This window comes from Nonomuraea sp. NPDC005501 (assembly GCF_040605905.1).
Lineage (GTDB): Bacteria > Actinomycetota > Actinomycetes > Streptosporangiales > Streptosporangiaceae > Nonomuraea.
The window spans coordinates 1-54,506 of sequence record NZ_JBEXDT010000005.1 but is presented as its reverse complement, the minus strand read 5'-3'; the positions used below and the strand labels follow the sequence as shown (position 1 = coordinate 54,506).

Below are 54,506 nucleotides of genomic sequence, written 5' to 3'. Positions count from 1 at the left end.
GGCGGTCACGGCGCCGGCTCGACCCGAGAGCAGGAACATGCCCTGCTCGCTGATGTGCTGGCCTTCCTGCTGCACGCTTTCGAGGCGTCACGATGAGTACGACTGAGCAGCGGGCCCTTCGTCATGGCGCATCGCTGTCGTCCGGCGGGCCGCTCGATCCCGGCCTGCGGGTGACACCCCCGAAGTGACCGCATGGTGCCGCCGTGCCGTCGCTGAGTACCTCATGGCCGCCCCCGACCCGGTCGCGGCTGGCATCTTGGATCGATGTTCTTGGTGGCCTGCTTGAACAGGTACTCGGCACGCTCATAGGACAGGCGGGCGCGTCCGGTGAGCGGGCACAGGTCGACGGCCGCCGGAGTGCGGGCCGGGCCTGGGCGCCGGTCGGTGAGGAAGACCGGCCCGCGGGTGCGGCCGGAGAGCAGGCGGGGCAGCAGCCGAGCGGTGCCGGACTTCCGTTCCGTCGCACATCCCGACGTCGCGGGTGAGGGAGGCTGCGCGAGCGAAGTGATCGGTTGGCGGTCAAGTGGTAACGGTTCGATCGCTCGGGGACGCCGTCGGCCAGGCCATCGTTCCCGATGGCGTTCACGCAGTTCAGTGTTCCAGAAGCTGGCCTGCAGGTCCCGTAACCCGGGGGCGGGACGACCTGGCGGAGTCCGATGCCCGCATGATGGGAAATCGTTCCCGGCGACCTGCCGTTGCCGTGGTGATCGGGTGGCGGCTCGCCGGGAACGTCCCGCTCCCCTTTCGCGCCTCTCCCCTTGATCGGAGGCGGGGGCTGCGATCCCAACGTCCAGGAACTGGGGGTCGGGACTTATCTGTGAGAGTCGGGCACGCTGGGTGGAGCTGCTGCCGACAGGGAGCGGATCACCTGGGCGAGTTGTTCGGCGTAGTGCTCGACCAGTTCGGGGGAAACTGTGTCGGTGCCGAACAGGCCGCGGGCCAGGTGTGGGTAGACCGCGAGGGCGTTGCCGGCGCTTAGGCCGATGAGGATCAGCGCGGCCGGGTCGAAGCGATCGTCGATCTCACCGGCGTGCTGCCGCTCGCGGAGCACTTGCACCTCGTGCTGGAGCTGGGCGTTGCGTTCCCGCGCCTCCTCATCGTCCTCGCCGGTGTCGTAGAGGCCGTCCCAGGCGAGCAGGCGCCCGCCGAGGCGGGAGTCGACGCTCGCCCGCACGCCGTGCTTGATCTGCTCGGCGAAGTCCAGATCGTCGGGGATGGTCTCGGCCTCGTGGGCCCGCCAGCGCCGGCCGATCTCCCGGTACAGGCCCCGCTTGCTGTTGAAGTAGTAGGAGATGAGCTGCTGGTTCACACCAGCGCGTTCGGCGATGTCGGTGACCCGGGCACGGTCGAAGCCCTTGGCGGAGAACACCTCCACGGCAGCATCGAGGATGCGCGCCTTGGTGCGCTCAGCGTCGCGCTGCCGCTCGTGTGGGGCGGGCGATCGCCTGGTCCGCTGCCGCCCGGCCGGTTCCTGGTCCTGGGGCGTGTGCTGTGTGGACATGAACATGATTCTGTCATAGGTGCGTGCGAGTTAATCAATCAGAGATTTGACTATTTTACGCGAGAGATTGATACTGCTCCGCGGGCCGTTGATCCGACGGTGTGCCCTCAATGCCGGGGCTTCGGCGCTGCCGTCCGAGAGCGGGCGGCGTCTGCAAAGGGAGTGGCCATGTCCCGTACGAGTGACCGAGGGACCGGATCCGCGGCCGTAGCGTCGGCGGCGTATCCGAAGCGGTGGGCCGCCGCGAGCGTCATGATGATCGCGGCGCTGCTGGATCTGATCGACGCCTCGATAGTGAACACCGCCCTGCCGTCCATCGGCCGTAGCCTGCACGCCTCACCGGCGGAGCTGGAGTGGACGGTATCCGCCTACATGCTCGGGTTCGCCGCGACGCTGATCATCGCGGGGCATCTAGGTGACCGGTTCGGCCGCAAGAGGCTGTTCCTGACCGGCGTGGCCTGCTTCGCCCTGGCGTCCGCGGGCAGCGCCATCGCCTCCGACCCAGGCCAGCTGATCACCGCCCGTGCGGTGCAGGGAGTGGCCGCCGCGGCCCTGCTGCCGCAGGTGCTCGGTTCGCTGCGCACCATGTTCGACGGCGCGGAGCGCGGCAGGGTCTTCGCCATGTTCGGGGTCACGGCGGGCGTCGCGAACGCCGCCGGCGTGCTGCTCGGCGGGGTACTGACCGACTGGGACCTGTTCGGCTGGGGCTGGCGCACCATCTTCGCCGTGAATATTCCCATCGCCGCCGGGGCCCTGCTGCTGGGCGCGAAGTGGATCCCCACCTCACGGGAGCGCGCCGGCGGACGCATCGATGTGGCCGGCAACCTGATCCTCGCGCTGTGCCTGGTGGCGATCGTGCTGGCGCTGGTGGAGGGCCGCTCGAACGGCTGGCCATCATGGGGCTGGATCTGCCTGGCCGGCGGTGTCCTGGCCCTTGCCGCCCTGGTGGGCTACGAGTCCTGGCGCCGGATCGAGCACCCGCTGCTGCCCGCCGCGCTCTTCAAGCGGCCGGCTTTCGGCTCGGGTCTGCTGATCCAGCTGCTGTTCGGTGCAGGCATGTCCGGCTTCTTCCTGGTCTTCACCATCTGGCTGCAGACCGGCCAGGGCTACACACCCAGCCAGGCCGGCGGGCTGATGATCGCCATGAGCGCCGGCTCCTTCATCTCCGCTCCCGTCGTCGTCACCTTGGTCGCCAAGATCGGCCGCAACGTCCTGGTCATCGGGAACCTGCTGATGGCCGGCGGGCTGTTCTGGGTCTGGTGCACCCTGACGGACGCGGCCCCCCGGCACACCGGGGCCTGGCCGCTGGTGCCCGGCCTGCTCGTCGCCGGCATCGGCCTCGGCTTCGTGGTCGTGCCGCTGGTCGACATCGTCCTCACCGCGGTACCCGAGCACCTCGCGGGCGGCGCCTCCGGCATCTTCTCCACCGCCCAGCAGTTCGGCGGCGCCCTGGGCGTCGCCATCATCGGCAACCTCTTCTTCGCCCACGCGAGCCGGGGCCTGACCGGTGCCATCACCCACGCGGCCCCCTGGGCGATCGGCACCTTCCTCGTCTGTGCCGTGCTCTGCCTGGGCCTGCCCGGCAAGAACCACACCCGCCCCCTCGCCGACAGCTCCGGCGCCCTCGACGCCGCCTGACCCCCGCCCGATACCGATCCTGCGCATCGGGCCGTTCCACCCTCACTGTCAAGGAGATCCGTCATGGCCCACCTCGCCTTCATGAGCCTCGCCGAGTCCGGTCACCTCAACCCCCTCCTGCCGATCGCCCGGGAACTGGTAGAGCGTGGCCACCGCGTCACCTTTCCCGCCGATGAGTCGATGGCCGAACGCATCGGCCCGACCGGAGCCGAGAGCATCTCCTATGAGCCCCACCCCGCCGAGACCATCGTGATCGACGGCATGGACGCCGCCGCACGCGCCACCCTCGCAATGCTCCAGCAACTGGAGCACGTTCTGCCGCAGATCGAGGCCGGATACGCCGACGACCGGCCGGATCTGATCGTCAACGACTGGCTCGCCTGGGCCGGCCCGATGCTCGCCGCCAAGTGGCGTCTCCCCAGAATCCAGTCCTGGTCCGCCCACGCCGCCAGCGAGGGCTACGACTTCGGGAAGTTCATCGTCGGCATGTTCGCCGCCAGCCCCGTCAAGGCAGAGTTCGACACCCTGTTCGCCGCCATCCTCAGCCGGCACGGCATCCCCCCTCTCCACCTGCATGATTTCTACAAGCCCGCCGAGTTCAACCTCGTCTACCAGCCCAAGTCCTTCCACGTGCACAACGAGACCTTCGATGACCGCTATGCGTTCGTCGGCCCCACCCGGCTGCCCGCCGCGCAGGACTGGACGCCCCCGGGACGTCCGCTGGTCCTGGTCTCGCTCGGCACGATCATCAGCCGCCCGGACTTCTTCCACACCTGCATCCAAGCGTTCGCCGACGAGCCCTACCACGTCGTGATGTCCGTGGGCCGCGGCATCAGCCCCGCCGATCTCGGGCCACTGCCCGCAAACATCGAGGCCCACCAGCACGTCCCCCAGCCCGCCGTGCTCGCACACGCCGATGCCTTCGTCACCCACACCGGCATGAACTCCACGATGGAGGCCTTGGCAGCGGCCGTGCCGATGGTGGCCATCCCACACACCCCCGAAGAGCAGACCACAGCCGACCGCATCGCCGCCCTCGGTCTCGGCTCAACCCTCGCTCCCGCCGACGCCACCGCCGAACGCCTGCGCGAAGCCGTCCGCGGCCTGCTCGACGAGCCCGCCACCCGGCAGCGGCTCCGCGCCATGCAGGATGACGTGCGCGCGGCGGGCGGCGCGCTCCGCGCCGCCGATGCGATCGAGGCCCGCCTGCCCAGGTGAGGTCGCGGCCGGGACACACGCCCAACCCCTGCCGCAGTAAATACCGGATAGCTACGGCCTGCCTCTGAAGGCCATCCCGGAGCCAAACCGACCGCATGCCGCTGGCGTCGACGGCGCAGTAGCCCGCAGCCGCGACGCCGAGCAGCGGCGGCGGCCCTCACGGGAGCCTGACCTCGGCGAAGACCGGCCGGTGATCGGTGTGCCGCAACTCCAGCACGCGGAAGTCTCGCACCGCTATCCGCGAGTCCGCCAGCACGTGGTCGATCGTCACGCCGGGCAGCCGCCACGTACGACCCAGCGCCTGCGGCCAGGTCGCCGTGAATCCGCGTCCCATGACGTCGGCCGCGTCCCGATACCCGGACGCCAGCAGCTCACGCATCGGCAGGTGGTCGAGCGTGGCGTTGAAGTCCCCCGCCAGCAGCCGCAACTGGCCGCGGCCGCGCGGCAGCGCCTGGAGGCCACCCTGCCAGCACGGTTGCCGGCCGACGCGTTTGGGCGCGCACGGGTGCACGGAGACGATCTCCACACGGTCCCCGCCGGGATGCGCGAGCCACACCCTGGCCTGCCCGAACGCTCCCACCTTGATCGTCTCTCCGGCCGTCAGCGGATGCCTCGCGTACACGGCGGACCCGCCGACCCCTGGCAACGGCCGCGTGACGGCGTGCGGCAACCTCTCGCGCACGCCCGCCTCCTCCAGCCGCCGCATCGCGTCCGGGGTGAGTTCCTGCAGCGTCAGCACGTCCGGCCGCACCTGGCCGACCAGGGCCATCAACTGGTCCGTGTCCGCCTGGCCCACCATCAGGTTGGCCGCCAGCACCCGCAACACCGGCCCGTCCGCCGCTGGGTTGCCGTCGGCGAAGGCCCGGGGCACGACGACGATTCCCAAGGCCACCACGGCCGCGATCCCCACCACCCCCGCCGCCCGCCGCCTCAGCATCCACGCCAGCGCCACGCCGACCACCGCCCCGGTCGCCGCGTACGGCGTGTACGCCACCACCGGCACCCACGGCCAGTCCGGCTCGAACCCGCTCAGCCGCACCAGCGCCCACCCGGCGAACGGGACAACGGCGATCCAGCTCATCCATGTACGCACGTCTCTGTATCGCCGCGAAGCCCGATGGGCGTTCACAAGAGGGTGCGAAGCGCTCCTGCGCCGTCCGGGGTTGACCATTCACGCGTACCAGCTGACTTCACCGCCATGCTGCACCTGGAACGAGCCTTTTCAACCGGCGTTCCTGTGGGCATTGCTCGGACCGGGACTGTCATTGTGGCGGCTCGGAGCCCTTGCGGCAGCCGAAACGGCCTCGAACTCGATCGCGCGTATCTCGTTGTGCGCCACGAGGCGCTCAGGCATTGAATCGACGGTCACAGATACCGTGGATTCACTACGGCACTTGATCGTTTCGGTGACGGCTCGCTAGGGTTGGGCGCCTTTGTTCGGATCCTGTCCGCTCGTGCCCGAGGATCGTTCGTGCGCCGCTATCGTTTCGGCAGAATTGCCGCGCTGTTCGCCGCCGTCTATGTGGCCGCGGTCATCGTGTCCGGCGTCCTCGCGCTGGCCACCGGCGACCCCGCGCTACTACGCGAGATCGTCACCGGCGAGTGGGACCCGGACTTCATGCCCTACACCTGGTGGGTGGAGCTCCTCATGGTCGGGGGAGGAGTCCTGCAGGGCTGGGCCTACTGGCAGGTGCTGCGCGGGCGGCCGGTCGGCACGGCGGCGGTCAACGACAGGCCGGTCCGGCTGTTACGGGCGGCCCTGTACCTCAGCGTCGCCTGCACGCTGCTGTACCGGCTTCCGATCCCGTACCAGTGGTGGTCGGGCCTGCCCTCCGACGTGCTCAACTTCGCCGTCGTCGGGCTGTTCTTCGTGGTCCTCGCCGGGGCCCTGCCTCGATGGCTGCGGCTGCTCGGGCTCGTGGCCGGGCTGGCGAGCGCCGCCACAGGCCTGACCTCCACCGTCGCCTACGGCCTCGGCCAGTACTCCATCGTGCAGTCCATCTCTCCGTACCAGCTCGGCAACGCCGTCTACCTGCTGTGGCTGGTGCCGGTCCTGGCCGGCCAGGCCAGGGACGCACGCTGGACGCCAGGCACCGTGCGGATGGGCGGGACCTCGGCGGCGCTGTCGCTGCTGTCGCCGGGAGGCAATGCGATCGTCGCGTTCGGCGGTATGGGCGTTGACTACGAGCTGGTGCTGCTCATGGTCCTGAGCATCCTGAGCGTCTTCGGGACGGTGTGGCAGGCTCGCTCCGCCCACGACCTGGGCGGCCCGACCCCGGTGCCGTCTCCGGCGCCTCCGGTCCGGGTCGCACCTGCGCGGGCGTGGCCCCTCGCCGCCGTGGCCGTGGTGCCCCCACTGATCCCCGCGGCCGTCAACCTCGCGGACGGCATGCCTGCGTGGATCGGCCCCAGGGGCGCGGTCGACGATCTCTTCCACGGGTACGTCGGCTACCCGGCGACGGTGCTCTGGGTCGCCGTGGACCTGCTCGTCGGAGTCGGCGCCCCGGCCGTACTGGTTCTGATCGCGATCGTACGCAGGACCAGGCGGCTGCTGCGTGTCACGATGCTGATCTTGACTCTCGCCGCGGCGGCAGGCATCGTCACCGCGCTCACCACAATGTCCGAGGCGGACTGGCAACTCATCCCCGAGATGGCCGAACAGCGGCTGGCTCTGTACCCGGATGGGGTGTTCGTCCGGAACGAGAAGGGTGACCTCCTCTTCGGGCTCTCCCCGCTGTGGTACAGCGCCGCGCTCGCCGCCTCCGCCCTCATCCTGCTCGTCCTGTACGGTGCCCCACCGGCCGCCCGCCTGCGCCACCACGTGCTCGTGACGGTGCTGGCCACCTCCGTGGCCCTGTGCTTCCTGCCGGCCGCCGACGAGTCACGCGGCCCGGTCACCACGGCCGAGGACTGCTCGCCTCCCGAGCCCTGGGAGAGGGAGATGGACGGCAAGCCCGTGGAACTCCCGCCGCCGACTGGCTCGCGCGCCTTCATCTGCGCTGTACGCCAGCAGAATGTGCTCACGTTCGCCGCCACCACGCCCGACCAGGTGCTGCTCGCCCACGGCCGTCGCCTGTGCGCCGTCTACACCCGCAACGACCCACGCGAGCTGACCCGCCTGCGGGAGGTGGAAGGGGTGAGCGTCGGCAACCTGAGCGGGGTGCTCGCCGGGATCTGCCCGGCCGCGAAGGCAAAGGTCACAGCGGAAGCGGCCGCCGAGGATCGCGAATTCGACGAGTTCATGGCCGAGGAGCAAAGCAAATGCGACGCCACCCCACGTCACCATCCCCTCATCAAGCCCGCCAAGGCGATCCGCCTCAAGGAGCCGGAGTGGCCCGAGGCGGGGCTGGAGCTGTACGACGAGTTCGCCGGCGAGGGCAAGAGCACGACCGCCGGCCCGGTCACCGCCGGACCCGGCCGCGTGACGGTGGACACGCATTCCGACTTCCACGTCTGTGTCACGCTGGAGACCTACACGCGCCGCCCACCGATCGAGACCAAGGGCTGGGACGACGTCGTCGAGGTCGGCTACGCCAACCAGAGCGGCGAGATGAGCTTCATGGACGGCCTGAGCGGCACCGAACTGCCCGACCTGTCGCTCAACGGCCGCAAGGGGCACTACCGCATCCGCGTGCACTTCGCCTGGTTCCCCTGGAAGGGCGAGGAGTACGGCACCCAGCGGCTGCTGATCATGGCGTATCCGGCACCGGGCGACAAAGTCGTCACCTACCGCGGACAGCCCAAGCGACGTTGATGAAGTCCCGATCACTCGTGCTGAGGTGGTGTCCCGCCGGGTGGTGGATCGACGATCTCGTCATGCGTTCCCAGTTGCCGTGCAAGGTCCAGTCGTCTGCCGTCTTGACGGGCGAGGATAGCGACCCTTTGCGTGGCCTCGACTCGCCTTCAGCGGGGTTGGCACCGGCGTTGCGCTTCAGCCGGCCACCACGTCGTTGACACAGCGCAGGACGGGGAAACCGGCCAGTGCCTTCTCGTCCAGACCGTCGATGTTCAGCGTGAAGACCGCGCTCTCCTCCGGCAGCAGGGTCACGAGCTGATCGTCCACCTCCGCGGAGGGATCGAGCCGGTCGGGAAAGAGCGCCAGGTCCCGTAGCAGGGTGTGGGCGGTGACCCGCACCCGCCGGCCTTCCACCTGCACGGTGTACTGCGGCGGCCGCAGGTCGAGATCCTTGTCCGCGACGTGGAACCACAGGGCTCTCCGGTCGCCCGCCGTCACGGCGACCAGCTCACGCGTCGGGTCCTCTGTTTCCGCCACCGTCCTCGGCAACTGCACGGTCACGATGCCACGGGGCGGGACATCGAAGGCGATCATCTGCGCCTCCTTCACCTGCCCGTCCAGGCCCCGCCGTACTGCCTGCGCCTCCTCGGCCCAGGGCTCGGCGGTGTCGTTGACGACGACCAGGGCCAGGCCGTCCTCGCGCGGCTGCACGGTCAGCAGCCGGTCGGCGTAGGCCTTGCGCAGCGCGTGGAACAGAGGCTTCTTCCTGCCGTCGCCGTCGATCGCCGCCCAGGAGGTGACCGGCCAGCAGTCGTTGAGCTGCCAGACGATGCTGCCCGCGCAGTACGGCCACAGCGATCTGAAGTGCTCAATGCCCAGCTGGATCGCCCGGCTCTGGTTGACCTGGGTGAGGTAGTGCCAGTCGTCGAAGGTCTCAGGATGAGGAAAGTACGGCTGCAGACCGGCGAGCAGCTTGCGGTTGCCGTCGACGGCCTTTTGATGATGGACGATGTCGGGCGAATCTGGAGTGAGCGGATCGTCGTGGATGGCCCTGCGGATCGTGGCGTACGCGGCGGGCGCCTGGAAGCCGAACTCCGAGACGAACCTGGGCCGGTACTCCCGGTAGGCGGCGTAGTCTCGCTGATTCCAGACGTCCCAGATATGGATGGGCCCCCGATCCTGCCGGTTGGGATGCAGATCGATCGAGCCGGAGTACGGGCTGCTCGGCAGATAAGGGCGCGCCGGATCGAGCTCGGCCAGGACGCCCGGCAGCGTGCGGGTGTAGTAGGTCGCACCCCAGGTCCGGCCGGCCAGGCGCTCCTGCCAGCCCCAGTCGAAGTAGCCCCAGACGTTCTCGTTACCGCCGCACCACAGCACCAGGCTCGGATGCGGCATGAGCCGCACGACGTTGTCCCGCGCCTCGGCCTCGACCTCGTCCGCGATCGGCCGCTCCTCGGGGTATGCGCCGCAGGCGAACGGGAAGTCCTGCCAGACCATCAGGCCATGCTCGTCGCACAGGTCATAGAAGTCGTCGCTCTCGTAGACGCCGCCGCCCCAGACGCGCAGCAGGTTGATCCCGGCTCCGCACGCCTGCGCCAGCCGGTCGGCGTAGCGGCGGCGATCCACCCGGAAGGGGAAGCAGTCGTCGGGGATCCAGTTCGCGCCCTTGACGAAGATCGGCTGCCCGTTGACCACCAGGGTGAACGCGCCGCCCGCGGTGTCGAGCCGGACATCCCGAAAGCCGATGTGCCGCCGCCACTCGTCATCGGCCGTGCTGACCACGAGCTCGTAGCGCGGCTGCTCACCGTACCCCCGGGGCCACCACAGCGCGGGTTCCTCGACGTCCAGCTCGATCAAGCCGGCCGTCTCGCCCGCCGGAATGGCCGCTACGGCGGACACGCCCGCGACCGACGCCGTGACCAGGAGCTCCTCGTCGGTGGCGCGCTCCACCTCGACGTGCACGGCCACGCGGGCACCGCCGTCGGTGAGCGAGATCTGCGGGCGGACCTGAGCCAGCCGCGCGCCGCTCCACGCGTGCAGCCCGATCGGCCGCCAGATGCCCGCCGTGACCAGCGCGGGACCCCAGTCCCAGCCGAAGTTGCACGCCATCTTCCTGATGAACGTATACGGATCGGTGTAGGCGCTCGGGCGCTCGCCGAGTTCCCGCACCAGCCCCTCGGCGTAGTCGTGAGCGGGCGTGAACGTGATCGACAGCTCGTTGTCACCATCGCGTAGCGCTGGGCCGATATCAAATCTGTAGCGGCGATGCATGTTGGCGGTCGTGCCGATCACTCGGCCGTTGAGCTCGACCCGCGCCACGGTGTCGAGCCCTTCGCACACAAGGTCGATGCGGTCGTGGCTGCCATCGGGCCGGTCGAAGACGGTCTCGTAGCGCCAGGCGGACCGACCGATCCAGCTCAGCTCGGTCTCATTGCGGTCCAGGTAGGGGTCGGGAATCAGGTCGGCGGTCAGGAGGTCGGTGTGCACGCACCCCGGCACCGAGGCAGAGGTGTGGATGTCACCGTCCACCTGCCGGACGGTCCAGTTGCGGTGCAGTGAGATAAGACTCATGGGCTTCCCGTTCAGCAGGGCGAGGTGTTCGGCGGATCGGGCGGCAGAGGCCGCGTGGATACGGGGATGAGACCGGGAGCATCGCCGGTGGCGAGGGGGAGCGCATTTCCTCGTGCCGACCGGGACGGTGCTCCCGGAGGTCAGGCGGAACAGTCTTCGAGCCGCCCACTCCATGGGTGCCGGCGGCTCGAAGACCGAGCGCAGCTTCACCGTCCTGCTGGTCTCGTAGGACTCGCGGATGGCGCAGAGAATCTCCACCACGTGTGCGGCCTGCCGGTCAGTCGCGCGGTGCGGGCGGTCCTGCTTGATGGCGGCGGCCAGGTCATGACCGGCCCGCCCCCATTCCACCCCCGGTACGGCTCCCGCAACGGCGCAACGGGCGCCAGCGGACCGGCGAGATCGCCCACGTGCAGGGCCGAGCCGAAGTCGTGCCGGCTTTCCAGGAGCAGCGAGCAGCACCCCCATGTCCTCGGCCGTTCCCACGAGCTCCGCCGCTTCTTCGTGGGTAAGCGCGAGGGGTTTCTCGCTGTGGACGTGCTTGCCTGCCCGCAGGCAGCGGCTCGTGATCCACGATGTCCACCGCGTCGTCGGTAAGCAGTTGCTCCAGTGAGGCATAGACGCGCGCCGCGGAGGTGGCGGCCAGCGCGGCACGCCGTTCGGAGGAGAGGTCGAGGACTCCTCGCAGGTTCAGGTCGGGATAGGCGGCAAGGGTTTCGGCGTAGGACTTCGCGATGTTGCCGCAGCCGACGATGGCCACGGTCTGCGGTTCACGATGGCGAGCTCCTCGGGGGAGGGGGCATCCAGGAACCTGGCTTGTTCACTGCATTACAGTAATTTTAGTGAACTATCGCGTGACAGTGGTCTGAGGTCAACCTCTCCCGTCTCGAAACTTGTGAGGGTTTATGCGCTATTGACGCCAAATATCCGGCGCGTTACCGTCCCAACCCCTGAGTGATGTTTACTGAATTTTAGCGAAGGGGATCGTGCCATGCGTGATGCTGGAGCAGATCGCCGCGGCCGGATACCAGGGCATCGAGCTCATGCAGGCACACGAGTCGTACGGGCCGGCCGCCCATGTCGCGTCCAGATTGTCAGCGCACGGTCTGACCGCGGCCGCCTACGCCACCCTCGTCCCGGCCAGGGCCGGCGACGACGCCGGCTACGAGGCCGAGATGGACTTCGCGGCGGAGCTGGGAATCCAGACCAAGGCGACGCCGGCCTGGACCTGCCGGCCTTTCTCGCCGCGCTGGAGCGCGACGGCTACGCGGGCTGGCTGGTCGTCGAACGCGACCGGCCCAGCCTGCCCGCGTACGAATCGGCCAGGATCAGCCGCGAGCACCTCGACCGTGTCACGAGCGCGGCCTGAGGCGCGCCGCAGCACCGTGGTGGCCCGCGGCCCTCACTTGATGGACAATCTCAGAGCCCTCACGGAAGGGCGCTGCAGCCCAAGTTTCAGTGGTTCGGCGGGAGGACGATGGGGCGGTCGGTAGAACGGCCTACCATGCGGGAGGTCGCGGAGTTGGCCGGCGTGTCGATCGCCACGGTGTCAGCGGTGTTCACAGGTAAGAGCTGGGTATCCCCGGACACCGACGCCGGGGTACGGCGGGCGGCCGGGCAGCTCGGGTACGAGCCTCGTGGCCGCAAGACCGCGGCTCCTTCCCGCGAGCCTCGCATGGTCGGCTTCGTGTCCTGGGGCAGCGACATGTCCACCGGAACCAGCCCGTACTTCGCCCCTGTGCTGGCGGGCGCGCAGCAGGCGTGCGCGGAGCTGAGGCTGTCGATCAGCTTCGAGACGGTCGATCCGGAGGCCGGTGAGCTGCCGCTGTGCGTGCAGCGGGGAGAGGTCAGCGGGCTGGTCGTGCTGAGCGTCGGCAGCGATCCCGACTATCTGCGCCGGATCCACGAGGCAGGGGTCAGCTGCGTGCTGCTCGAGCACGCGGTCAAGGGCCTTCCCATGGACTTCGTCCGGCATGACGACGAGATCGGCGGCTATCTCGCCACCCGCCACCTGCTCGACCTCGGGCACACGAATCCGCCGCCGGCCATCATCACCGCCAAGGACCGCATCGCGCCCGCCGTAGAGCGGCTCACCGGTTACCGCAGGGCGCTGGCCGAGTACGGGCTGCGGGAGGAGCCGTCGTTCGTCCGGCGCAGCGACTTCAGCATCGACACCGGATATGAGCAGATGGCAGCGCTGCTGGCGCTCCCCGTACGGCCCTCGGCGGTCTTCTGCGGCAACGATGAGTCGGCACTCGGCGCGCTCAACGCGCTGCGCGACCACGGCGTCGCCGTTCCGGAGGAGATGAGCGTCATCGGCTACGACGACATCGCGATGGCCGGGCACGCTTCTCCCGCCCTGACCACGATGGCGGTGGACAAGGAACTGCTGGGAGCTCAGGCGGTGTGGCACCTGGTGCAGCGCATCCAGAGGCCCGGCATGACGAGCAGGGACACTCGGCTGGGCGTGACGCTCGTGCAGAGGCAGTCCACCGCCCCGCCCGGCGATCCTGGCCGAAGGGCATGACAATGCCCCGGACCGATGTGGTCGGTCCGGGGCATTGGTCATCCGCTGACGCAGGGCGAATCGTTGAGCCGGAAAGAGCCCGGCGGATCGTTGGCGGTGCCGGACCTGCTGGCGAGGAAGCCGAATTCCACGCTGCCGCCGTTGGCGGGGATGGTCGCGCTCCATCCGGCGTTGGTCACGGTGGCGTCCGCGCCACTCTGGACGTAGGTGCCGTTCCATGACTGGGTGAGCTTCTGGCCGTTGGCGAACGACCCCAGCCGAGCTTCCAGCCCTGAACGGGGCTGCCCGCCTGGTTGGTGATCTTCACACTGCCCTGGAAGCCGCCCTGCCACTGGTTGACGACCTTGCAGGTGACCTTGCAGGACGCGTCCGGCGTGGGGGTGGGCGTCGGGTCGGGGTCGGAGCCGCCCGGCGGAATGACGATGGTGCTGACGGAGTTGGCCGGGAAGGTGCCGGTGAAGCCCTTCGAATCCACCTGTACGTCGGCGGCATGCCGTCTGGGCCGTCATCGAGCTGCGCAGCACGACGCCCCTGGTCGATGTGCGGGCGGTGCGGCACCCGGCGGTCGCCGTCGCGAACCTCGTCATGTTCGTGCTCACGCTCATCACCCGGTACGCGCAGACGCCGCACGGCGCCGGCTACCTCTTCGGGCTGACGACCTTCGTCGCCGGGCTGGTCCTCATCCCGTTCTCGGTGCTGGGGTGCGTCGCCGGCAAGCTCACGCCGCGGGTCCGGACGCGGATCGCCGACCCCCTGCTCCTGGCCGGCAGCGCCGTCGTGGTCGGCGGCGGGTGCCCCGGAATGAAACTGCGCTGGGAAGTGTGCCATCATTAATCGTCACTTCGACGTTAAGGGGTACGCCATGCTGTTCGTCCTCGGCCAGAGCGTTCACCCTGTTCGCGGCGGCCCGGTCGGACCTGGCCGAATGGCGCTCGACGTCTCGCTCTTGGGGGTGACGGCCAGGATGACGCCGGGCATCGCGGCCGAGAAGTGTCGTCCGCAGCGTCGGGTACTCCCTGGGCAGCGCCATCGGCGGCCTGATCCTCGCCCCGGCCACCTCTTTCCCGACGACAGCGCCTACACCACCGCGGCGCTGGTCGGCATCGGCGCCATGGCGATCACGACGCCGACAAGCCTCGCTCTCGCCCGCCCACGCTCGTCCGAGACCAACCCGTAAGTCAGATGCACTCATCACAACACTGGAGGTTCCATGCCCAAGGGCTACTGGGTCAGCGTCTACCGCACCATTTCAGACCCTGAGAAGCTGGCTGCCTACAACAAGCTGGCCCGTGCGGCCGTCGCGGCCGGGGGCGGTCGGACCCTCGTCCGTGGCGGTCGGGTCGTGGCGCATGACGCCGGAATCGCCGAGCGCACCGTCCTGGTCGAGTTCGACAGCTTCGAGCAGGCCGTCGCGGCGCACGAGAGTGCGGCCTATCAGGAGGCGCTGGCCGCCCTCTCCGACGGCGTCGAGCGCGACTTCCGCATCGTCGAAGGCATCGACTGACCGAGGTCCAGTCGGATCTTCACTGAAGATCCACCATCTTGGTTTTCGCTGGGGCGGCTGCTGGTGTGGCGGGGTTCGTAGGTGCTCGCGCTGGTCGTGGGCGGCTGTCTTCGGTCTTGATCGTCTGTCAGCGGTCGAGTTCGAGGTTCGTCAGGACGAGCAGGGCGCGGAGCAGGACGATCCGGCCCGCCGGCAGGGACCGCCACCGCGATCTGATCACCTTCAGGTGCTTGCGCAGCAGGTCGGTGACGTATTGCCGACGCCATGGACCAGCGCCGTAGCCAGATCACCCTCTGAAATCTCATGCAAACGTTGGGAAGGATTCCCATGTCGGAGATCAAGCCTCACACGATCGACATCCGACAACGCCAAGGCGCTCGGCCTGGGCGGGGAGCCCGTCCATTCGTCCTGGCGAACCGGCTTCCACCAGCAGGCCTGAACTGTTCCGCACTCCCGGTCCAGGAAGTTCTGTTACTGCCTCCACTGCTCGGCCAGCGATACCCCGGGCAGAGGCTTGCCGATGAGAGCCGGCGGGAGGCAGGAAGAAGCAGACCTGGCCGATGGCCATGATCAGCGTGGCGAGCGCCCTGTCGTCGTACTGCTCGGACGCCCTGGCGTACAGCTCGTCGGAGACTCGCTCGCCGCTGCGGGTGGGCATCACCGATGTGGTACGCCAGGCGCTGGAGCTCACCCTCTCCGTCCGGCTCGCCCGCGAAGAGGACATCTCGCTGGGCCTGGGTTCCCTCGGCACGGTCCGACCATGCATCGATCAGAAGTGAACTGGGGCCCGTCATGAACCATCGGCGAGGGAGTGCGCAGATGTGCGGCGGCTCCCATGCGTCCGATGGAGGTTCCCTCAACGGACATGTGCCGCCGCAGACAGGCCGAGACGCCGACCAGCCCGGCAAGCGTCTCATAAGAGTGGTCCGGTGATCTGTACGGTGAGGGGAGGCTGAACGTACATTTCGGAAGGTGACCGTCACGCTGAGCTACGCCCGTTGCTCCACCGACGAACAGGACCTCACCGCCCAGCGCGCCATCCTGCTCAAGCTCGGCGTCACCGACGAGCGTATCTACCTCGACCATGGCCTCACCGGCACCAACCGCGCCCGGCCCGGCCTCGACCGGGCCCTGGCCGCCGTCCGCTCCGGTGACACCCTGGCCGTCCCCAAGCTCGCCCGGCTCGCTCGCTCCGTCCCCGACGGCCGCGACAGGGCGGCAGCTGGCTGCTTTCGACCGTGCGCATGGTGATCCTGGGCTGTCGTTGATCCTGGGACGGTAACAGCAGGATGGGCGGTATGAGGAGATCTGACCGGCTTCTTCTCGCGCCCCTGCCCCACTTGGAGGCGTTGAACTGACTCCCATTGACCGTTGTGGGATACCAGCCCGACCACCCGCCCCGGCCGCAACGCCGACATGCTGGCCTCGCTGCAGGCCACCTGCATGCGCGACCTGCTGAAAGCCGACCAACCGCCATCACCGACACTGGGCATGAGGAGCCTTCCCATGAGCAAGTTCGCCGGCACCGCCCGCTACTACCGGCTGTATCGGCCCGGCATCCCAGCCGAGGCCGTCCAGCCCCTGGCCGCCGAGGCAAGCCCGCCTGGCACCGGTACGCCGGCTGCTGGACCTGGCCGCGGGAACCGGGCAGGTGCCCGCGGCTCTGTACGAAACCTTCGCCGAGATCGACGCCTTTCCGAGACAGCCGATCTTGATGTTGCCAGGAGGGGTTCGCTCCTCGTGCTCGACGTCCCCAAGGTTCACTCCAGGAACAGTGATCGGCGCTGGGAATGATCTTGATTGCTGGACCTGTGGCCGAAGGCCCCTGATCAGATGGTGGCTACCCGGGTCTCCGCGGCGGTCTTGATCGAGCCGAGCCAGCGCGTCAGCTCGGCGTGCAGCTTCGCGCTGTTGTAGAAGAGCCCGAGCAGGGTTCCGGCCATCGACTCCTCGGTTCGCAGGAGCGTGGTGCCGTCCTCACGGGTGGTGATGACGTGGCGGTGCGCGGCGCGCGAGCCCATCGCACTGCCGGTCCAGGTGACCTCGCGGAGCGGCTCGACGACGGCGAAGCGTGAGGCGATGGAGGTGCGGCCGTTGACCCAGGTGAACCGTGTGTCCACGGTGACGTCGCCGTCGCCGGCAATGCGCACGTCGTGGATGGCCGGGTCGAATGCCGACCAGTCGGCGGGGTTGGCGAGCAGGGCCCAGATGCGCTCGGCAGGTGCGTCGATCACCACCTCGTGCGTGGATCGGATGGGCGCGGCCTCGTCGATCCGGTGCCGCTTGGCGTAGTTCTCGTGCAGCTCGTCGAGCGACGGTCCGCGGTAACGCATCTCCTGAAACATTCGAGGGGCTCCTTCGCGGGCCTGGTTCAGGCCGTTCAGCAGGGATGAGGCGTCCCACTCTCGCCTGCGGGCTGGTCCCGATCAACGACGAGTCCGATAACCTGCTATTAACCGAACGCTTAAAGATCAGGACAAAAGGCCCGTGGAGCTCCGCGATATCGAGATCTTTCTGGCGCTGGCCGAGGAACTGCACTTCAGCCGCACCGCCGAACGCCTCCACGTCACCCCGGCCCGCGTCAGCCAGTCGATCAAGAAGACCGAACGCCGGATCGGCGTGCCCTTGTTCGACCGCACCAGCCGCGTTGTGGGGCTCACCGCTGCCGGGCAGCGGCTCTACCAGTCCCTGCGGCCCGCCTACCAGCAGATCGTCGATGGGGTCGAGGACGTGTCGGTCTCCGCCGGCGACATCAGCGGCACCCTCACCCTGGGCACCATGGGACCTCAGGGCTGGATGATCAACGGCATCGTCGAACGGTTCCAGGCCAGGCACCCGACCGCCCGGCTCGTGCACTGCGAACTCAACGTCGTCGACCCGCTCACACCCCTGCGGGAGGGCACGATCGACGTGGCCCACCTGTGGCTGCCGATCCGCGAACCCGACATCACCGTCGGACCGATCACCCACACCTCACCAGTCGTCCTGGCCATGGCCGCCACCCACACCTACGCCAACCGCGACTCGGTCAGCCTGGAGGACTACGGCGACCTGACCTTCATGACGCCCCAGTCACCGATCCCGGCGTCCATGGAGGAAGCCTTCCAACCCTTCCGCACCCCGTCAGGCCGCCTCATCGCCCGCGGCCCGACCGTCTCCAACTGGGAGGACGAGCTCAAGGCGACCGCCACCGGACAGGCCGTCGCCGCCGCTGCCGCCGAGGCCGCCCGCTTCTACGCCCGACCCGACGTGGTCTACATCCCCGTCCGCGACGCCCCACCCATCCGATGGGCCTTCGCCTGGCTCACCGCCAACGCCAATCCCCTGATAGGCGCCCTCACCGGCGCCGCTACCGACGAAGCCTGAGACGACGCGGCCGCGGCTGCCAACGGCCGCCGGGAGCTTGTAACTCGTAGGGCTCCTAGAGGGATACGGGTGTGAGTAGTTGCGGTACAGGAAATCCCGGTGAGAACGATCATGGTCGGCTAGCACACCGGATGCGGCTGCTGCTGGGGTTCGCGGAAAGCCGCCGGTTGCTCGCCGCTGCCGGCACGGTCCGGCTCGTGCCGGTGGAGTTTCTGACTGATGAGCAGGCGGAGGCGTACGGGACGTTCACCGCGGTGCCCACGCGTCCGGAGCTGGAGCAGTTCTTCCTGAACGATGACAACCGGGATCTGATCCCGCGGCGTCGTACGGATGCGCACCGTCTCGGTATGGCGGTGCAGATCTGCACGGTCCGATACATCGGCCGGTTCCTGGGCGAGGATCCGCTCGCGGTGCCGTGGGAGGTCGTGGAGTACCTCGCCGGGCAGCTCGGCATCGAGGACTCCTCGTGCGTGAAGCGGTACCCCGAGCGCAGGTCGACGGTGTACGAGCACGCGGATGAAATCCAGGAGCGGTTCAAGTACCGGGACTTTACCGACCGGAAGTGGGGCCGGGAGTTCCGGAGCCTCCTGTACGGGCGGGCGTGGACGCACGCCGAGGGGCCGGTGGCGCTGTTCAACCACGCGGTGACGTGGCTGCGCAAGAACCGCGTGCTGCTGCACGGGGGTCTCGGTGCTGGCCCGGCAGGTGTCGGAGGCCCGTACGGTGGCCGAGCGTCAGGTCGCCGGGACCGGCGCGATGGTCGTACGCGGCACCCCGCGCGACAGCCTCTACACCCTGGACACTCTGCTGAACCTCGACGGCGGGGTGAAGCCGGAGATGGTCGCCACCGACAACGCCTCCTACTCCGACATGGCGTCCGACCTCTACAAGATGCTCGGCTTCCGCTTCGCCCCGCGCTTCCGTGACCTGAACGACCGGCGGTTCTGGCGCGCGGACCTGCCCGACGGCGACGAACCGTCGGGATACGGGCCGCTGGACGCAGTGGCCTGCAACAAGGTCAACCTCAAGCGGATCGTCACGCACTGGCCGGACATGCTCAGCGTCGCCGGATCGCTGATCACCAACCAGGTGCGCGCGTACGACCTGCTGCGGATGTTCGGCCGCGAGGGCCACCCGACCCCGCTGGGGGCCGCGTTCGCCGAGTACGGCCGGATCGACAAGACCATGCACCTGCTCGCCGTGGTCGACCCGGTCGACGACACCTACCGGCGGCTGATGAACCGGCAGCTCACCGTGCAGGAGTCCCGCCACCGCCTGGCCCGTGCAATCTGCCACGGCGGCCGGGGCCAGATCCGCCCGGCGTACCGCGAGGGCCAGGAGGACCAGCTCGCCGCGCTGGCGCGTCGGCACGTCTCCCGCAAGCCGCTGACGCCGAAGCAAATCGACACGTCCCTGGTGACCCCGGTCTGGAAGCGGCCGGTGTTCGACAACCCCGAACTGGCCAAGGGCGCGGTGGACCGCGACGCATACGTGGTGTACGTCCTGGAGGGGCTGTTTCGGGCACTCCAGGTCCGGGATGTGTTCGCCACGCCGTCGCTGCGGTGGGCCGACCCGCGCCAGGTCGTGCATGCGCGTGGAGATGTCGGCCAGGTGCACATAGGCATCCAAGAAGAACGGCAAGCTCAAGGGCAAGCAACCCAAACTGCCCGAACCCGCACGGCGCTCCATCCGCCGCCGATACGCCGAGGGCGAGGTGTCCCTGGCCGACCTGGCCACCGAGTACAGCGTCGGACGCTCCGCCATCCACCGCATCATCCACGGCCCAGAAACCACCAGGTAGAGCGATCACACGCCGAAGCCCGACGGCACAACTTCGCATAAGATCATTCTCACCGCCAACGGCTGTTCCTAAGTTCCTCAACCCCGTAATATCGCACGCACGAGCCGCCTCCCTTCTGGGTGACGATCACGTCACTGGATGTCCGTTGTCTCAGCCACCGACGCATCATCAGCCCATGGTCGAGAAGAACTCGAAGTGTTGGTGCGAGCGGTGAAGCCTTCATCAATCGTCGTAGGCGTGCTGGTTCTCGTAGCGATTCCGACGTTGATGTGGATGCTCGGCCCGGGCGCCACGTGGGTGCTGGAGCACCTCGACCACGCCACTGTTTTCGCCGAGGATAAGGATCGGGCTGCCGCGCTGGCGGCGATCCGAGGAAACGTCTTGGCGGTGGCCACCGGCCTGGCCGCGCTGCTGGCCGTGTTCTACACCGCCCGCAACGCCGACACCGCCCGGCGCACCTTTCAACTCGGCGAGCGCGGCCATGACACCGACCGCTTCAGCAAGGCGGTCGAGCAGCTCGGCAGCGGCCAGGCCCCGGTCCGCCTGGGCGGCCTGTACGCGCTGGAGCAGCTCGCCCAGAACAACCCCAGGCTGAGGCAGACCGTCGTGGACGTCATCTGCGCCTACCTGCGGATGCCATGGACACCACCGCGCGAGGAAGACCGGCGGCAGCAGATCCGAGCTGCCCAGCGTGCCGCCCGCACACGATCGCCTAGCCGTGCTGAAGCGCGGGCCGGCCGCGACCCGGACGAGGAACGGCAGGTCCGGCTGACCGCTCAACGCCTCCTCGCTGACCACCTGCGCTGGCGCAAACGCCGCTGGTGGCAGCGCCCCTCCGAGCAGGTCCTTTTCAACGTGAGCCGCGACAGCACGAGTGCGATCAGTGCTGCAAGGGTGACCTGACCACGAGCGTCGATCATCGCCAGGCGCCTGCAACTTGACGGTGTCAGGCGTGAACTCCGATTAGGAGCTGTTTCTTAGATCTGCTGACGGTGTGCGCCTGGCGAGCGGCCCTTCCTGGTGGCTTTTGCCGGGCCCGGGAGCGGGGCTGGGGAGCGGGTGGCCGCGTATGCGGCGGCGCTGAGGGCGGCCGGGACGTGCGCGCCGAGCCCGGCTCCGGTGACGAGCAGGCTCGGCCGCGAACGGGGTCAGGTCGTCGCCCCGGCCGGGCAGGGCGAGCAGCACGCCTTGCCGTCGGCCGCCACGCCCAGCTTCTCGGCCAGGGCGTCGGGGTCGACCTCGGTGGTTCTTACGAGCAGCTGGTAGGCGGTTCCTCCTCTGCGCCCAGCCCCACCGCGTTCAGTGCGTGCCGCAACCACCCGATCCAGATTCACGCAACCATTGGAGACGGGGAGCTGCCGCCCGGGCCGCCTGAGCCCGGGTGGGACTCACCATTTCACCATACCATGAAGTACGGTATGGTGAAATGAGCCGTCACCGTACGGCGACAGTGTGGTCTGCAACTACAGGCTGGAGGCAAGATGTTGGACAGCCGATCATGGGGCGCGACCGAGGCGGAATGCACGGCGTCCTACCCATGCGATCGTCAGATAAAAGAACCCTGCCAGACTTATCACCGGGCCGTGGACGTCGACGCTTCGGTCCCGTTGACGTTCCGATGGCTGTGCCAACTGACCACCGGCGACTACACCTACGGCCGGATGCGGCGGTGCAGCCGCACGCTCACGCCCGGCGCCGACCAGCTCGCCGTTGGGCAGCGTTTCCTGATCTTCCAGATCTCCGATTTCGCGAAGGACGACCACCTGACAGGGGTGATCCTTCCTTCGGCCCAGCGCCTTTACGGAACACTCGCTGTCACCTACCGCGTGGTGCCGCGACAGCCCGGTTTCAGCCGCTTGGTGGTACGGCTCAACGTGCTCGGCGACCGTGGCCTCACCCGCTGGGTGCAGGGTCCGCTCGCCTTCGCCGACACGATCATCACGCGCAAACAACTGCTGAATCTCAAAGCCCTCGCCGAGCGGGACGAAAGGGCGCGGTCATAGCGTGGGCGTTCCTGGGCGAGCAGTTGCCGGTGGACCGGTTGCCGGAGAGGATGGCCTCATCGACAAGGGGTGTCGTCGTATGCCGGCCCCGCCTGTCCGGTGGCGGTGGCGCTGGTCTGCGTCCTGGCCGCCTGCTCCGCGCCGGATCCGGCCGCGACCCGGCGGCTGACGCCCGTCCCGGCCGTCGTGCCCGAGGAGGCCGTGTCGCGGCCCCGGTCGTACGGCCTGTGAAGCGGTCGTACGGCCTGTGAAGCGGTCGTGCGGCCGGTGAAGAGCGACTGCGCCGGGGCGAGCGCCCGGGACTTCGACGGAGACGGCCGCGACGACATCGCTCTCGGCTACCTGGGCGCCACCGGCCAGGTGCACGTCCTGGCGGCGGGCACGGTCATCGCCGTCCCCACGCCGCCGGGCGACAGGATGAAGGGCTTCGGCTGGCCGGGGTCAACCGCGACCGGTGCGCCGACCTGCTCGTCGGCACCCGGACCATCCCCGTGGCGGGCAGAGGGGGGCGGGCGCGGTGTACGTCCTGTACGGCGGAGCCGCCGCCCCACCGGGGAAGCTCGCTCGCCCGTGCCGCAGGAGGATGCGGGCTTCGGCGAGTCCGTCGCCGCCTACGGCGACCTCGTCGCGATCGGCGCGCCTGGCGAGAGTCCGGGAGGCGCGGTCTACCTGTTCAGGAAGGGCTCGTTTGTCCGCCGCATCGCCCAGGACACGCGCGGCGTGCCCGGCAACTCCGAGTTCGACGACCACTTCGGCGACCGCCTCGCCCTCGGCCCCCTGGCCGGCGGCGGCGTGGGCCTCGCGATCGGCGTCACCCGGGAGTTCCAGGACGGCCCCGGCCGGCCGCCAGGGCATCGACGTCCAGGGCGACGACGCGCCCCTCGGCGCGGTGACGGTCCTGCGCGACGTCACGACCGCGAGGCTCGCCGGAGTACGCCTCACGCCGCCCGAGGACGAGGACGACAACCCCCGCCCCGGCTTCGGCGACAGCCTGGTGTACGTCCCTCGTACCGGTCTGGCCGCGTTCACGCCGGAATGCGGCCGGCTGCGCTTCTACGACCTCCGCCTCGCCTCCCCGTTCGATGCAGGAGAGCGCGGCCAGCGTGCGCGAGTAAGGGACGGAATGTGGCGAGCTCGCCGATCCGGTGTTCAAGGCGCCGATCCGGGCGCCGAACACCGAAATCATTCACGACCGCAGCCTGGCCGCCCAATACCGCGAGAAGCTGGCCGGCCCGGACGACAAGGCGAAGAAGGCCCGACTGCGCAGCGGGCAGCGGGCCGACCAGATCGCCGCGGACACCGACCTCGATCTGGCTCTGGAGCTGCTGTACGCCCCTCTCTACCAGTGCTGGCTGCTGCGCTCCGGCCCGCTGGCCCTCGAGTACGCCGACGCCCTCGCCGCCTCTTCCTCGAGGCCATGGGACCCGCGGCTCGACCTTGACGTGAGGTCGACGTTCTCACTCGAGTCGTGCGGTGCTGCTCGGGGTTTCGACCCGGACGGCATGCTGCTGCCGCCCTGCGTGCTGCGAGTCATCCCGTCCAGCCGATGCCCTGTGTCTCGCACCACGTGTTCCGGTGGGCTATTTCAGGACCCAAAGTGCCCAGAACGGGCTGTCCCAGCTGCAGTCCCAGTATTCGCCGTCCCCGGAGTACCTGTAGCCCGCTGCCTCGCACTGCGCGAGGGTCCTGTGGACGCTCTTGATGTGGCCGGCCTTGAGCTGCGCCACATCCGCGCTCGCGGACGCGCTGGTGCCGAGTGTCGCAGCCATCGCCAGGGCGGTCGCCGGGACCACCACGCTCATGATCTTGTGCAGCATGGAGAACCTGCCTTTGCTCGATTACCAAAAGAGCGTCGCAGCCAAGGCTTCCGTAACTCTTCTCCGTCGCTTCCGGCCGACTTCGCACACGCCTGTCCCGCGCCACCTCTTCCCGTCACCTCGCAGCGCCGCGATCTTCGGTCGGTCCCATCGCAAAGGAAACGGAGGACATGAAGGGCCACTGGGGGACTGAAGCACGGTTCGCACTTCTCGGGCCGGTGTCGGTCGACGGATCTGACGGGCCGATCGTGCTGGGCTCGCCGAAGCAGCGGACCGTCCTCGCCGCGCTGTTGCTCAACGTCAACAGCACGGTGTCGGACGACCGGCTCGTCGCCCTGACCTGGGGCGCGCAGCCGCCGCGCACCGCGATCACGCGTTTACGGGTGTACGTCCACGAGTTGCGGGCCGTTCTGGGCAAGGATCGTATCCGCCGCCTGGGCGCGGGCTACCGGATTCGCGCGGAGGACGGCGAGCTCGACCTGGAGCTGTTCGAGCGGCACAGAACCGCGGCCCGTGCCTACGCCGAGGCGGGCCGCCACGCCGACGCGGTGCCGCGGTTGCGCGCGGCAGCGGCGCTGTGGCGCGGGCCCGCGCTGGCCGGGACCAGCGCCACACTGATCGAGCAGGAACGCCCAGGCCTTGAGGATCGGCGGGTGTGCGCCCTGGAGGAGCTCTATGACTCGGAGCTGGCGTTGGGACGGCACGCTGAGGTCGTCGGCGAACTGCACACGGCGGTGATCGAATACCCACTGCACGAACGGCTGTTGGGACAACTCATGCTGGCCTTGCATCGATGCGAGCGCCGCGCCGACGCGCTGGCCGTCTACCGCGACGCGCGGCAGCGGCTGGTGGATGAGCTGGGGATCGAGCCCGGCCAGGCACTGCGGCGATTGCACCAGCAGCTTCTGACCGACGAACCGGGCAGCCCGGCGAAGGGCGTAGGACCGGACGCTCCTTCCGAGCGGCCGCCCCTTCCGCCGCCGCCCGAGCCGGTGGCATCGCCGACCATGCCCGTGGCTGCGCGGCCGGCGGAGTTGCCCAGGGACGTGCGCGGGTTCATCGCCCGCGAGGCCGAGCTGGCGTGGCTGGAGGAGTGCTTGGGCGGCGGCGACGGCGTGTGCGTGCTCAGCGGAACGGCTGGGATGGGCAAGACGGCGCTCGCACTGCACTGGGCGCACCAGGCCGCGGACCGTTTCCCCGACGGCCAGCTCTACATCGATCTTCGCGGCTACGATCCCGACCATGAGCCGCTGACCACCGCGGTCGCGCTGACCCGGCTGCTGGTCTCGCTCGGTGTCGATCCCGACCAGGCGCCGGGCGGCTTCGAGGCCCGGCTCGGTCTCTACCGCTCCCTGCTGGCGAGGCGCTCGTTCCTGCTGTTGCTGGACAACGCTCGCTCCGCGGCCCAGGTCGAGCCGCTCCTGCCCCCGGCCGGCGCGGTGCTCGTGACCAGCAGGCACCGGCTGAGTGAGCTGGTGGTGTACGCGGGGGCCAGGCAGCGCTCACTCGGCCCGCTGCCCGTCGAGAGCGGCCGGGCGCTGGTGGACAGGGTGCTGGGGCCGGCCGGCAGTACGGCCGAGTCGGCCCGGCGGGGCGAGATGGTACGCCTGTGCGGCGGGTTGCCGCTCGCGCTTCGCATCGCCGCGGCGAACGCCGCCGTCAGGCCCGAGGACGGCGCCGCGACGGTCGTGGCGGAGTTGGCCGCCGGCAACGTGCTGGCGGGACTGACTGTGGACGGCGCCGGGCGCAACGCTGTCACCCTCGCCTTCTCCGTCTCCTACCGTGCGCTTGCCCCGGCCGATCAACGGGTCTTCCGCCTCCTCGGGCTGGTACCCGGTCCTGATCACACTGTGGCGGCGACGGCGGCGGTCTGCGGTCTTCCCCAGGTCGAGGCACGCGCCTCGCTTGATGCGCTGGCCGCCGCGCACCTCCTCGAACACCACGCCATCGGCCGGTATCGCTTCCACGACCTGGTCCGGCTCTACGCCGCGGCGCAGGCCGGGCGCGATCCCGAACGTGAGGCGGCGTGGAACCGCCTGCTCGGCCATTGCCTGGAAGTCGGCGGCGCCATCGCCGCGCGGGGAGGGCTCGACGAGTTCCGGTTCTCCGGCTCGGAGCCGCTCGCGGATATTCGTGCCGAACCGCTGTCCCACGCGGCCGCCGACGTGCTCAATCTGATGGCGGCGCTGAGGCGGGCGATCGAGAGCGACCCAGGCCCCGAGGCGTGGCGCCTGGCCGACCTGGTCCGCGTCATCTGCACCCGCACCGGCCGACTGAGCGAGTGGCTGGAGATCGCGCCGTCCCTGCTGGAGGCGGCCTCCGGCCACGAGGTGCCGACCGTCCACGCCATGCTGCACACCAGCATGGGGGAGGCGCTCTTCCGCATCGGCTGCCGTGAGGACGCCATCGGGCACCTGGAGCAGGGCGCCCGCATCTCCCTGGAGGCCGACGGCCGGGAGGGTGAGGCGGCGGCCAGGGTCCAGCTGAGCTTCGCGCATACGTGGACGGGCCGCCTCTCTGAGGCCATGGCCGACACGGCTCGGGCCGCGCGGCTCTTCCACGAGCTCGGCTCCATATCCGGGCAGAACCACACCCTCAATGCTCTCGCCAACCACCACTTCCATCTGGGCCGGCTCGACCTGGCCGAGCAGTACGGCAGGCAGGCTCTCGCGCTGAGCCGGCGGCACAGGCTCGTCTACGCCGAGGGGGCCGATCTGCGGAATCTCGGGGCAGTTCTGCTCGTCCAAGGACGATACGGCGAGGCTGAGAACTGCTTGCGGGAGTCGGCCGACTTGCTCGCCTCACTCGGCGGCCACGGCATCGCCACCACCCACACCTGGATCAGCCGACTGCACTGGGAGCGCGGCCGGTGGAAGCAGTCGCGAGAGGCGGCGCTGCTGGCGGTCGACCTGGCCCGCGGCCACAGGGACCGGCTGGTGGAGGCGGCGGCACTGGTCGCCCTGGCCGACGCCGGGCTCCCAATAGGCCTGACCGCCGAGGCCGAGGACAGCCTGAACCTGGCCGACGAGCTCATCACCGTGGCTGACCTGCGTTGGCACTTGGCGTACTCGCTGGCCGCACGTGCCCGGCTGCGCTCCGTCCTGGGCGATCACGAGGGCGCCGTCCACCACGCGTTGAAGGGCCGTGACGTGTCGATCGAGGCTTCGTTCCGGCTGCCGGAGCTGGCGGCGCTCACGGAGCTGGCCGTTCTGGAACGGCGACGCGGCGAGCACGAGGCGGCGGCGCGCATGGCCGCGCAGGCCCTCCGGCTGTGCCGGGAGATCGGCCACGCGCCATGCGAAGACAAACTGGTGCCGTTCCTGCAGGCTTGACCGCAGGTAACCGCCGACCGGACCAATGGTCCGGAGCAGGCCGCCGCGGCGACTGCGACGCAAGCCGCCAGCACGGCTGCCCGCGTCGCCGCGTACCGGTCATGGGCTCCTGGTGCTGTGACCGGAAACGATCACCGGGTTGGCGTGCTGGGCGATCCGCCCGCCTGGGGCAGGTCGATGAGGACACCATCCGCGATGTGATCCACCCTGCAACGAGATCGGGCTGGCCCGCCTGGACCCTGAGTGGTGCGGGAGGCCGTCCCCGCCTGCTCAGCCCTGCCGACGTAGACTTCGTCGCCTAGGCGTCCACCACGCGACCTGCCAAGCTCGGCCAGCTCTTGACCCGGTGGTCGATCCGCAAAGTCCTCGACGATCTGTGGCACCTGCCCGGCCGCGCCTTCACTTCTGGACCGGGGGCGTTACGCACCCTGCTGGCCCGCCGGGGAATCACCTTCCAGCGCACCAAGACCTGGAAAGGCTCGCTCGACCCGGACTTCGACGCCAAACTCGACCGCATCGAATAGGCGCTGATGCACCGGTCCGTGCACACCTTCGCCTTCGACGAAGCAGTCGGCATCCGTCCCACCGCTGGCGCGGGGTGGGAACTCGCGGGCGAGCCGGACCGGCTGCCGGCCACCTACCGCCGCACCCACGGCGTCACCCGGACCGTGCGGTCAGCCTGTCGTGGCGGCCGGGCCTCTATCGTGGAAGGCCCGCTTCAGCTGCGACAGCAGCGCGGGCTCGGTTGGCGAGAACCTGCCTGGCCACGTCGGCGTCGTCGTGATGGAGGGTTTCCTCGCGCTGGACGTCGCATGCGGCCCGCAGCAGGGCGCTCAGGGCCTGTTGCACCTGGGCCGGCCGCCGGTAGCTGATCTGGCGGGGGCGAAGGGGGAGGCACATTCGGAATCCAGCGACGGCTGGGCGCGCCTGGTGGCGGATCAGCCCTGGCCGGCAGGAGCGCCGTATCTGGATCCAGGACCGGATCCGGGCGCTGGCCCTCGCGCCTTCGGGCTACCGGCCCAGCATGCCCCTGAACAGTTCCCGAACTCCCAACCGGATGCCCTCCTCAGCCAGCTCAGGCCCAGCCCCGGCCAGGGCGTCGAACATCACACCTTCCAGGAAGGCCACCGTCTGCCGGCCGTGCCGGGCCGGATCCGGTGAGCCGAGCGCGGTGAACATCGCCATCACCGGCTCGCGGAGCCGACGGCCCACCGCGTCGTAAAGTTCGCGTAGGCCCGGGTGCCGAGTGGCCTCCATTGCCAGCTCGTAGCGAGCGATGCTCTGGCGACGCTCGGACGTGAGCCTGACGTGGAGCGTCCTGGCGGTCATCGCGGCGCTTCGATGGCCGTGCCCTTCCGCACGCGCGTCGTGCCTACGGCCCGGGTGAGCAGGTCATCCTGCTATCAGCCAGTCTGGCCGCCCGTAGTCCTGTGGGGGTCGAGCGCGGCGAGACAGTTCGCTTCTCCGCTGAGAGGTTCATGTGGGTGCGAGGAACCTCGTCCTCCACGCGATGGAGCTGAAGCCGACCCGGCGGAGGGTCGCTGCGGCCTCCCGCGGCGTCATGAAGCCGGCTCAGGAGCTTGTCCTGAGCCGGCCCGCTTGTGTGTGGGCCCATCAGGCGGCCAGGCCCTCCCTGTAGGACGGGTAGGTAGGCGTCCAGCCGAACTCGCTCTTGGCCAGGTCGGTGCTCAGCCGCAGCCGCGTCCCCACCATGAGGGCGTGCATGTACGGCGTCACCCGCAGCAGCCCACCGGGCACCGTCAGCGGGACGGGCCCACCGGCGGCCCTGGCCAGCCCCTTGACGTACTCGTCGAACCGGACCGGATGATCGTCTGCGATGTTGTAGGCCCGTCCGGGCTTGCCGCGTTCCAGGGCCGCCAGCGTGGCGGAGGCGGCGTCCTCGATGTGGATCAGGGAGACGGTCCCCGCCGGACGCGGGACGGGCAGCATCCGCTTCCTGGTCATCTCCAGCAGCTTCGTGGTGGTGGGCTCCGGGCCGTAGAACATGCCGTAGCGCAGGGAGATGCCGCCGATGGCGAAGACCTGCTCCTCGTTGGCGCGCATCGAGCGCATGTGCGGGTCGAACGCGCCCTGGCCGGGTTCGGCGAACGGGCGGTCCTCGGTCACCGGTTCCTCGCCGTGGTCGCGGTAGCCGTACCCGAGGAAGAACGACTGCGTCAGGAACCGGTGCGCGCCGACCAGGCCGGCGGCCTCGACGAGGTGCGCGGTGCCGCGCTCGCGCAGGGCGTCGGTGGCGTACAGGGCGCGGTGGAACAGCGGCAGGCCGGTGATCGCGGTGGCCTGGTGGACGACGGCGTCCGCCCGCACGCCATCGACCGCGGTCAGCAGCGCGTCCCGGTCCATCACGTCCGCGACGACAGCGGTCGCACCCGCCTCGGTGAGCCGCCGCACCCCGGCGGCGGACCTCGTGATGCCACACACCTCGTGGCCGGCGGCGAGCAGCCGGCGAACCAGGACCGAGCCCAGCGTGCCGGTCGCGCCGGCGAGCAGGACGTTCACGCGCTTACCTCCTCGCCCGTACGGCGGACCCGCCCCGCAAGGGCGCGCCGCCTGGCCATCAGCCCGGCCGCCGCCACCATGGAGAACACCAGCAGCAGCCACGGATCGGAGGTACGGCCGCCCAGGTCGAGGTCGGCGGCATGGTTGTACGCGTGGAGCGTGTTGGTGACGACGAAGCCGCCCAGCACCAGGGTGACGACGTCACGCCACCACAGCGCCGCCACGAGCATCAGCCCGATGCCCATCTGGAACACCCCGGCGTCGTGCAGGAAGTGCACATGGTTCGGCCAGCCGGCCCAGGTTGCGAAGCCGGCCGGGTCGAACCGTGCCCACCCGCCGGTGACCAGCATCGACGCCGCGGCCAGTACGAGGACGGTCCTGATGAGGTTGCTCATGTCAGACCTTGGTGCTCTCGTCGGCCCTGAGGGGCTCGTGGGCCGCCAGAAGGGCCAGCACGCCGATGGCCACCGGGTACCAGCCGAGTTGGGCGGGCACCCGGTCCGTGGTGCGGACGAGGTGCCGGGACAAGGTGCCGAGGGCGAGCAGGGCGATGCCTGCGGCGAGGAACCAGACGCTGGCCTCGCGGGCGAAGTAGGCGCCGGGCTCGAGGTCGACGAGAGCGCGGACGAAGCCGTCCGCCGCGAGGGCGGCCCAGGCGTTGGGCTTGACGAACGCCCACACGAAGTGCACCAGGGCGATGGCGATGAGCAGCCTGGGGATCCAGCGGGTCAGCGCGGTCACGGGAGGCTTCCCGTCCTGTCGGCCGTGTCGTGATCTCATGCTGCCGACCATACCGTACCTAATGGTACGGCTCAGGAGGGGGCATACCTTCCAGTACGCGGTCTGGGCATGGTGTCCAAGCGTGAATGGCTGGAGGCCGGGCTCGCCATCGCGACCCGGGACGGCATCAAGGCACTGACCATCGAGCGGTTGTGCGCCGGCCTCGGTCTCACCAAGGGCTCCTTCTACCACCACTTCAAGGGCATCCGCGGCTACAAGTCCGACCTGCTCGCGCATATCGAGGCCAAGCACACCGGCCGCTTCATCGCCGGCGCGGAGGCCGCCGGCGCGAGCGGCCACGACAAGATCCAGCACCTCCTCGACCTGGTGCTGGAGGCCCACGCGGACAGCCGCGACCAGGAGACCGCCGTACGCGCCTTGCAGGAACGCGTCGACGCCATGCGCGTGGACTACCTGCGCTCACTGTGGCTGGAACTCGGTGGCTCGCCGCGCGACGCCGAGCCCTATCGCGAAGATCCTGTCCCTGATCCTGGTCGGCGCGCAATAGGTCGTTCCGCCTGCCCCGGCCGACGATCTGCGCGATGCCTACACGCCAGCCCTGCGCTCCGCCTCTTCCGGCTGATCGGCTCCCGGCATGCTACTCCGGCCCGGCGGCCCCGCTCTGGCGGTGGGTGGACGTGCGGTGCCGATACTCCTTCTCGGGCATGATGCCGCTACGCCTGGCCAGCACCCTGGTCCCAGGCCCCTAGGCGGCGCCTGGACCTGGCAGGGCAGTCACGTCGGCGGTGGTCACAGAATTCCCGCACGTCGAACAGCAGACCTGCGGCGTGATTTCCGCACCACATTCGTTGTGCACCAGGCGCACCGGCGGACCGCCCGCCGGTGTCGCCCATTTGTCGCCCCAGGCCATCAGTGCCATCAGCACAGGCACGAGTTCGCGGCCAGCCTCGGTGAGGTGGTACTCATGCCGCAGCGGTCGCGGGAGGCCCCCGTCCTGTCGGCCGTGTTGTGATCTCATGCCACCGACCATACCATACCTTATGGTATATTCCGAGCGTGTGTCATACTGTCTGGTACGGTACGGTCATGGCGTCCAAGCGTGAATGGCTGGAGGCCGGGCTCGCCATCGCGACCCGGGACGGCATCAAGGCACTGACCATCGAGCGGTTGTGCGCCGGCCTCGGTCTCACCAAGGGCTCCTTCTACCACCACTTCAAGGGCATCCGCGGCTACAAGTCCGACCTGCTCGCGCATATCGAGGCCAAGCACACCGGCCGCTTCATCGCCGGCGCGGAGGCCGCCGGCGCGAGCGGCCACGACAAGATCCAGCACCTCCTCGACCTGGTGCTGGAGGCTCACGCGGACAGCCGCGACCAGGAGACCGCCGTACGCGCCTGGGCCCGGCAGGACGCCGACGTCCACGCCTTCCAGGAACGCGTCGACGCCATGCGCGTGGACTACCTGCGCTCACTGTGGCTGGAACTAGGCGGCCGGCCGGACGAGGCGGAGCGCATGGCCACGCTCCTCTACCTGATCCTGGTCGGCGCGCAGCAGGTCGTCCCGCCCGTCCCGGCCGAGGAACTGCGCGGCGTCTACGCCCTGGCGCTGCGCTCCGCCGCACCCTGCTGATGGTCTCCGGTTTCATGGCATGACCACGAGCGAGATCGTCCGCCGGGCCTGGCCGACGCTCGCTCGTATCGGTACTCGTGGTACTGATATGCGCCTGGGGCGCAGAGGAAGCAGGACTCATCGCCAGGGCCATGCCACCGTCCCCACGATCAGGTCGGCGGTCAGCCTCCAGGGACCGTCCGGCCCGTCGAAGGCCGGCGTGTCCGGTTCGGGGAGACCGGTGAGCGCGTGACCCAGCCGGACGTCGACGCCCTCCAGCGCACCGATCAGCAGGTCGTGGAGGTCGGCGCAGTGCAGGGCGAAGGCCGGTACGCCCATGCGGTGCTCGAACTCCTCGACCTTCCCCCGCATCAGCCAGCGTCCTGAAGGCACCCGCAGCCCGGCCGCCCGCGGCGACGCCGATGACTCCTCCTGCATATCTGCGATAGCTGTGCGAGGACCGGCGTTGGCGACGGGGCACCGGCTCACCCCCCGCCCCGGTGCGCCCGCCCTCGGGGCGGCCGTCGAGGCCTTCCTGACTACGATCGACAACGCCAACACGAAGCGCGCGTACGCGATCGCGCTGCACGCCCTAGCCGCCGAGTCCGGCGCCGACGCGCCGCTGACCGCGCTGGAGGGCAAGGCCGGCGCCGACCGCCTGGCCACCACCGGCCGCTGGGGCGGCACGGCCGCGGCCACCTTTAACGCCCGCCTGGACGCACTCGGCTCCGCCTGCGCCTGATGGCGCGACCAGGACTGGCTGACTGGCGACCCGATCCGCCGCGTCCGCCGCCGCGCCCGCACTCCGGACCGCACCAAGGCCCTCGACCGCGCCCTCATCGAGGCCCTGCTCACCAGGCAGAACCTCACCTTGCGCGAGCGCACCCTGTTCCGTCTCCTGTACGAATCGGCGGCCCGGGCTGAGGAGGTCCTCGCCCTCGACGTCGCCGACCTCGACCTGCGTAACCGGCGCGCCCGTGTGCGGCGCAAGGGCGGTGCGGTCGACGTCATCGTCTGGCAGACGCCCACCGCCCGGCTGCTGCCCCGTCTGCTGGACGGCCGCCGCGCTGGCCCGGTGTTCCTCACCGGCCGGCGCGCCCGCGTCGCGCTGCCGCCGTCCGACGTCGATGCCGCTCCGGCTGAGCCCGGCTGTCCTACCGCCGGGCTGCCGAGCTGTTCGAGACCGCGACCGCCGATCCGCCCGGCGGCCCGTGGACGCTGCACCAGCTACGCCACAGCGCCCTGACTCACGCCGCCGAAGACGGCGCCAACACCTCCACCCTGCCGGCCTACTCCGGCCACACCTCCGTCGCCTCGCTGGCCCGCTACGCCCGCGACTCCCCAGAGGCGCTGTCCCGCTGGCAGCAAAGCCGCGACCCCGCCGCCCGCCGCCGCTGAACCGGCGAGGTCGTCTTCGGCCTTCGGGGCTCGGTGTTCAGGAGGAGGTGGGGCTGTCGATCAGCGGTGACGGCGGGGGCGCCCGGTTGCCGGTGATCCGAGGTCCCCGGCGCGCCCCCGGCGCCTTTGACGAGCCAGCGCCCCTTCAACAGCCGACCGCACACCCTTCTGCATATCAACCCCAGCCCGACCTCGTGAAGGAACACGCTGCGGGGCGGCCGCGCACGGCTGGGAACGCGTTCAAGGCGGGGCGAACAGGGGCGAAATCAACCGGTGCATGAGGGGTGCATTACTTCAGGCCGGATAGCGTTCTGGCAGGCCAGAGCTTCAGGTCGGGGGGCAAGGAGTCATTGGCCGGCGGCTGCTGCACTCGGGGGAGGCAGCGGCCGCACCTTGACGGGGCCGGGCTGCTGGGCTGCAGCTGCCCGGCCCCGTCAAGCTCTGCCGGTCCGGCCCCGTCAAGCTCCGCCGTGGCGCGCACGCCAGCTTGGGGCGGCGGCGTGCATACGTGCCTAGCTGGCGTCGAAGAGCACGTAGACCCAGTAGTTGGTGGCCTGGTAGGTGCTGGTGGGGTAGGTGTTCGTCGCTCCGTAGGTGTACACGCCGTTGCCGCCGGAGACGCCGCCGTTCTCCGGTGCGGTCAGCGGGTGGTTGCTGTGGGCGTTGAAGAATCCCTGCAGCGTGTAGGAGAAGTGTCCCGACGGCGCGAAATAGGAGGCGACACTGAGCCACTATGCCACGTCATGCTAACTATAGGGAATTGCAGCCTTACGGTAGGTTAGCGAAGCGTTCGACCCGTCTCTGTGTCTGGACGCAATGACGTACCGGTGGCCGAACGCGACGTCAACGAGGTGCAGCTCGACGGGCTGCGCAACCTGGGCTACCTGCTGGGTTTCGAGGGGATGGGGGCGGAGAGCGTCCCGCTGGACTGGTCGCGGACGCCGCGCCGTACCTGCTCGCCCTGTCTCCCGAGCCGGTCGCGCGGATTCCTGGCGACCACCGCGCGCCGGCGGCGGCGCGGGCGGTGGTGACGCTGGCACGGGGCATCAGCGCGCACGTGCTCGCCCCCGCGGTCGAGCACGTGGCGCAGGTCGCCACCCTGCGCGGCTGGGAGGTGCGGCTGGCGCACGGCCCGCTGCTGGCCCCTGGCCCCGCCGGACGGGTACGCGTCCCGCTTGCCGCCCCCGAGGACGAACCCGCGCTCTCCCTCGGCCCCCGCGTGCAGGAACTGCTGCTGCCCGCCGTGACGCTCCCCGCGGAGGCCAAGGCGGAGGAGGTGGTGGAGGCCTTCGGCCAGGAGCCGTCGATCACCAGCGTGATCCTGGTGGACGAGTACCAGCGCCCGAAGGGCAGCCTCGACCGCAGCCGCTTCCTGCTGTCGTTCGCCGCCCGCTACGGCCACGCGCTGCACGGCGCCAAGCCCGCCAGGCGGCTGGCCGACGCGCCGCGCACGGTGCCGAGGGCGACCCCGGCCGTCGCCGCCATGCGGGCGGCGGGCCGGGACTCCGGCCGCGTCTACGACGACCTGGTGGTCATCGATGAGCTCAACCGCTGCCTCGGCATCGTGCGGATCTCGGACCTGATCCGACAGGTGACGGCCCTCAGGGAGTGAGGGTCGGCAAGGAGCGGCGGAGTCAGGGGGCCAGGGCGCGCCTCCACTCGGCGGTGTCGGTGATCTGAACGAAGTTCACGATCAGGCCGTCGCGCAGGGTCAGGTCGTGGGCGAAGGCGGCCTCGAAGGGGCGCCCGGTCGCTCTGACCGTGCCGCGGTAGTGGCCGAGGACCACGCACCGGTCCGGCCCCGACCACACGTACTCCTCGGGCACCGGGGCGGTCTGGTAGGTGCGGATGATCACGCTCCAGCAGCCGCGCAGCGCGCCGAGCGGGCCCTTGTGCTCGCCTCCCACATCCAGCGGCATGCCGGTGCTGACCTTCAGGACGAGGTCGGGGTGCAGGGGGGCTAGGAGCGCGTCGGTGTCGCCCGCGGCGAAGGCCGCGTAGAGGCGCTCGACAGTTTTAGAGGTCATTCTCTAAAACTACCGCGAGCGCCGCGACCTCCGCCAACCGGGCCGCCCGTTCGGGGATGGTCCCGCCTCTCGACAGGTGCCGCCGGACGGCCGCGAGCGGGATGTCCACCAGCGCGAAGACGACGCGCTCCAGGTCGGTGTGGCCGCGCTCGGCCAGCCGCCCCATCGCCGCGAACGAGGCCACGTTGAGCTGTGACAGCTCCTCTCCCAGCTCATCCGGCCAGGCCAGGCGCAGGTTCTCGACGTGGTAACGGAGCAGCAACCTGGCCTCCTCGGGGTGCGCGGCCGACCATCGGACGGTGTGGGCCGCCGCACGCCGCACCGCCTCGGCCAGGTCGTCGGCCTCGACGGCGGCCAGGAAGCCCTCCTGGAAGCGGCGGACCGTCCTGATCCACAGGCGGGCGAGCAGCAGGTCGCGCGAGGCGTAGCGGTGGTAGATCGAGCCGCTGGGCGCGCCCAGCCTGGCGGCGACGGCGGTGACCGTCACCGCGTCCTGCCCGCTCTCGGCGGCGACGGTCGCGGCTGCGTCGAGGATCTGGTCGGCGTCGAACTTCGCTGGTCTGGCCACGCCTGCACGGTAGCGACTCCGCGCGCACCCCGGACAACACGCCCCGCCGTGAACAGGGCCTCCCGCTCGCGGTCACCGGAATCCGCACCTTCGCGGGCGGCCGGCTGGACCCATGGTCACCGCCAGACCGTGGCCACCTCAGTGGCGTACGACTTCAGGCTGCGGGCAGGGCGGCCGGTCACCTCGCTCACGGTTCCGGTGACGAGACCGTTCACGCCTTCCCTGATCAGCCGGAACAGGCCGGTCTGCCAGGTGACCGTGTACTCGGCGGCGCCCGCGCCGCGCATCGACTCGGCGAACGCCTCCGGCGTCAGCGGCACATAGCGCAGCGTGCGGCCGGTCGCCGCGCCGATCTGCTCCAGCGCCTGGCCGTGGGTGAGGGCCTCCGGCCCGGTCAGGGTGTGGACGGTCCCGGCGTGTCCCTCCTCGGTCAGCGCGTGTGCCTCCCGTCGACGCCGTCCAGCGCGGGCCCCCAGGTTGCCCGGTCCGACCAGTCGAAGCGAGCGGGCTCCACGCCGGCACCGGCCCCCGCCGAAGGATGGCGGCTGGCCGCCCGTACCGCGACATCCCGCGCGGCCAACGCCGCGACAAGCGGCGCACCCGTGTTCCCCGTAGCCCAAATGACCAGGACTCGCATCAGTTGCCTCTTTTACAACGATCGACTGCCTTCACGCTAGAAATCGGGAGGCGGGGAGTCGATGCGCAGTTTGTGGGTGTCGATCGGCCGCCCCGACATCGTCGTCCCCGCGCACGAGCTCAACGGCCAGCCGGGCGCCATCTTCCGCGACCGGGACGGCAAGGTGCTCCACACCTTCGCGCTCGACATCCTCGACGGGCAGATCCAGGCGATCCGCGCGGTGATCAATCCCGACAAGCTCGGGCACCTGGGTCCGGTGGCGGACGCCTGGGCATCGACCGCGAAGTAAGTCCGCGAGGTAACGCCGACCAGCGGCTCGCCGCCGGCTACGACCTGGTCTTCCTCGTCGCTGCCGGGCTGGGCTCGGCCATCGCAGTGGTCGGCCTGCTGCTCCCGCCGCACCGGCGGGCCTGACCGCCGCCGCGCTCACCCCGAGGCCGGACGGTTGATCTTGGCTGCTGTTGGGTGATATAGGTGATATTGGTGCGATTCCAAGGTGTGGCGGTGAGAGCCCGCCGGTTCCGCTGATCGCGGCGGGACGACTCGGTGAGATTCCGGGCCACGCGGTGACACCCCGCCACCTCTCGGGCCTTGTGACGGCCCCTGGTTCTCCGTGCGGTGAGGAACGTCCTCCCGCTGTCGAGAGGTGGTGTTGCATGTTCACCGGACACATCCAGGAAGTCGGCACGGTGGTGGCCGTCGACCAGTCTCGTATCGCGGTCAGAGCGCCCAAGGCCGCCGCGAGCGGGCTGGACTCGATCTGCCTGAACGGCGTCGGGCTGATCGTCGTCCGTGCCGAGCACGGGATGGACGTACTGGAAGCCAGGCTCTCGGCCGAGACCCGCCGCAGATCGACCCTCGACCAGATCCGGCCTGGCACGCGGGTCAACGTGGAGGGGCCCTTGGCGCTGGGCTACCCGCTGGGTGGTCACCTGGTCCAGGGCGCCGTGGACGCCGTGGGCAAGGTCGTGAGAGTCGACGACGAGGGCGCCACGCGGCGGCTGTGGATCAAGCCGCCGGAGCGCTTGGTCCCGCTGGCTGTGGCGAAGGGGCAGATCGCGGTCGACGGTGTCAGCCTGACCGTCGCCGAGGTGGCCCGCGACCGGTTCTCGGTGGTGCTGATCCCCGGGACGTTGCAGGCGACCGCGCTGGCGGAGCTGTCGGCCGGCGACCGTGTGAACCTGGAGTCGGATCTGCTCACCCGCCTGGTGCGGCGCTGGCCGTCCGATTCGGGGCGGGCGGTGAGCGAGGTGGTCGCGGCGCTGCCGTGGGCCGGACGGGTCTCGGGCGGGCAAGGCGTGCAGAAGGCGCTGGCGCAACTGGCGTCCGGAGGAGCCGTGGTCATCTGGGACCCCGACCGGGAAGGCGAGGGCGATGTGGTGTTCGCGGGGGCGCGGCTGCGCCCGGAGGCGTTCACCTTCCTGCTCACCCAGGCGTGCGGCCATTCGACCGTGCCGTGCGCGCCCGAGGTCCTCGACCGTCTGGAGATCGGGCCCATCCCCGGCCCCGGTGATCGGCACGGCACCCGGCCGCACGTGCCGGTGGATCTGGCCGCCGGGACCGGCACCGGGGTGTCGGCGGCCGAACGTGCCGCGACCGTACGCCGCCTGGCCCACCCGGACGCCAGGCCTGCCGACTTCCTCGGGCCCGGCCACGTCTTCCCGCTGGCCGCACGCCCGGGAGGTCTCGCCGAACGCGCCGGCCACACCGAGGCCACCGTCGCCATGTGCGTGGCGGCCGGGCTGCCGCCCGTCGGGGTGTGCTGCGAGGTCATGAACCCCGACGGGGCCATGGCGAAGGCCGCCGACCTGGAGATCGCCGCGCTGCGCTGGGGCCTGCCCATGCTCGGCGTGGACGACCTCAGAAAGCACCTGTGATCGGAGGCGCCGCCTGCGAGCGGTTCGTACAAGACCGGGCTGCGTCGCGCGGATGAGACTGCGGGCATGAGCGAGAACACCTTCACCCCCGCCTTGGGTCGGTTCGCCATGCGCGGGCGGTGGCCCGGCCGATCCCGGTGCCGGCTCCGGTGACGGCGACGATCCTGCTGCTCTGCGGTGTGATGCTGTCCATGCCGGTCATCGTCCAACCCTGACGCCAGCGGCAAGGTCAAGCAGTTGCCCGCCCTGGCAACCGTAGAGGCGGGCGTGTGCCGCCGGATTCGTGTCCGTCGGGCTCAAACCGTGTGGGGGGATTGCGTGCCCTGGACGGACGCCGCCGACCGGCGCAAGGGCACCGTGCAGGACGAGACCGGTCGCCTGTGGGACGTGCTCTGGATGGCCCGTAGTGCGCTCGCGGGGATGCCACGTGCCCATCGCCGCACACCCGTCTCGCTCCACCAGGACACGTGATCCGCCCTGTCAGGTCTGTCCGAGGCCCGCCGGCAGCAGGGCGCGGATCGCGGCCTGCACGGCGTCCAGGTCCACTGCCTCCGGGGCGACCCGCCACTGGGCGTGGACGCCGATGACGGCCCCCACCAGCAGGACCGTGAACGCCTCGGGAGTGACGCCCGGGGGGAGCGCCTGCACCGGCAGCCGCGCCCGTACCGCCTGCCGCAGCGCCGCGTGCAGCCGCGCGTAGTGCTCGCGGATCGGGGAGTCCACCTCGACCGCCTCGGCGAGCAGGGTGATGAACAGGCGCGTCACCGGCAGGCGGATGAAGCCTATGGCCTGGGCGAGCGGGTCACCGGAGCGCTGCCCGGCGGGCTCGGCGACGCCGGTCACCACGCCGTGGACCTGCTCGTCGAGCACCGCCTCCAGCAGGCCGAGCTTGTTGCCGAAGTGCCAGGGGATGGAGCCGCGGCTGATGCCGGCCCTCTCGGCGATGTCGATGAAGCTCGTCTGCCGGTACCCCTTCTCGGCGAAGAGCTCGGCGGCGGCCGTCACCAGCAGCCGGCGGCTCTCCTCGGTCCTCTGGATACGTCGCGTGGCCATGCCGACCATCAAACCAGGTATGCCCGATGACAGACCCAATGCCGAGCGGTATAGCCTATGTCAGTCAACACAGAAGGAGGTTCTCATGCATTGGGTGACGTATGCGACGGACACCGGAGACCGCGCCGGGGTGATCGGCGAGGACCGGATCCATCCCGTCGCGCCGGGCGTCAGTCTGATCGAGCTCATCGGCCGGGGCGCGGAGGAGCTGCGGGCGGCGGGGGAGGAGGCCCTGGCGTCCCGGGCGCGGGCGGTGCCGCTGGCCGAGGCCAGGCTGCGCGCGCCGATCCCGCGCCCGCCCTCGGTGCGCGACTGCCTGTGCTTCCTGGACCACATGCGCAACTGCCGGCAGGCCGCCGGCCGGCCGCGCACGCTCGAGGACGCCTGGTACGAGATCCCGGCCTTCTACTTCGCCTGCCCCTCGACGGTCGTCGGCCCGTACGACGACGTGACGATCCCGCCCGGCAGCGCCTGGTTCGACTTCGAGCTGGAGATCGCCGCGGTCATCGGGCCGGGCGGCCGGGACCTCACGCCGGAACAGGCCGAGCGGCACATCATCGGCTACACCATCTACAACGACTGGTCGGCGCGCGACCTGCAGATGCGCGAGGCGCCGCTGGGGATCGGCCAGGCCAAGGGCAAGGACGGCGCGACCACGCTCGGCCCGTTCCTGGTGACCCCCGACGAGCTGGAGCCCTACTGCCGCGACGGCCGGCTCGCCCTGCGGGTGGAGGCCACCGTCAACGGCAGGACGGTCGGCACGGGCCGCACCGACGCCATGGACTGGAGCTTCGGCGAGGTCGTCTCCTACGCCTCGCGCGGCGTGGACCTGCTGCCCGGCGACGTGTTCGGCTCGGGCACCGTGCCCGGCTGCTGTCTTGTCGAGCACCTGTCGCTCGCCGAGCCGGCCGCCTTCCCCGGCTGGCTGCGCGACGGCGACGTCGTGGAGCTGACCGTCGAAGGGCTCGGCGGCACGCGCCAGAGCGTCCGCGCGTCCGCCGCGCCGTACCGGCTGGAGCCCCGGCACAACCCCGACAGACGGCCGGCGCGCCCGCGCGTCAACCGCGCCCCGTCGAAGCTGCCCTACACGCGCGGGCTGCACGAGGTCGGCGCGGGCGTGTGGGCCTGGCTGCTGCCCGACGGCGGCTACGGCTGGAGCAACGCCGGACTGGTCGCGGGGCAGGGCGCCTCCTTACTGGTCGACACCCTGTTCGACCTGCCGCTGACGGCCGAGATGCTCCACGCCATGCGCGTGGTCACCGGCCGCCACCCGCTCACCCACGCCGTCATCACGCACTCCAACGGCGACCACACCCACGGCAACCAGCTCCTGGGCGAGCGTGTCCGGGTCGTCGCAGCCGAGGCGACCTGCGCGGAGATGCGGCACGAGATGCCCCCGGAGATGCTGGCCGCCGCCCAGGTCGTGGACATGGGCCCGGTGACGCCGTACTTCCGCGAGCGTTTCGGCGCCTTCGACTTCGGCGGCATCCGCCTGCGGCTGCCCGACCTGACCTACGACGGGGAGCTCACCCTGGACGTCGGCGGCCGGGAGGTGCGCGTGACGAACCTCGGCCCCGCCCACACCGGCGCCGACTCCGTCGTGCACGTGCCCGACGCGGGCGTGCTGTTCGCGGGCGACCTGCTGTTCGTCGGCTGCACGCCGATCGTGTGGAGCGGCCCGATCGCCAACTGGATCGCCGCCTGCGACGCGATGCTCGCCACCGGCGCCGAGACGATCGTCCCGGGCCACGGCCCGGTCACCGACCCGGACGGGATCCGCGCGGTGCGCGGCTACCTGGCGCACGTGGTGGAGCAGGCCGACGCCGCCCACGCCCGCGGCCTGTCCTTCGCCGAGGCGGTCCAGGCCGTGGACCTCGGGGAGTACGCCGGCTGGCTGGACTCCGAGCGGATCGTGGTCAACCTCCACCGCCGCTACCGCGAGCTCGACCCTGCCGGCACACCCGAGCTGGGCCAGCTGACGCTGATGGCCATGATGGCGGAAAGGGCGCTCTCGTGAGACTGCCGATCAGCTCGTACACCTCCCAGCCCTGGCGCATCCACGAGTTCACCGGCGACTTCGCGGTCGAGGACGTCTGGTCGTTCCGCACGCCCGGAGCCGGTCCCGGCGACTTCCCGGCGATGCTCGCGGCGATGCGCGAGCACGGCGGGCTCGCTGAGATGCCCCAGCCGACGCAATTCCTGTTCGACCTGCGGTGGAAGCTCGGCGCACTGTTCGGCTGGGACAAGCCGGCGGCGGGCGTCGGCCGCCGGGTCTCCTCGCTGTGCGACCGCCTGCCCGACGACCTCCGCGAGGCTCCCCGCGGCCTGGACAACGACAACATGCCCCTCAAAGCGGTCTACGAGCTCGACACGGAGGCCGTGCGCGAGCTGGCGAACAAGACCGTGCACACCCTGATGCATCTGGGCTGGGTCGAGGGGGCGAACGGCGCGTACGAGCTGCGGATGGCCGTGCTGGTCAAGCCCAACGGACGGTTCGGGCGGCTCTACATGGCCGCCATCGCGCCGTTCCGCCACCTCATCGTCTACCCGGCCCTGACCCGCCGATGGGAACGGGCCTGGCTCGAGCACCAGAGGAGGTCACGATGAACGCCGGCAAGCGGCTGCTGCGCTGGGCGAGCGGCATCATGATCGCGCTGGGAGCCGGGCACCTGTCCCTGCTGGCGATGACCGCCTGGCAGGACGTCACCGGCTGGGCGGACCGGGGGATCTGGGCGGCCGTCCCGCTCGACCTGTCCGACGGGGGCGTCAAGACGGTGGCGTCGCTGCAGAACGCGGTCACCTTCTGGGCCGGTCCGGGAGGCTTCGCCGTACCCCTAATCCTCCTGGGGTGCCTGATCTGGCGCCTCGCGGGACGCGGGGTGGCCGTGCCCGCCTGGATCGGCTGGAGCCTGGCGGTGTGGTGCGTGCTGGGCGGAGTCCTGCTGGTGCCGTCCCCGTACTTCGCCGGGAGCGTCGCGGGGCTGCTCGTCGTCCTGGCGGCGCGGAAGGATCGGCCGGACCCGGCGTGAGGCTCGCCCGCGGCCAGCCTGCTCTACGCTGACTGCGACAAGGGCGGCGGGAAAGGGGATGTCGCGTGCAGGCCGGTGCCGATGCTCCACGCGCTGCTTCGCTGGACGCCGTCCTTGAACGCATCACCTACGCCAACGAGGAGACCGGCTACACGATCGCCCGGGTGGCCGCCGAGCGCACCGGCTCGGAGCTGCTGACCGTGGTCGGCCCTGCTGGGCGCCCAGGTGGGGGAGTCGCTGCGGCTGAGCGGACGCTGGACCTCCCACCCCCGCTACGGCCGCCAGTTCGAGGTGTGGTCCTACACCACCGTGCTGCCCGCCACCGTGCAGGGGATCCGCCGACGCCGGCCGCCTGATCAAGACGGTGGCGCCAGGCAACCGCACCACCACCTTCAAGGTGAACGCGGCCGGGGAAGTGTCTGAGCAGACCGACCCGATCGTCACCACCACCAACACCAGGGCGTTCCCCCTTGAATGTGGACACCTTGGAGTCTGGATCTTGAGGTCCAGGGGAAGAGATGCCACTGATGGTGATGAAGAACTACCCGCCCGAGTTCAAGGCCGACGCGGTGGCGTTGGTGTTGTCCCGGCCGGACCGGACAATCACGTCGATCGCGAGGGATCTGGGGATCAGTCGCGAGACGCTGCGGCTATGGGTGCGCGCTGCGCAAGCCCGCGGCGAGGGCAGGCAAGGCGCGGCCGGAGATGCCGCTGCTGGTAAGTCTGCTTCGTCTGGGCACCTACCCTCGGACGACGTGCTGGAAGAGGAGAACAAGCAGCTCAGGGCTCGGATTCGGGAGCTTGGGCAAGAGCGGGACATTCTGCGCAGGGCCGCGAAGCTTTTCGCGGGCGAGACGAACTGGTGAGCCGCTTTCAGTTCGTTGAGGACCACAAGGCGCTCTTGGGGGTGAAGCGGTTGTGCCGGGTACTGCAGGTGTCACGCTCAGGCTTCTACCGGTGGCTGAAGGACGCCGGTGCGCGGCTGGCCCGGCGCCAGGCCGACGAGCAACTGGCCGGGCGGATGCGGCGGATCCATGCTGAGCATGACGGCACCTACGGCTCGCCCCGGATGACGGCTGAGCTGCGGGCGGCCGGCCGCAAGGTCAACCACAAGCGGGTGGAGCGGGTGATGCGTGAGCACGGCATCGTCGGGCTGCATCTGCGCAAGAAGGTCCGCACCACCGTTCCCGAATCGGACACGGCACCGGTCCCTGACCTGCTCCAACGCGACTTCACAGCCGAGCAGCCGAACACCCGCTACGTCGGCGACATCACCTACCTGCCCGTCGGCGGCGGCACGTTCCTCTACCTGGCCACGGTCGTGGATCTGCACTCGCGCCGGCTGGTGGGCTGGTCCATCGCCGACCACATGCGCACCGAGCTCGTCGTCGACGCACTACAGGCCGCCGCGCACACCCGGGCCGGCCGCCTGGACGGTGCGCTCTTTCACAGCGACAACGGCGGGCAGTACTGCTCGCGGGAGTTCGCGCGAGCTTGTCGCAGGCTGGGGGTCACCCGCTCACGCGGCGCGGTCGGGACCAGCGCCGACAACGCGGCGGCCGAATCGTTCAACGCGACCCTCAAACGCGAAACGCTGCAGGGCGCGCACCGCTGGCCCGACGCCCGCACCGCCCGCCTGGCCGTGTTCCGCTGGATCACCCGATACAACACGGTCAGACGGCACTCCCGGCTCGGCCAGCTCAGCCCGATCGTCTACGAGAAGACGGCAGATAGCCTGAAGGCTGCCGCCTGAGATCGGTGTCCACACTCAGGGGAAAGGCCCTTTGGGATCTTCTCGATGCTCGGCTATCGGTTCGCGCCACGCTTCGCCGACCTGGGCGACCAGAGGTTCTGGCGGGCCGAGCTGCCCGACGGCACGACGCCGGCGTACGGCCCGCTGGAGGCGATCGCCCGCAACAAGCTCAACCGGCAGAAGATCCACGCCCAATGGTCGGACGTGCTCCGGGTCGCCGGATCGCTGGTGACCAACCAGGTCCGCGCCTATGACCTGCTGCGCATGTTCGCCAGGGGCGGGCGTCCGACCCCGATGGGGCAGGCGTTCGCCGAGTACGGCCGCATCGACAAGACCCTGCACCTGCTGTCCATCCTGGACCCGATCGACGACACCTACCGGCGCAAGCTCAACAAGCAGCTCACCGTGCAGGAGTCGCGGCATCGGCTGGCCCGCAAGATCTGCCACGGCGCGAGCGGAAGATCCGGAAGGCCTATCGGGAAGGCCAGGAGGATCAGCTCGCCGCACTCGTTCTGGTCGTCAACGCGGTGGCGCTGTGGAACTCCAGATACCTGTCGGCCGCCGTCGACCAGTTGCGGGCCCAGGGCGTGCCGGTCAAGGATGAGGACGCCGCCCGGCTCAGCCCGCTCGGGCACGCCCACGTCAACGTCCTGGGCCGTTATGCCATCTCCTCCTCCGCCCCGGCCGAGGGGCTGCGGCAGCTCGGCGAGATTCCCGACCTGTCCGAGGAGGAGGGCGGAGTGGATGAGGAGGGCGGGTAGAGCCAGGGCTTGTACGGCGGGGCCGCTGTTCGTCCCCCGGGATTCGGCGAAACGTCCGCGGTGGGCGGGCCCGGGCTCAGGGGGCAGGGGCCACCATCCGGGTGAGGATCTTCGCGTCCACCGGGCCGGGTTTCTTCGCTGCGGCTGGCGCGGGGCCGAGACGCCCCCAGGTTGGCGTCTGGGGTGTTGTACCCGTTCAGCTGGTCGGCGTCAGGGCGGTGCGGGCGGTGGCGAGGATCTCCTCTGACAGGGGGAAGTCCTTGGTGGCGCGGGCCAGGACGAGCGCGCCGAGCAGGGTGCACAGCCGGGTGAGGCCGTCCTGGTCGTCGGTCGCGAGCCAGTCGGCGAACGCGATGACGCCCTCGGTGTAGACGCGGTGGGCCTCGGGGACGCCGCTTTCGCGGGCCATGTCACTGGCGAGTCCGGCGACGGGGCAGCCGTCGGCGGCGTCGTCGCGGTGGTCCACGGACAGGTAGGCGTCGATGAACGCCTGCTGGGCAGCCTCAGGGTGTCCGGCGTGCCGGTCGAGCGCGGCGGTGTGGCGCTGGGCGAGTTCCTCGAAGGCGTGCGTGGTGGCTTCGTCGATGAGTGCCTCTTTGGCGGCGAACTGCTTGTAGAAGCCGCCGTGGGTCAGCCCGGCCGCCTTCATGAGGTCGGCGACGCTGACCTGGGTGCCCTGCTCGCGGAAGAGCCGGGAGGCGGTCTCCACGATCCGCCTGCGATTCTCCTGAGCTTGCTCTCGCGACACGCGGCCCATCAGCCACCCCCCTGATTTGGATGTCGGTTGACATCTATCATACCTTGAGCTTTAGATTATAGACATAATCTAATTGTGCGGGGCTTGCACGAGCCCCGCGACGTCAGGAGCAGGACATGGAACTCAAGAACGCGGTCGCCGTAGTCACCGGTGCCAACCGTGGACTGGGCCGCGAACTGGCCGCCCAGCTTCTCCGGAACGGAGCCAAGGTGTACGCGGCGGCCCGCCGCCCAGAAAGCGTGGACCTCGACGGTGCCGTCCCGCTGCGCCTGGACGTGACCGACGCCGAATCGATTCGCGCCGCGGCACTGATCGCCTCCGACGCGACGCTGCTGGTCAACAACGCCGGGATCTCCACCGGCACGCCGCTGATCGCCGGCACTCCAGAGGCGGTACGGCTGGAGATGGAGACGAACTTCTTCGGCCCGCTCGCCGTGACCCGGGCCTTCGCCCCGGTCATCGAGGGCAACGGCGGCGGCGCCGTACTCAACGTCCTGTCCGTGCTGTCGTGGTGGCACCCGGCCGGCTCCGGGGCGTACGCGGCGGCCAAGGCCGCCGCCTGGGCGCAGAGCAACGCGATCCGCGAGGAACTCGCCCCCCGCGGCATTACCGTCTCGGCCCTGCACGTCGGGCTCATGAACACCGACATGGCCGCCGGCATCCCGGCCGACAAAGCCGACCCCGCCGACGTCGCCACCCAGGTCCTGGACGGCATCGCGAACGGACTGCCCGAGATCCTCGCCGACGAGACCACCCGCAACGTCAAGCAGAGCCTGGCCACCACGCCGGCCGCGGCCTGAAGAGAAGACACGAAGATGAAGGCCCTCATGGTCGAGCGCTACGGCAACGAGAGCGGCGTCCACCTCGGTGAGGTGCCGACCTCGGGCGCCGGCTCACTGACTCCAAGGCCACCTCCGAGGTGCACCCATGCCGGAGGGGCCAGCACTCCTTCATCCTCGCGCCGGGACACGCGCCCGAAGCGGACCAGGTGATCCGGCAGATGGGTCAGTGGCTGCGCCGACACCTCGGCACCTGAACAGCCGCCACGAGGCGTCTTCGACCGGAAAGCGCCGGCCTGCATCGGGGCAAGGCCCGGGAGAGCAGGCGAGGCCGTCATCACGATGACCCCAAGGAAACAGTCCTGGCAGGACTATCGGAAAGGACCTGGCCATGAGTGCAGCGCAGAACTCGCATGCCCACGAAGCACTGTTGTTCAAGGACGCGCCGACCCGCTCGGTTCCCATCGACGGCGTGCCGTTCGTCTACCGCGAGATCGGTCCCGACGCCGGTGTGCCGTTGATCATGCTGCATCACCTGTCCGCGGTTCTGGACAACTGGGACCCGCGCGTCGTCGACGGCCTCGCCGCCCGGCGCCGCGTGATCACCTTCGACAACCGTGGCGTCGGCGCGTCAGGCGGCTCCACCCCGGCCACGATCGAGGCGATGGCCGACGACGCGGTCCAGTTCATCGACGCCCTCGGCCTCGACCGCGTCGACCTGCTCGGCCTGTCGATGGGCGGGTTCATCGCCCAGGTCATCGCCGAACGCCACCCGCGCCTGATCCGCAAGATCATCCTCGCGGGCACCGGACCCGCGGGAGGCCCCGGAATCAACAAGGTCACCGGGCTCACCCTAAGCGTCATCCTGAAGAGCGTCCTGACCCGTCAGGACCCCAAGCAGTTCCTGTTCTTCACCAACTCCGCCCACGGCCGGCGGGAGGCGCGCGCCTTCCTGGAGCGGCTGAAGGAACGCACCCGCGACCGCGATAGGAACATCTCCCTATTCTCGTTCGCCGCCCAGTTGAAAGCCATCCGCCGCTGGGGCGACCAGACGCCGTCCGACCTGTCGGTCATCGCCCATCCCGCGCTCCTCGCCAACGGCGAGGACGACCGCATGGTGCCCAGCCCGAACACCCTCGACCTCGCCCGGCGGCTGCCGAACAGCGAGCTGATCCCGCCCTACCGCGACGCCGGACACGGAGGGATCTTCCAATACCACGACGAGTTCGTCGCCTCCGCGCTCCGCTTCCTCCAAGCCTGAGTTCGGTTCTTCCCCACCCAGGGCGGTGCGGGGTTGTCAGGGGCCGTGCGGCCCGCGCCGGGCCCGCCGACCGGCGGGAATCCGATCGAGAAACAATCACTGAAGGCTGGATGAGATGAAGGCATTCGTCGTCGAGAAGTACGGCAAGGACGGTCTGCGCGCCGCTGAGGCGCCCGTGCCCACCGTCGGGGATCGCGACGTGCTGGTCCGGGTGAGCGCCAGCAGCATCAACCCGTTGGACAAGATGGTCCGCGACGGGGAGTTCAAGCAGCTCCTCAAGTACAAGACCCCGTTCGTGCTCGGCCACGACGTGGCCGGAGTCATCGAGCGCGTCGGCCCCGCGGTACGCGGCTTCCAGGTCGGTGACGAGGTCTACGCCCGCCCGCGGGACCTGCGGATCGGTGGCTTCGCCGAATACATCGCGATCGACCAGGACGACGTCGCGCCCAAGCCGGCCTCGCTGTCCGCGCAGGAGGCGGCCGCGGTGCCGCTGGTGGCGCTGGCGGCCTGGCAGATGCTCGTCGACCGCGCGAAGGTGCGGCCCGGGCAGAAGGTGCTGATCCACGCCGGCGCGGGCGGCCTCGGATCGACCGTCATCCAGCTCGCCAGGCACCTCGGCGCGACCGTGGCGACGACCACGAACACCGCCACCATGGAGCTGGTGAAGAGCCTGGGCGCCGATCTCGTCTTCGACTACACCAAGGAGGACTTCTCCGCGCAGCTGTCCGGCTACGACCTGGTCGTGGACTCCCTCGGCGGGACCAACCTCGACAAATCGCTGACTGTCCTCAAGCCCGGCGGCCTGGCCATCAGCGTCGTCGGCCCGCCCGACGCCCAATTCGCCAAGCAGCTACGCGCCCCATCGTTCCTGGGCGTCGTCATGAACGTGCTCAGCCGCAAGGTCCGCAAACAGGCGAAAGCCCTGGGCGTGCGCTACGAGTTCTTCTTCATGCGGGCCAGCGGCTCCCAGCTGCGCCAGCTCGGCGCCCTCTACGACAGCGGGAAGCTCCGCCCCGTCATCGACCGGGTCTTCCCTTTCGACCAGACGATCGAGGCGATGGCGCACGTCGAGCAGGGCCGCACCAAGGCCGGCAAGGTCGTCATCTCCCTGGACCCCACTACATGATCAAAATCGGCGACCGCAACCAGACCACCACGCCGCGCAGAGCCAGATCGCCACGCCCAACCGGCCCATTGAGGCCATCAACGGCATCACCTAACCGCTACCGCCGTTTCGGCAGCCTTCTTTCCAGTACCCCGGTCGAATTCGGTGCCGAGGCAGCACCTTCCCCCGGCGGCTGACCGGGCCAGTTCATCCGCCGGCCGCGAAAAGACCTCCGGTTGGACCGGCTGCGCGACCGGGTGCTGTTCGAGACCGCCTACGTCTGCGGCGCCCGCGCCTCCGAAGCGTGCGGCCTGCACGTCGAAGACCTCGACCTGCGCCTGGACGACGAACACGTCCGCATCCAGGGCAAAGGCGGCAGCGTGCGCACCGTGCTGCTCGACGATCGCGGCCACGTCACCCTGCTCAAGCTCTACCTGGCCCGCACCGGCTACACCAGCGGGCCGCTGTTCCGGGCCAGTATCAACGGCTCTGGTGGCCCGCTGTCCTACGACGCTGCCCAGCACCGGTGGGAGACCTACTGCGCCGCCGCCGGCGTTGAGATCGACGTCCACCAGCTCCGGCACGCCCACGCCACCGAACTCATCAACGCCGGCGTCTCCATCGATGCCGTCCGCCGCCGCCTCGGCCACGCCTCCACCGAAACCACCCAGCTCTACAACCCTGCTCGCCGACGACGTCGCCGACGCCGAAATCCGCGCCGCCCGCCGCCGCCGTGACCGGGGAATCCGCTGACCTGCGGTTCGCTCCTTCACGTCACCGCCCAGCGAATAGGGCTCCCGAACCATACGACAACGCCGCTGAGGCCTCCAGAGAAGTTACTCGCGGGTACCGCCAACGGCTGTCCGCAGGTTCCTCAACCCCGGGTCTGAGCTGACGGTGGCGGCTAGGAGCTGTTTCTTAGATCTGCTGACGGTGTGCGCCTGGCTTGTCACTCTTTGGCGTATGGGTCGTGGCGATCTGACGAATGCCGAGTGGGAGCGGTTGGTGCCGTTACTGCCAGTCGGTGGCCTGCGTGGTGGCCGATGGAACGATCATCGGATGGTGATCAACGGCGTGCTGTATCGGGCGCATACCGGGTTGCCGTGGCGTGACCTACCGGAGCGTTTCGGGTCGTGGGTGACCGTCTACAAGCGGCATCGCCGCTGGTCGGCTGACGGGACGTGGCAACGGCTGCTGACAGCGATCCAGGCGGCTCAAGACGAGCAGGGGCGGGTGGACTGGGAGGTGTCGGTGGACTCGACGACCGTGCGAGCGCACCAGCACGCGGCCGGCGCACTCCGCGCGGCTCCGCCACCTCCGCCGTCGCCGGGGCGGCAAAAGAGGGACCGGGCGGGGACAAACGGGGGCGATCCGGTGCTGGCCACTCTGGCGGCCCGGCTGGCGGAGGTGGTGCAACTGGGGAGTGCTTAGGACGTTCACGCGGCGGGTTCACCACAAAGATCCACCTGTCGGCCGAGGGGCGGTGCCGTCCGCTGTCGCTGGTGCTGACGCCCGGCCACTACGGTGACAGCCCGCAGATGCGAGCGGTCCTGGAACGGATACGCATCCCGCGGATCGGGCCGGGACGCCCTCGCACACGGCCTGACAGCATGTCGGGCGACAAGGCCTACTCCTCCCGCGCCAACCGAAGCTACCTGCGCAGACGCAAGATCCGCCACACCATCCCCGAACCTCGTGACCAACAGGCCAACCGGCGCAGGCGCGGCTCGAGGGGAGGACGCCCGACCGGCTTCGACGCCGATCGCTACAACAAACGCAACGTCGTCGAGCGGGCGATCAACCGGCTCAAGAACTTCCGCGCGGTGGCCACCCGCTACGACAAACGCGCCTACATCTTCCTGGGAACCGTCACCGTCGCCGCGTTGGCTATCTGGCTCCGGACCTGATCCAGGAAACAGCTCCTAGATGATCTACCGCGCGCACGGTCCGTACACAAGACCGACCAGCGAGCAACAAATCGTGCTCAACAACGAGCACAGCCGGCGAAATGCGAGAGCTCCCAGGTCGAACGCGTCTTGGTGAGTAGGGGCGGGTGGGGCTTGAACCCACGACCCACGGATTACGAGTCCGATATTGCTGGCGGCTTTGCCGTGACGCCGTAAGGTGCCTCTGTTTCGACCTGATCAGACGGGCGGCGGGATTGCTGCTCGCGCAGGAGCGCCTGGGCGACGGCGGCGGCCGTGACGGCCTCCTCACGTTGCTGCTGGGCGCCTTCCAGCGCGCTGGCGAGGTTGGCGAGTTCGTCGCGCAGCCGCTCGGTCTCGCCGAGGGCCGCAACTCTGGCTTGGTCCGAGAGGGTGCGGGCTTGCTCGGCCACGGCAGCCATGGCGACTGCTTGTTCGCACCGCTGACGTTCGGTGGCCAGCGCCTGGCGTAGCCGGTCGGTCTCCTGGGCGTGCGCTGCGGCGCTGCCGTGGGCCTGGTCGCGTTCCTGCTCGGTCCTCCGGGTCCGGACTTCCTGCTCCTGCAGTCGGCGACGAAGGTCAGCAAGCTCGCGCTGGTGATCGTCGGCCTGCTGTTCCAGTTCGGTGATGCGAGCGGTCGCGGCGGCGTGCAACTCGGTGAGCTCGGTGGATCACCGGCGGGCGGCATCGCGGTCCCGCTCGGCCTGGCGCTGCCGGTCGGCGGCGTCGGCGGCGAGGTGCTCGGGCTGGGCACGTGCGTTCTGGTGCTCGCCGACCTGGCGCCAGGCGTCCTGCTCGCGTTCCTCGGCACGGTCACGCGCGGACTCGGCCTGGGCGCGCGACTGCTCAGCCGTGGCGATCCGGGCTGCGGCGGTGTCGGCCGCGGCGGCGGCGCGGGCTTCCTCGGCGGCCTGTTCTGCCGCCTCTACCTGCGCCAGTGCGCCGCTGCTCAGCTCGGCCAGCTGGTTGCGCAACGCCTCCTGGGCGGCCTGCCACTGCTCGCCGGCCGCGAGCAGCGGCGCGATCAGGTCCTGAGCGCGCAGCAGCGCGTTGGCCACGGGGGAGGCGTGCGCGGTGGTGCGCGCCCGGTAGGCGGCCGCCCGGCAGGCGTCGCTGCAGTACTTGGCGCGGCTGCTGCGCCCGGGCAGGGCCTTGGCGCGGCCCGGGCCGGCACACCGCAGCTGCTCGGTCGAGCCGATCGTCCCGCTATCGACCCCTCCCTTATCGCGGGTCAGACTCGTCCCGCCGGACCGCCACCGGAAGGAGACGAACCGGGCATGAGCGTGGACGGGCACATCGTGTCGGCGGGGGAGTGGCGGCCCATTTCCGGGCCGCCGGAAAATACCGAGTCGCACACCGCCGCCGACCACGCGCTCAGCGAGCACACCAGCCGCCTGATCGCCGACGGCGTGCCGGCCAACACCCGCCGCGCCTACGCCCGGCAATGGGCCGCCTTTGTCGCCTGGTGCACCACCCACGGCCGGCTCGCGCTGCCCGCCACCGACGCCACCCTGGCCGAATACACCGCCGCGCTGTGCGCCGCCGGGCAGGCCCCCGCCAGCATCGAGCAGGCGCTGGCCGCGGTGCGCACCATGCACCGGCTGTCCGGCCACCTCGGCCGGCCCGGCACCGAGGCCGCCCGGCTGGCGCTGCGCGCCTACAAGCGCCGCCGCGCCGCCGTCGGCGGCGGCGGCCAGCGCGAGGCCCCGCCGATCACCATCGACGCGCTGCGCGCCATGGTCGCCGCCTGCGACCTTGGCACGACTCGGGGGCTGCGCGACCGGCTGCTGCTCGTGCTCGGCCTGGCGCTGATGGGCCGGCGCAGCGAACTGGTCGCGCTCACCCGCGACGACGTGCGCGAGGTCGCCGCCGGCCTGGAGGTCACCGTCCGCACCTCCAAGACCGACAAGGACTCACGCGGCGAGACCATCGCCATTCCGCGCGGCAGCCACCCGCTGACCGACCCGGTCGCCGCCTGGCGCGACTGGCTGACCGCCCTTGAGCGGGCCGGACAGCTCGGCGGCCGGCTGCTGCGCCGGGTTAACCGGCACGGCGGCGTCGGCCCCTCGCTCGGCGCCGACGCGGTCAACGTCATCGTCCGCGACCTGGCCGTGCGGGCCGGCGTCCCCGCGGCCGAGACGGTCACCGCGCACAGCCTGCGCGCCGGCGGCGCCACCGTCGCCTACGCCGCCGGCGTCCCGGTCGCCGTCATCGCCAAGCACGGCCGCTGGGCCCCCGCCTCCCCGGTGGTGCTGCGCTACATCCGGGCAGTCGATCGCTGGCGGGACAACGCCATGCGCAACGTCGGCCTGTGACGAGCGGGAACGCGACACTGACGCTGGCTGGCACGACCTACTGACATCCCATGGCAAAACCGCAGGTCAGGTCGAGAGACTGGTTGCCAGTGCGTGGCAGATTGCCACGATCCGTCAGTAGAGGGCGATCGCGGACCCGCGGGGCCACGACCGCCGGGAACGCATCGATCCGCCCCACGGAGCCGAGCGCGAGCCAGCGGGTATGCCTTGAGCTGGGAGAACGGGATTCTCGACACGGTTTCGAGCCCGCGGCCGGACCGGACTAGTGATCTTGCTGACGTGAGGTGGCATCTCCACTGACAGTCGCTGGCATTGTCGCAGGACAACTTCGTGGCAATCCGCAGCTTCGGCAATCCGCACCCGACACCGCCACTCGGTCATCACGTTGGCCGTCCAGGCAAAACTTGCGGGAATTCTGCATTCCCGCAAGTTACTGGGGAGCCGCTGTGACGCAACGGATCTGAATTTCTGATTTGTATTTTCTGGAAAATCAAAAATGATAGGGTGCTGCCGTGACCGTGGAGACCGGCGTGGTGACGCCGTGCAAGCACTGTGGGGCGCCGATCGAGCAGCGGCGGGGGAGAGGGCGGCCGAAGGCGTACTGTCCCGAAAGTGACTGCCAGGCCGCCGCCAAGCGGGAGCGGGAGCTGCGGCGCGCCACCCCTGGACTGGAGGGCGCGCTGGCCAGGGCCGAGCAGTTGTACGAGCGGATGGAGAACGGGCTCGCCGCCGCCATCGAGCCGCTCGCGCACGCGCTCGCGCAGGAGCTGAGTCCCGCCGGGGTGGAGGCGAAGCTGAGCGCAGTGCAGGCCGAGGCGCACACCCGGGTGGCGGTGGCGCGTGCCGAGCGGGAGCAGGCGTTCGAGCAGGTACGGCTGGCGCGTGAGGCGGCCGAGCACGCGCGCCGGGAGGCGGCGCAGATGCGGCTGCGGGTCGAGGAGGCCGAGGCGGAGCGCGACACCGCGCTCGGCGACGCCGAACAGGCACGCGAGCAGGCCCTCGCCGCGCTGCGGGAGGCGGCCAGCACCGAGCGGCAGGCGTTGCAGAGCGCCGAGGAGGCCGCCCGCCGGGCCGAGCTGGCCGAGCGGCGGGCGGAGGAGGCGGACGGCCGGGCCGAGCAGGCTGAACGGGCCCGTGCCCAGGCGGCTCGGGAGCTGGCCGAACGGGTGGAGGCCGCCGAGGTCCGTACGAGCGAGGCGCTGGAGCAGGCCGTACAAGCCGGTGCTGAAGCGGAGCTGGCGCGGGCCGAACGGGATCAGGCGCGGCAGGAGGTGGCCGCGGCGGTGCAGGCCCGGCAGGAGGCCGAGCGTGACGTGGCGGCGGCGCGGGCGCGGGCGGAGGCGGCCGAGCAGGAGCGGGACCGGGCGCTCGCGCGGGCGCA

The 54,506-nt window shown here is 70.1% G+C and carries 58 protein-coding genes and 9 pseudogenes (1 of these 67 running past the window's edge); 43 read left to right on the top strand and 24 right to left on the bottom strand.

Annotated elements, in window-relative coordinates; all coding sequences use genetic code 11:
• Positions 1-96, top strand: the 3' portion of a protein-coding gene (locus ABZS51_RS05140; protein ID WP_355436532.1) for a prolyl oligopeptidase family serine peptidase. It extends 2,010 nt beyond the left edge of the window; only the last 96 of its 2,106 coding nucleotides appear in the window; the start codon falls outside the window, past its left edge; its stop codon occupies positions 94-96.
• Between the two features lie 715 nt (positions 97-811).
• Here ABZS51_RS05140 and ABZS51_RS05135 read toward each other — a convergent pair.
• Positions 812-1,501: a TetR family transcriptional regulator gene (locus tag ABZS51_RS05135; protein ID WP_355436529.1), complete on the bottom strand. Its 690-nt coding sequence runs from the start codon at positions 1,499-1,501 to the stop codon at positions 812-814.
• A 168-nt stretch (positions 1,502-1,669) separates the two neighbouring features.
• Between ABZS51_RS05135 and ABZS51_RS05130 the strand changes: the two genes are divergently transcribed.
• Together ABZS51_RS05130 and ABZS51_RS05125 are read left to right on the top strand one after the other, a co-directional pair.
• The gene (locus tag ABZS51_RS05130) at positions 1,670-3,139 is read left to right on the top strand and encodes an MFS transporter (protein WP_355436526.1); all 1,470 of its coding nucleotides are present in this window, start codon (positions 1,670-1,672) and stop codon (positions 3,137-3,139) included.
• A gap of 63 nt (positions 3,140-3,202) precedes the next feature.
• Positions 3,203-4,357 (top strand): macrolide family glycosyltransferase, encoded by a 1,155-nt coding sequence (locus ABZS51_RS05125; protein ID WP_355436523.1) that lies wholly within the window; start codon positions 3,203-3,205, stop codon positions 4,355-4,357.
• A gap of 157 nt (positions 4,358-4,514) precedes the next feature.
• Here the strand turns inward: ABZS51_RS05125 and ABZS51_RS05120 are convergent, their stop codons facing one another.
• On the bottom strand, positions 4,515-5,438 hold the full coding sequence (locus tag ABZS51_RS05120; RefSeq protein WP_355436519.1) for an endonuclease/exonuclease/phosphatase family protein: 924 nt from the start codon (positions 5,436-5,438) through the stop codon (positions 4,515-4,517).
• Positions 5,439-5,828: 390 nt separating this feature from the next.
• Between ABZS51_RS05120 and ABZS51_RS05115 the strand changes: the two genes are divergently transcribed.
• Positions 5,829-8,111 carry a hypothetical protein gene (locus ABZS51_RS05115; RefSeq protein ID WP_355436517.1) on the top strand — a complete coding sequence of 761 codons (2,283 nt, stop codon included), beginning with the start codon at positions 5,829-5,831 and terminating at the stop codon, positions 8,109-8,111.
• A 177-nt stretch (positions 8,112-8,288) separates the two neighbouring features.
• Here the strand turns inward: ABZS51_RS05115 and ABZS51_RS05110 are convergent, their stop codons facing one another.
• Both ABZS51_RS05110 and ABZS51_RS05105 read right to left on the bottom strand, forming a co-directional pair.
• Positions 8,289-10,664 carry a glycoside hydrolase family 2 protein gene (locus tag ABZS51_RS05110; RefSeq protein ID WP_355436807.1) on the bottom strand — a complete coding sequence of 792 codons (2,376 nt, stop codon included), beginning with the start codon at positions 10,662-10,664 and terminating at the stop codon, positions 8,289-8,291.
• A 462-nt stretch (positions 10,665-11,126) separates the two neighbouring features.
• Positions 11,127-11,421 (bottom strand): annotated as a pseudogene (locus ABZS51_RS05105) (Gfo/Idh/MocA family oxidoreductase); the annotation flags it as partial.
• Positions 11,422-12,165: 744 nt separating this feature from the next.
• Between ABZS51_RS05105 and ABZS51_RS05100 the strand changes: the two are divergent.
• Positions 12,166-13,188, top strand: coding sequence for a LacI family DNA-binding transcriptional regulator (locus ABZS51_RS05100; protein WP_355436514.1), 1,023 nt, complete (start codon positions 12,166-12,168; stop codon positions 13,186-13,188).
• Between the two features lie 38 nt (positions 13,189-13,226).
• Here ABZS51_RS05100 and ABZS51_RS05095 read toward each other — a convergent pair whose 3' ends face one another.
• Positions 13,227-13,445, bottom strand: a complete 219-nt coding sequence (locus ABZS51_RS05095) for a cellulose binding domain-containing protein (RefSeq protein WP_355436804.1) — start codon at positions 13,443-13,445, stop codon at positions 13,227-13,229.
• A complete protein-coding gene (locus tag ABZS51_RS05090) occupies positions 13,364-13,663 on the bottom strand; it encodes a cellulose binding domain-containing protein (RefSeq protein ID WP_355436511.1) in 300 nt (99 codons plus the stop codon). Before ABZS51_RS05090 ends, ABZS51_RS05095 begins: the two co-directional genes overlap by 82 nt.
• A gap of 74 nt (positions 13,664-13,737) precedes the next feature.
• Here ABZS51_RS05090 and ABZS51_RS05085 point away from each other — a divergent pair, with 74 nt between their 5' ends.
• The 5 genes from ABZS51_RS05085 (at position 13,738) to ABZS51_RS05065 (ending at position 15,943) form a co-directional block, all read left to right on the top strand.
• Entirely contained in the window at positions 13,738-14,022 is a 285-nt protein-coding gene (locus tag ABZS51_RS05085; protein WP_355436508.1) for a hypothetical protein, read from the top strand.
• 28 nt (positions 14,023-14,050) lie between these two features.
• Positions 14,051-14,365: a hypothetical protein gene (locus ABZS51_RS05080; protein WP_355436505.1), complete on the top strand. Its 315-nt coding sequence runs from the start codon at positions 14,051-14,053 to the stop codon at positions 14,363-14,365.
• A gap of 33 nt (positions 14,366-14,398) precedes the next feature.
• On the top strand, positions 14,399-14,692 hold the full coding sequence (locus tag ABZS51_RS05075) for a DUF1330 domain-containing protein (protein ID WP_355436502.1): 294 nt from the start codon (positions 14,399-14,401) through the stop codon (positions 14,690-14,692).
• Between the two features lie 560 nt (positions 14,693-15,252).
• Complete coding sequence (locus ABZS51_RS05070) at positions 15,253-15,471, top strand: hypothetical protein (protein WP_355436499.1); 219 nt, start codon at positions 15,253-15,255, stop codon at positions 15,469-15,471.
• Positions 15,472-15,664: 193 nt separating this feature from the next.
• A complete protein-coding gene (locus tag ABZS51_RS05065; protein ID WP_355436495.1) occupies positions 15,665-15,943 on the top strand; it encodes a recombinase family protein in 279 nt (92 codons plus the stop codon).
• A 578-nt stretch (positions 15,944-16,521) separates the two neighbouring features.
• On the opposite strand, the gene ABZS51_RS05060 is transcribed toward ABZS51_RS05065, so the two are convergent.
• Positions 16,522-17,037, bottom strand: a complete 516-nt coding sequence (locus tag ABZS51_RS05060; protein WP_355436492.1) for an SRPBCC family protein — start codon at positions 17,035-17,037, stop codon at positions 16,522-16,524.
• Positions 17,038-17,179: 142 nt separating this feature from the next.
• Between ABZS51_RS05060 and ABZS51_RS05055 the strand changes: the two genes are divergently transcribed.
• The 4 genes and pseudogenes from ABZS51_RS05055 (at position 17,180) to ABZS51_RS05040 (ending at position 20,762) form a co-directional block, all read left to right on the top strand.
• Positions 17,180-18,058, top strand: coding sequence for a LysR family transcriptional regulator (locus ABZS51_RS05055; protein ID WP_355436489.1), 879 nt, complete (start codon positions 17,180-17,182; stop codon positions 18,056-18,058).
• 131 nt (positions 18,059-18,189) lie between these two features.
• Positions 18,190-18,723: pseudogene (locus ABZS51_RS05050) on the top strand (DUF4158 domain-containing protein); the annotation flags it as partial.
• A 70-nt stretch (positions 18,724-18,793) separates the two neighbouring features.
• Positions 18,794-19,417, top strand: a pseudogene (locus ABZS51_RS05045) (Tn3 family transposase); the annotation flags it as partial.
• Positions 19,418-19,997: 580 nt separating this feature from the next.
• Complete coding sequence (locus tag ABZS51_RS05040) at positions 19,998-20,762, top strand: hypothetical protein (protein WP_355436486.1); 765 nt, start codon at positions 19,998-20,000, stop codon at positions 20,760-20,762.
• Positions 20,763-21,007: 245 nt separating this feature from the next.
• Here ABZS51_RS05040 and ABZS51_RS05035 read toward each other — a convergent pair whose 3' ends face one another.
• A complete protein-coding gene (locus tag ABZS51_RS05035; protein WP_355436483.1) occupies positions 21,008-21,193 on the bottom strand; it encodes a hypothetical protein in 186 nt (61 codons plus the stop codon).
• Positions 21,194-21,442: 249 nt separating this feature from the next.
• Here ABZS51_RS05035 and ABZS51_RS05030 point away from each other — a divergent pair, with 249 nt between their 5' ends.
• The 4 genes and pseudogenes from ABZS51_RS05030 to ABZS51_RS05015 all read left to right on the top strand — a co-directional run.
• Positions 21,443-21,862, top strand: coding sequence for a hypothetical protein (locus tag ABZS51_RS05030; RefSeq protein ID WP_355436480.1), 420 nt, complete (start codon positions 21,443-21,445; stop codon positions 21,860-21,862).
• 69 nt (positions 21,863-21,931) lie between these two features.
• The gene (locus ABZS51_RS05025; protein WP_355436477.1) at positions 21,932-22,093 is read left to right on the top strand and encodes a hypothetical protein; all 162 of its coding nucleotides are present in this window, start codon (positions 21,932-21,934) and stop codon (positions 22,091-22,093) included.
• Positions 22,094-22,120: 27 nt separating this feature from the next.
• Positions 22,121-22,525, top strand: a pseudogene (locus ABZS51_RS05020) (hypothetical protein); the annotation flags it as partial.
• Positions 22,526-23,004: 479 nt separating this feature from the next.
• Positions 23,005-23,253, top strand: a pseudogene (locus tag ABZS51_RS05015) (TetR-like C-terminal domain-containing protein); the annotation flags it as partial.
• A gap of 189 nt (positions 23,254-23,442) precedes the next feature.
• Here ABZS51_RS05015 and ABZS51_RS05010 read toward each other — a convergent pair.
• Positions 23,443-23,679: a hypothetical protein gene (locus ABZS51_RS05010; protein ID WP_355436474.1), complete on the bottom strand. Its 237-nt coding sequence runs from the start codon at positions 23,677-23,679 to the stop codon at positions 23,443-23,445.
• A 170-nt stretch (positions 23,680-23,849) separates the two neighbouring features.
• On the opposite strand from ABZS51_RS05010, the gene ABZS51_RS05005 reads away from it, so the two are divergent.
• Entirely contained in the window at positions 23,850-27,011 is a 3,162-nt protein-coding gene (locus tag ABZS51_RS05005) for a BTAD domain-containing putative transcriptional regulator (protein WP_355436471.1), read from the top strand.
• A gap of 338 nt (positions 27,012-27,349) precedes the next feature.
• The gene (locus ABZS51_RS05000) at positions 27,350-27,535 is read left to right on the top strand and encodes a hypothetical protein (protein WP_355436468.1); all 186 of its coding nucleotides are present in this window, start codon (positions 27,350-27,352) and stop codon (positions 27,533-27,535) included.
• A gap of 175 nt (positions 27,536-27,710) precedes the next feature.
• Here ABZS51_RS05000 and ABZS51_RS04995 read toward each other — a convergent pair whose 3' ends face one another.
• The 5 genes from ABZS51_RS04995 to ABZS51_RS04975 form a co-directional block, all read right to left on the bottom strand.
• Complete coding sequence (locus tag ABZS51_RS04995; RefSeq protein WP_355436465.1) at positions 27,711-27,911, bottom strand: alpha-N-acetylglucosaminidase C-terminal domain-containing protein; 201 nt, start codon at positions 27,909-27,911, stop codon at positions 27,711-27,713.
• Between the two features lie 111 nt (positions 27,912-28,022).
• Positions 28,023-28,340, bottom strand: a complete 318-nt coding sequence (locus tag ABZS51_RS04990) for a TetR family transcriptional regulator C-terminal domain-containing protein (RefSeq protein WP_355436462.1) — start codon at positions 28,338-28,340, stop codon at positions 28,023-28,025.
• A gap of 285 nt (positions 28,341-28,625) precedes the next feature.
• Positions 28,626-29,531, bottom strand: a complete 906-nt coding sequence (locus tag ABZS51_RS04985) for an NAD(P)-dependent oxidoreductase (protein WP_355436459.1) — start codon at positions 29,529-29,531, stop codon at positions 28,626-28,628.
• Positions 29,528-29,926: a hypothetical protein gene (locus tag ABZS51_RS04980; protein WP_355436456.1), complete on the bottom strand. Its 399-nt coding sequence runs from the start codon at positions 29,924-29,926 to the stop codon at positions 29,528-29,530. Before ABZS51_RS04980 ends, ABZS51_RS04985 begins: the two co-directional genes overlap by 4 nt.
• 1 nt (position 29,927) lies before the next feature.
• Positions 29,928-30,311, bottom strand: coding sequence for a DUF6463 family protein (locus ABZS51_RS04975; protein WP_355436454.1), 384 nt, complete (start codon positions 30,309-30,311; stop codon positions 29,928-29,930).
• A gap of 69 nt (positions 30,312-30,380) precedes the next feature.
• Between ABZS51_RS04975 and ABZS51_RS04970 the strand changes: the two genes are divergently transcribed.
• The gene (locus ABZS51_RS04970) at positions 30,381-30,980 is read left to right on the top strand and encodes a helix-turn-helix domain-containing protein (protein WP_355436451.1); all 600 of its coding nucleotides are present in this window, start codon (positions 30,381-30,383) and stop codon (positions 30,978-30,980) included.
• Between the two features lie 37 nt (positions 30,981-31,017).
• On the opposite strand, the gene ABZS51_RS04965 is transcribed toward ABZS51_RS04970, so the two are convergent.
• Positions 31,018-31,290 carry a winged helix-turn-helix transcriptional regulator gene (locus ABZS51_RS04965; protein WP_355436447.1) on the bottom strand — a complete coding sequence of 91 codons (273 nt, stop codon included), beginning with the start codon at positions 31,288-31,290 and terminating at the stop codon, positions 31,018-31,020.
• A gap of 68 nt (positions 31,291-31,358) precedes the next feature.
• On the opposite strand from ABZS51_RS04965, the gene ABZS51_RS04960 reads away from it, so the two are divergent.
• Positions 31,359-31,901, top strand: a complete 543-nt coding sequence (locus tag ABZS51_RS04960) for a TetR/AcrR family transcriptional regulator (protein ID WP_355436443.1) — start codon at positions 31,359-31,361, stop codon at positions 31,899-31,901.
• A 117-nt stretch (positions 31,902-32,018) separates the two neighbouring features.
• On the opposite strand, the gene ABZS51_RS04955 is transcribed toward ABZS51_RS04960, so the two are convergent.
• Positions 32,019-32,252, bottom strand: coding sequence for a hypothetical protein (locus ABZS51_RS04955; protein ID WP_355436440.1), 234 nt, complete (start codon positions 32,250-32,252; stop codon positions 32,019-32,021).
• Between the two features lie 94 nt (positions 32,253-32,346).
• Between ABZS51_RS04955 and ABZS51_RS04950 the strand changes: the two genes are divergently transcribed.
• From ABZS51_RS04950 to ABZS51_RS04940, 3 genes are all read left to right on the top strand, one after another.
• On the top strand, positions 32,347-32,622 hold the full coding sequence (locus ABZS51_RS04950; RefSeq protein ID WP_355436437.1) for a hypothetical protein: 276 nt from the start codon (positions 32,347-32,349) through the stop codon (positions 32,620-32,622).
• Positions 32,623-32,751: 129 nt separating this feature from the next.
• Entirely contained in the window at positions 32,752-33,126 is a 375-nt protein-coding gene (locus ABZS51_RS04945; protein ID WP_355436434.1) for a tyrosine-type recombinase/integrase, read from the top strand.
• Positions 33,030-33,278 carry a tyrosine-type recombinase/integrase gene (locus ABZS51_RS04940; protein ID WP_355436801.1) on the top strand — a complete coding sequence of 83 codons (249 nt, stop codon included), beginning with the start codon at positions 33,030-33,032 and terminating at the stop codon, positions 33,276-33,278. The genes ABZS51_RS04945 and ABZS51_RS04940 overlap by 97 nt, the downstream gene beginning before the upstream one ends.
• A 512-nt stretch (positions 33,279-33,790) precedes the next feature.
• On the opposite strand, the pseudogene ABZS51_RS04935 reads toward ABZS51_RS04940, so the two are convergent.
• A pseudogene (locus ABZS51_RS04935) lies at positions 33,791-33,988 on the bottom strand (DUF4082 domain-containing protein); the annotation flags it as partial.
• A 117-nt stretch (positions 33,989-34,105) separates the two neighbouring features.
• On the opposite strand from ABZS51_RS04935, the gene ABZS51_RS04930 reads away from it, so the two are divergent.
• Positions 34,106-34,309, top strand: a complete 204-nt coding sequence (locus tag ABZS51_RS04930; protein ID WP_355436432.1) for a hypothetical protein — start codon at positions 34,106-34,108, stop codon at positions 34,307-34,309.
• On the top strand, positions 34,306-34,890 hold the full coding sequence (locus ABZS51_RS04925) for a hypothetical protein (protein ID WP_355436429.1): 585 nt from the start codon (positions 34,306-34,308) through the stop codon (positions 34,888-34,890). Before ABZS51_RS04930 ends, ABZS51_RS04925 begins: the two co-directional genes overlap by 4 nt.
• A gap of 22 nt (positions 34,891-34,912) precedes the next feature.
• Here ABZS51_RS04925 and ABZS51_RS04920 read toward each other — a convergent pair whose 3' ends face one another.
• From ABZS51_RS04920 to ABZS51_RS04910, 3 genes are all read right to left on the bottom strand, one after another.
• Positions 34,913-35,305, bottom strand: a complete 393-nt coding sequence (locus ABZS51_RS04920; protein ID WP_355436426.1) for a nuclear transport factor 2 family protein — start codon at positions 35,303-35,305, stop codon at positions 34,913-34,915.
• A complete protein-coding gene (locus ABZS51_RS04915) occupies positions 35,295-35,873 on the bottom strand; it encodes a TetR/AcrR family transcriptional regulator (protein ID WP_355436423.1) in 579 nt (192 codons plus the stop codon). Before ABZS51_RS04915 ends, ABZS51_RS04920 begins: the two co-directional genes overlap by 11 nt.
• Before the next feature lie 116 nt (positions 35,874-35,989).
• Positions 35,990-36,193 carry a hypothetical protein gene (locus ABZS51_RS04910; protein ID WP_355436421.1) on the bottom strand — a complete coding sequence of 68 codons (204 nt, stop codon included), beginning with the start codon at positions 36,191-36,193 and terminating at the stop codon, positions 35,990-35,992.
• Between the two features lie 378 nt (positions 36,194-36,571).
• Here ABZS51_RS04910 and ABZS51_RS04905 point away from each other — a divergent pair, with 378 nt between their 5' ends.
• From ABZS51_RS04905 to ABZS51_RS04895, 3 genes are all read left to right on the top strand, one after another.
• The gene (locus ABZS51_RS04905) at positions 36,572-36,799 is read left to right on the top strand and encodes a hypothetical protein (protein WP_355436419.1); all 228 of its coding nucleotides are present in this window, start codon (positions 36,572-36,574) and stop codon (positions 36,797-36,799) included.
• 367 nt (positions 36,800-37,166) lie between these two features.
• Entirely contained in the window at positions 37,167-38,387 is a 1,221-nt protein-coding gene (locus tag ABZS51_RS04900) for a riboflavin synthase (protein WP_355436417.1), read from the top strand.
• Between the two features lie 318 nt (positions 38,388-38,705).
• The gene (locus ABZS51_RS04895) at positions 38,706-38,858 is read left to right on the top strand and encodes a hypothetical protein (RefSeq protein WP_355436414.1); all 153 of its coding nucleotides are present in this window, start codon (positions 38,706-38,708) and stop codon (positions 38,856-38,858) included.
• Between the two features lie 9 nt (positions 38,859-38,867).
• Here ABZS51_RS04895 and ABZS51_RS04890 read toward each other — a convergent pair whose 3' ends face one another.
• Positions 38,868-39,440 carry a TetR/AcrR family transcriptional regulator gene (locus ABZS51_RS04890; protein ID WP_355436411.1) on the bottom strand — a complete coding sequence of 191 codons (573 nt, stop codon included), beginning with the start codon at positions 39,438-39,440 and terminating at the stop codon, positions 38,868-38,870.
• An 85-nt stretch (positions 39,441-39,525) separates the two neighbouring features.
• Between ABZS51_RS04890 and ABZS51_RS04885 the strand changes: the two genes are divergently transcribed.
• The 6 genes and pseudogenes from ABZS51_RS04885 to ABZS51_RS04860 all read left to right on the top strand — a co-directional run.
• Positions 39,526-41,457: a fumarylacetoacetate hydrolase family protein gene (locus tag ABZS51_RS04885; RefSeq protein ID WP_355436408.1), complete on the top strand. Its 1,932-nt coding sequence runs from the start codon at positions 39,526-39,528 to the stop codon at positions 41,455-41,457.
• On the top strand, positions 41,454-42,047 hold the full coding sequence (locus ABZS51_RS04880; protein ID WP_355436404.1) for a DUF2867 domain-containing protein: 594 nt from the start codon (positions 41,454-41,456) through the stop codon (positions 42,045-42,047). The genes ABZS51_RS04885 and ABZS51_RS04880 overlap by 4 nt, the downstream gene beginning before the upstream one ends.
• The gene (locus tag ABZS51_RS04875; RefSeq protein ID WP_355436401.1) at positions 42,044-42,469 is read left to right on the top strand and encodes a DUF6463 family protein; all 426 of its coding nucleotides are present in this window, start codon (positions 42,044-42,046) and stop codon (positions 42,467-42,469) included. The genes ABZS51_RS04880 and ABZS51_RS04875 overlap by 4 nt, the downstream gene beginning before the upstream one ends.
• Before the next feature lie 65 nt (positions 42,470-42,534).
• Positions 42,535-42,811 (top strand): annotated as a pseudogene (locus ABZS51_RS04870) (ATP-dependent RecD-like DNA helicase); the annotation flags it as partial.
• Between the two features lie 185 nt (positions 42,812-42,996).
• Positions 42,997-44,222 (top strand): IS3 family transposase gene (locus ABZS51_RS04865; protein WP_355436398.1). Its coding sequence is split into 2 segments (ribosomal slippage): positions 42,997-43,309 and positions 43,309-44,222, totalling 1,227 coding nucleotides; the frame shifts between segments, so codons are not numbered across the junction.
• A 12-nt stretch (positions 44,223-44,234) separates the two neighbouring features.
• Positions 44,235-44,983, top strand: a pseudogene (locus ABZS51_RS04860) (Tn3 family transposase); the annotation flags it as partial.
• Positions 44,984-45,179: 196 nt separating this feature from the next.
• On the opposite strand, the gene ABZS51_RS04855 reads toward ABZS51_RS04860, so the two are convergent.
• A complete protein-coding gene (locus tag ABZS51_RS04855; protein WP_355436395.1) occupies positions 45,180-45,740 on the bottom strand; it encodes a TetR/AcrR family transcriptional regulator in 561 nt (186 codons plus the stop codon).
• A 116-nt stretch (positions 45,741-45,856) separates the two neighbouring features.
• Between ABZS51_RS04855 and ABZS51_RS04850 the strand changes: the two genes are divergently transcribed.
• The 5 genes and pseudogenes from ABZS51_RS04850 (at position 45,857) to ABZS51_RS04830 (ending at position 50,792) form a co-directional block, all read left to right on the top strand.
• Positions 45,857-46,540 (top strand): SDR family oxidoreductase, encoded by a 684-nt coding sequence (locus ABZS51_RS04850; protein WP_355436392.1) that lies wholly within the window; start codon positions 45,857-45,859, stop codon positions 46,538-46,540.
• A gap of 370 nt (positions 46,541-46,910) precedes the next feature.
• Positions 46,911-47,780 (top strand): alpha/beta hydrolase, encoded by an 870-nt coding sequence (locus ABZS51_RS04845; RefSeq protein ID WP_355436389.1) that lies wholly within the window; start codon positions 46,911-46,913, stop codon positions 47,778-47,780.
• 115 nt (positions 47,781-47,895) lie between these two features.
• A complete protein-coding gene (locus ABZS51_RS04840; RefSeq protein ID WP_355436386.1) occupies positions 47,896-48,906 on the top strand; it encodes an NADP-dependent oxidoreductase in 1,011 nt (336 codons plus the stop codon).
• A 215-nt stretch (positions 48,907-49,121) separates the two neighbouring features.
• Entirely contained in the window at positions 49,122-49,622 is a 501-nt protein-coding gene (locus ABZS51_RS04835) for a tyrosine-type recombinase/integrase (protein WP_355436384.1), read from the top strand.
• Between the two features lie 226 nt (positions 49,623-49,848).
• A pseudogene (locus ABZS51_RS04830) lies at positions 49,849-50,792 on the top strand (IS5 family transposase).
• Positions 50,793-50,965: 173 nt separating this feature from the next.
• Here the strand turns inward: ABZS51_RS04830 and ABZS51_RS04825 are convergent.
• Positions 50,966-51,463, bottom strand: a complete 498-nt coding sequence (locus ABZS51_RS04825; protein WP_355436381.1) for a hypothetical protein — start codon at positions 51,461-51,463, stop codon at positions 50,966-50,968.
• Positions 51,464-51,481: 18 nt separating this feature from the next.
• Positions 51,482-52,105: a hypothetical protein gene (locus ABZS51_RS04820; protein ID WP_355436378.1), complete on the bottom strand. Its 624-nt coding sequence runs from the start codon at positions 52,103-52,105 to the stop codon at positions 51,482-51,484.
• Between ABZS51_RS04820 and ABZS51_RS04815 the strand changes: the two genes are divergently transcribed.
• Both ABZS51_RS04815 and ABZS51_RS04810 read left to right on the top strand, forming a co-directional pair.
• Positions 52,088-53,125, top strand: coding sequence for a tyrosine-type recombinase/integrase (locus ABZS51_RS04815; RefSeq protein ID WP_355436375.1), 1,038 nt, complete (start codon positions 52,088-52,090; stop codon positions 53,123-53,125). The two genes, ABZS51_RS04820 and ABZS51_RS04815, sit on opposite strands and share 18 nt — an antisense overlap.
• A gap of 512 nt (positions 53,126-53,637) precedes the next feature.
• A partial coding sequence (locus ABZS51_RS04810; protein WP_355436372.1) for a hypothetical protein occupies positions 53,638-54,506 on the top strand: 869 nt, incomplete at its 3' end.

What these genes read in the sequence shown, in the direction of transcription:
- ABZS51_RS05135 (WP_355436529.1), bottom strand. Translation starts at nt 1,501, where the DNA reads ATGTCCACACAGCACACGCCCCAGGACCAGGAACCGGCCGGGCGGCAG.
- ABZS51_RS05130 (WP_355436526.1), top strand. Translation starts at nt 1,670, where the DNA reads ATGTCCCGTACGAGTGACCGAGGGACCGGATCCGCGGCCGTAGCGTCG.
- ABZS51_RS05125 (WP_355436523.1), top strand. Translation starts at nt 3,203, where the DNA reads ATGGCCCACCTCGCCTTCATGAGCCTCGCCGAGTCCGGTCACCTCAAC.
- ABZS51_RS05120 (WP_355436519.1), bottom strand. Translation starts at nt 5,438, where the DNA reads ATGAGCTGGATCGCCGTTGTCCCGTTCGCCGGGTGGGCGCTGGTGCGG.
- ABZS51_RS05110 (WP_355436807.1), bottom strand. Translation starts at nt 10,664, where the DNA reads ATGAGTCTTATCTCACTGCACCGCAACTGGACCGTCCGGCAGGTGGAC.
- ABZS51_RS05100 (WP_355436514.1), top strand. Translation starts at nt 12,166, where the DNA reads ATGCGGGAGGTCGCGGAGTTGGCCGGCGTGTCGATCGCCACGGTGTCA.
- ABZS51_RS05080 (WP_355436505.1), top strand. Translation starts at nt 14,051, where the DNA reads ATGCTGTTCGTCCTCGGCCAGAGCGTTCACCCTGTTCGCGGCGGCCCG.
- ABZS51_RS05075 (WP_355436502.1), top strand. Translation starts at nt 14,399, where the DNA reads ATGCCCAAGGGCTACTGGGTCAGCGTCTACCGCACCATTTCAGACCCT.
- ABZS51_RS05070 (WP_355436499.1), top strand. Translation starts at nt 15,253, where the DNA reads ATGGCCATGATCAGCGTGGCGAGCGCCCTGTCGTCGTACTGCTCGGAC.
- ABZS51_RS05060 (WP_355436492.1), bottom strand. Translation starts at nt 17,037, where the DNA reads ATGTTTCAGGAGATGCGTTACCGCGGACCGTCGCTCGACGAGCTGCAC.
- ABZS51_RS05040 (WP_355436486.1), top strand. Translation starts at nt 19,998, where the DNA reads ATGTCCGTTGTCTCAGCCACCGACGCATCATCAGCCCATGGTCGAGAA.
- ABZS51_RS05010 (WP_355436474.1), bottom strand. Translation starts at nt 23,679, where the DNA reads ATGCTGCACAAGATCATGAGCGTGGTGGTCCCGGCGACCGCCCTGGCG.
- ABZS51_RS05005 (WP_355436471.1), top strand. Translation starts at nt 23,850, where the DNA reads ATGAAGGGCCACTGGGGGACTGAAGCACGGTTCGCACTTCTCGGGCCG.
- ABZS51_RS04995 (WP_355436465.1), bottom strand. Translation starts at nt 27,911, where the DNA reads ATGTGCCTCCCCCTTCGCCCCCGCCAGATCAGCTACCGGCGGCCGGCC.
- ABZS51_RS04990 (WP_355436462.1), bottom strand. Translation starts at nt 28,340, where the DNA reads ATGACCGCCAGGACGCTCCACGTCAGGCTCACGTCCGAGCGTCGCCAG.
- ABZS51_RS04980 (WP_355436456.1), bottom strand. Translation starts at nt 29,926, where the DNA reads ATGAGCAACCTCATCAGGACCGTCCTCGTACTGGCCGCGGCGTCGATG.
- ABZS51_RS04975 (WP_355436454.1), bottom strand. Translation starts at nt 30,311, where the DNA reads ATGAGATCACGACACGGCCGACAGGACGGGAAGCCTCCCGTGACCGCG.
- ABZS51_RS04970 (WP_355436451.1), top strand. Translation starts at nt 30,381, where the DNA reads ATGGTGTCCAAGCGTGAATGGCTGGAGGCCGGGCTCGCCATCGCGACC.
- ABZS51_RS04965 (WP_355436447.1), bottom strand. Translation starts at nt 31,290, where the DNA reads ATGAGATCACAACACGGCCGACAGGACGGGGGCCTCCCGCGACCGCTG.
- ABZS51_RS04960 (WP_355436443.1), top strand. Translation starts at nt 31,359, where the DNA reads ATGGCGTCCAAGCGTGAATGGCTGGAGGCCGGGCTCGCCATCGCGACC.
- ABZS51_RS04955 (WP_355436440.1), bottom strand. Translation starts at nt 32,252, where the DNA reads ATGCGGGGGAAGGTCGAGGAGTTCGAGCACCGCATGGGCGTACCGGCC.
- ABZS51_RS04920 (WP_355436426.1), bottom strand. Translation starts at nt 35,305, where the DNA reads ATGACCTCTAAAACTGTCGAGCGCCTCTACGCGGCCTTCGCCGCGGGC.
- ABZS51_RS04905 (WP_355436419.1), top strand. Translation starts at nt 36,572, where the DNA reads ATGCGCAGTTTGTGGGTGTCGATCGGCCGCCCCGACATCGTCGTCCCC.
- ABZS51_RS04900 (WP_355436417.1), top strand. Translation starts at nt 37,167, where the DNA reads ATGTTCACCGGACACATCCAGGAAGTCGGCACGGTGGTGGCCGTCGAC.
- ABZS51_RS04890 (WP_355436411.1), bottom strand. Translation starts at nt 39,440, where the DNA reads ATGGCCACGCGACGTATCCAGAGGACCGAGGAGAGCCGCCGGCTGCTG.
- ABZS51_RS04885 (WP_355436408.1), top strand. Translation starts at nt 39,526, where the DNA reads ATGCATTGGGTGACGTATGCGACGGACACCGGAGACCGCGCCGGGGTG.
- ABZS51_RS04875 (WP_355436401.1), top strand. Translation starts at nt 42,044, where the DNA reads ATGAACGCCGGCAAGCGGCTGCTGCGCTGGGCGAGCGGCATCATGATC.
- ABZS51_RS04855 (WP_355436395.1), bottom strand. Translation starts at nt 45,740, where the DNA reads ATGGGCCGCGTGTCGCGAGAGCAAGCTCAGGAGAATCGCAGGCGGATC.
- ABZS51_RS04850 (WP_355436392.1), top strand. Translation starts at nt 45,857, where the DNA reads ATGGAACTCAAGAACGCGGTCGCCGTAGTCACCGGTGCCAACCGTGGA.
- ABZS51_RS04845 (WP_355436389.1), top strand. Translation starts at nt 46,911, where the DNA reads ATGAGTGCAGCGCAGAACTCGCATGCCCACGAAGCACTGTTGTTCAAG.
- ABZS51_RS04840 (WP_355436386.1), top strand. Translation starts at nt 47,896, where the DNA reads ATGAAGGCATTCGTCGTCGAGAAGTACGGCAAGGACGGTCTGCGCGCC.
- ABZS51_RS04815 (WP_355436375.1), top strand. Translation starts at nt 52,088, where the DNA reads ATGAGCGTGGACGGGCACATCGTGTCGGCGGGGGAGTGGCGGCCCATT.